Origin of the sequence: Intestinicryptomonas porci, assembly GCF_033971905.1 — a bacterium.
In the GTDB taxonomy this organism is placed as follows: domain Bacteria; phylum Verrucomicrobiota; class Verrucomicrobiia; order Opitutales; family Intestinicryptomonadaceae; genus Intestinicryptomonas; species Intestinicryptomonas porci.
Map to the genome: position 1 here is coordinate 1 of NZ_JALBUT010000010.1, position 57,379 is coordinate 57,379.

General features: G+C 45.7%; 50 protein-coding genes and 3 tRNA genes. 20 read left to right on the plus strand and 33 right to left on the minus strand.

The window, feature by feature from the left end:
* Positions 1–316 precede the first annotated feature (316 nt).
* Together MOX91_RS08280 and MOX91_RS08285 are read right to left on the minus strand one after the other, a co-directional pair.
* Positions 317–1,384 (minus strand): DNA adenine methylase, encoded by a 1,068-nt coding sequence (locus tag MOX91_RS08280; RefSeq protein WP_370397613.1) that lies wholly within the window; start codon positions 1,382–1,384, stop codon positions 317–319.
* Positions 1,384–2,160, minus strand: coding sequence for a type II restriction endonuclease (locus MOX91_RS08285; RefSeq protein ID WP_370397614.1), 777 nt, complete (start codon positions 2,158–2,160; stop codon positions 1,384–1,386). Before MOX91_RS08285 ends, MOX91_RS08280 begins: the two co-directional genes overlap by 1 nt.
* A gap of 124 nt (positions 2,161–2,284) precedes the next feature.
* Between MOX91_RS08285 and MOX91_RS08290 the strand changes: the two genes are divergently transcribed.
* Positions 2,285–3,301 (plus strand): site-specific integrase, encoded by a 1,017-nt coding sequence (locus MOX91_RS08290; protein ID WP_370397615.1) that lies wholly within the window; start codon positions 2,285–2,287, stop codon positions 3,299–3,301.
* A gap of 331 nt (positions 3,302–3,632) precedes the next feature.
* On the opposite strand, the gene MOX91_RS08295 is transcribed toward MOX91_RS08290, so the two are convergent.
* The 6 genes from MOX91_RS08295 to MOX91_RS08320 all read right to left on the minus strand — a co-directional run bounded on the left by MOX91_RS08295 (position 3,633) and on the right by MOX91_RS08320 (position 13,939).
* Positions 3,633–5,621 (minus strand): DUF2075 domain-containing protein, encoded by a 1,989-nt coding sequence (locus MOX91_RS08295; RefSeq protein ID WP_370397616.1) that lies wholly within the window; start codon positions 5,619–5,621, stop codon positions 3,633–3,635.
* Positions 5,622–5,977: 356 nt separating this feature from the next.
* Entirely contained in the window at positions 5,978–6,235 is a 258-nt protein-coding gene (locus MOX91_RS08300) for a hypothetical protein (RefSeq protein WP_445972130.1), read from the minus strand.
* 64 nt (positions 6,236–6,299) lie between these two features.
* Entirely contained in the window at positions 6,300–6,587 is a 288-nt protein-coding gene (locus MOX91_RS08305) for a helix-turn-helix domain-containing protein (RefSeq protein ID WP_370397617.1), read from the minus strand.
* 201 nt (positions 6,588–6,788) lie between these two features.
* The gene (locus MOX91_RS08310) at positions 6,789–8,735 is read right to left on the minus strand and encodes a glycoside hydrolase family 97 protein (protein WP_370397618.1); all 1,947 of its coding nucleotides are present in this window, start codon (positions 8,733–8,735) and stop codon (positions 6,789–6,791) included.
* A 143-nt stretch (positions 8,736–8,878) separates the two neighbouring features.
* On the minus strand, positions 8,879–10,192 hold the full coding sequence (gene xylA / locus MOX91_RS08315) for a xylose isomerase (protein WP_370397619.1): 1,314 nt from the start codon (positions 10,190–10,192) through the stop codon (positions 8,879–8,881).
* A 234-nt stretch (positions 10,193–10,426) separates the two neighbouring features.
* Positions 10,427–13,939, minus strand: coding sequence for an HzsA-related protein (locus MOX91_RS08320; RefSeq protein ID WP_370397620.1), 3,513 nt, complete (start codon positions 13,937–13,939; stop codon positions 10,427–10,429).
* A 172-nt stretch (positions 13,940–14,111) separates the two neighbouring features.
* On the opposite strand from MOX91_RS08320, the gene MOX91_RS08325 reads away from it, so the two are divergent.
* The 7 genes from MOX91_RS08325 to MOX91_RS08355 are packed head-to-tail and all read left to right on the plus strand — an operon-like array spanning position 14,112 to position 19,228.
* Positions 14,112–14,915, plus strand: coding sequence for an IclR family transcriptional regulator (locus MOX91_RS08325; protein WP_370397621.1), 804 nt, complete (start codon positions 14,112–14,114; stop codon positions 14,913–14,915).
* Position 14,916: 1 nt separating this feature from the next.
* Positions 14,917–15,738, plus strand: coding sequence for a 16S rRNA (adenine(1518)-N(6)/adenine(1519)-N(6))-dimethyltransferase RsmA (rsmA, locus tag MOX91_RS08330; RefSeq protein ID WP_370397622.1), 822 nt, complete (start codon positions 14,917–14,919; stop codon positions 15,736–15,738).
* On the plus strand, positions 15,738–16,565 hold the full coding sequence (locus MOX91_RS08335; protein ID WP_370397623.1) for an alpha/beta hydrolase: 828 nt from the start codon (positions 15,738–15,740) through the stop codon (positions 16,563–16,565). The genes rsmA and MOX91_RS08335 overlap by 1 nt, the downstream gene beginning before the upstream one ends.
* Positions 16,566–16,573: 8 nt before the next feature.
* Complete coding sequence (locus MOX91_RS08340; RefSeq protein ID WP_370397624.1) at positions 16,574–17,116, plus strand: DJ-1 family glyoxalase III; 543 nt, start codon at positions 16,574–16,576, stop codon at positions 17,114–17,116.
* A gap of 3 nt (positions 17,117–17,119) precedes the next feature.
* On the plus strand, positions 17,120–18,532 hold the full coding sequence (locus MOX91_RS08345) for an O-antigen ligase family protein (RefSeq protein WP_370397625.1): 1,413 nt from the start codon (positions 17,120–17,122) through the stop codon (positions 18,530–18,532).
* Between the two features lies 1 nt (position 18,533).
* On the plus strand, positions 18,534–18,899 hold the full coding sequence (locus MOX91_RS08350; protein ID WP_370397626.1) for a fluoride efflux transporter FluC: 366 nt from the start codon (positions 18,534–18,536) through the stop codon (positions 18,897–18,899).
* Positions 18,881–19,228 (plus strand): fluoride efflux transporter FluC, encoded by a 348-nt coding sequence (locus MOX91_RS08355; RefSeq protein WP_370397627.1) that lies wholly within the window; start codon positions 18,881–18,883, stop codon positions 19,226–19,228. The genes MOX91_RS08350 and MOX91_RS08355 overlap by 19 nt, the downstream gene beginning before the upstream one ends.
* On the opposite strand, the gene MOX91_RS08360 is transcribed toward MOX91_RS08355, so the two are convergent.
* From MOX91_RS08360 to MOX91_RS08400, 9 genes are all read right to left on the minus strand, one after another.
* Positions 19,225–20,079, minus strand: coding sequence for a PfkB family carbohydrate kinase (locus MOX91_RS08360; RefSeq protein WP_370397628.1), 855 nt, complete (start codon positions 20,077–20,079; stop codon positions 19,225–19,227). The genes MOX91_RS08355 and MOX91_RS08360 overlap by 4 nt on opposite strands.
* 2 nt (positions 20,080–20,081) lie before the next feature.
* A complete protein-coding gene (hemL, locus tag MOX91_RS08365; protein WP_370397629.1) occupies positions 20,082–21,356 on the minus strand; it encodes a glutamate-1-semialdehyde 2,1-aminomutase in 1,275 nt (424 codons plus the stop codon).
* Complete coding sequence (locus MOX91_RS08370; RefSeq protein WP_370397630.1) at positions 21,346–22,980, minus strand: NAD+ synthase; 1,635 nt, start codon at positions 22,978–22,980, stop codon at positions 21,346–21,348. The genes hemL and MOX91_RS08370 overlap by 11 nt, the downstream gene beginning before the upstream one ends.
* 97 nt (positions 22,981–23,077) lie before the next feature.
* On the minus strand, positions 23,078–24,517 hold the full coding sequence (locus MOX91_RS08375) for a tetratricopeptide repeat protein (protein ID WP_370397631.1): 1,440 nt from the start codon (positions 24,515–24,517) through the stop codon (positions 23,078–23,080).
* Between the two features lie 58 nt (positions 24,518–24,575).
* Positions 24,576–25,901 carry a phosphohexomutase domain-containing protein gene (locus MOX91_RS08380; protein WP_370397632.1) on the minus strand — a complete coding sequence of 442 codons (1,326 nt, stop codon included), beginning with the start codon at positions 25,899–25,901 and terminating at the stop codon, positions 24,576–24,578.
* 35 nt (positions 25,902–25,936) lie between these two features.
* A complete protein-coding gene (locus MOX91_RS08385; protein ID WP_370397633.1) occupies positions 25,937–26,170 on the minus strand; it encodes a hypothetical protein in 234 nt (77 codons plus the stop codon).
* Positions 26,127–27,053, minus strand: a complete 927-nt coding sequence (locus MOX91_RS08390; protein ID WP_370397634.1) for a segregation and condensation protein A — start codon at positions 27,051–27,053, stop codon at positions 26,127–26,129. Before MOX91_RS08390 ends, MOX91_RS08385 begins: the two co-directional genes overlap by 44 nt.
* A gap of 2 nt (positions 27,054–27,055) precedes the next feature.
* The gene (locus MOX91_RS08395) at positions 27,056–29,449 is read right to left on the minus strand and encodes an LPS-assembly protein LptD (RefSeq protein ID WP_370397635.1); all 2,394 of its coding nucleotides are present in this window, start codon (positions 29,447–29,449) and stop codon (positions 27,056–27,058) included.
* A gap of 108 nt (positions 29,450–29,557) precedes the next feature.
* Positions 29,558–30,544, minus strand: coding sequence for an MDR family NADPH-dependent oxidoreductase (locus tag MOX91_RS08400; protein ID WP_370397636.1), 987 nt, complete (start codon positions 30,542–30,544; stop codon positions 29,558–29,560).
* Between the two features lie 46 nt (positions 30,545–30,590).
* Between MOX91_RS08400 and MOX91_RS08405 the strand changes: the two genes are divergently transcribed.
* Positions 30,591–32,585 carry a M3 family metallopeptidase gene (locus MOX91_RS08405; RefSeq protein WP_370397637.1) on the plus strand — a complete coding sequence of 665 codons (1,995 nt, stop codon included), beginning with the start codon at positions 30,591–30,593 and terminating at the stop codon, positions 32,583–32,585.
* Positions 32,586–32,676: 91 nt separating this feature from the next.
* Here the strand turns inward: MOX91_RS08405 and glgB are convergent, their stop codons facing one another.
* The 4 genes from glgB to MOX91_RS08425 are packed head-to-tail and all read right to left on the minus strand — an operon-like array spanning position 32,677 to position 37,838.
* Entirely contained in the window at positions 32,677–34,857 is a 2,181-nt protein-coding gene (gene glgB, locus MOX91_RS08410; protein ID WP_370397638.1) for a 1,4-alpha-glucan branching protein GlgB, read from the minus strand.
* A gap of 29 nt (positions 34,858–34,886) precedes the next feature.
* Positions 34,887–35,381, minus strand: coding sequence for a hypothetical protein (locus MOX91_RS08415; protein ID WP_370397639.1), 495 nt, complete (start codon positions 35,379–35,381; stop codon positions 34,887–34,889).
* A gap of 10 nt (positions 35,382–35,391) precedes the next feature.
* On the minus strand, positions 35,392–36,423 hold the full coding sequence (gene floA, locus MOX91_RS08420) for a flotillin-like protein FloA (protein WP_370397640.1): 1,032 nt from the start codon (positions 36,421–36,423) through the stop codon (positions 35,392–35,394).
* 5 nt (positions 36,424–36,428) lie between these two features.
* Positions 36,429–37,838: an NfeD family protein gene (locus MOX91_RS08425; RefSeq protein ID WP_370397641.1), complete on the minus strand. Its 1,410-nt coding sequence runs from the start codon at positions 37,836–37,838 to the stop codon at positions 36,429–36,431.
* Between the two features lie 134 nt (positions 37,839–37,972).
* Here MOX91_RS08425 and MOX91_RS08430 point away from each other — a divergent pair, with 134 nt between their 5' ends.
* From MOX91_RS08430 to MOX91_RS08445, 4 genes are all read left to right on the plus strand, one after another.
* Complete coding sequence (locus MOX91_RS08430) at positions 37,973–38,185, plus strand: DNA-directed RNA polymerase subunit omega (RefSeq protein ID WP_370397642.1); 213 nt, start codon at positions 37,973–37,975, stop codon at positions 38,183–38,185.
* 74 nt (positions 38,186–38,259) lie between these two features.
* On the plus strand, positions 38,260–38,739 hold the full coding sequence (gene smpB, locus MOX91_RS08435; protein ID WP_370397643.1) for an SsrA-binding protein SmpB: 480 nt from the start codon (positions 38,260–38,262) through the stop codon (positions 38,737–38,739).
* A gap of 2 nt (positions 38,740–38,741) precedes the next feature.
* The gene (locus MOX91_RS08440; protein WP_370397644.1) at positions 38,742–39,221 is read left to right on the plus strand and encodes a tRNA (cytidine(34)-2'-O)-methyltransferase; all 480 of its coding nucleotides are present in this window, start codon (positions 38,742–38,744) and stop codon (positions 39,219–39,221) included.
* A gap of 51 nt (positions 39,222–39,272) precedes the next feature.
* Positions 39,273–40,070, plus strand: coding sequence for an AsmA family protein (locus MOX91_RS08445; RefSeq protein WP_370397645.1), 798 nt, complete (start codon positions 39,273–39,275; stop codon positions 40,068–40,070).
* A 116-nt stretch (positions 40,071–40,186) separates the two neighbouring features.
* Here the strand turns inward: MOX91_RS08445 and MOX91_RS08450 are convergent, their stop codons facing one another.
* From MOX91_RS08450 to MOX91_RS08475, 6 genes are all read right to left on the minus strand, one after another.
* Positions 40,187–42,136, minus strand: coding sequence for a phospho-sugar mutase (locus tag MOX91_RS08450; protein ID WP_370397646.1), 1,950 nt, complete (start codon positions 42,134–42,136; stop codon positions 40,187–40,189).
* Between the two features lie 106 nt (positions 42,137–42,242).
* The gene (locus MOX91_RS08455) at positions 42,243–43,589 is read right to left on the minus strand and encodes a phage terminase large subunit family protein (RefSeq protein WP_370397647.1); all 1,347 of its coding nucleotides are present in this window, start codon (positions 43,587–43,589) and stop codon (positions 42,243–42,245) included.
* Between the two features lie 3 nt (positions 43,590–43,592).
* Positions 43,593–43,961 carry a hypothetical protein gene (locus MOX91_RS08460; protein WP_370397648.1) on the minus strand — a complete coding sequence of 123 codons (369 nt, stop codon included), beginning with the start codon at positions 43,959–43,961 and terminating at the stop codon, positions 43,593–43,595.
* 1 nt (position 43,962) lies between these two features.
* Complete coding sequence (locus MOX91_RS08465) at positions 43,963–44,229, minus strand: hypothetical protein (RefSeq protein ID WP_370397649.1); 267 nt, start codon at positions 44,227–44,229, stop codon at positions 43,963–43,965.
* 1 nt (position 44,230) lies between these two features.
* Positions 44,231–44,632, minus strand: a complete 402-nt coding sequence (locus MOX91_RS08470) for a hypothetical protein (RefSeq protein WP_370397650.1) — start codon at positions 44,630–44,632, stop codon at positions 44,231–44,233.
* A gap of 136 nt (positions 44,633–44,768) precedes the next feature.
* A complete protein-coding gene (locus MOX91_RS08475) occupies positions 44,769–45,830 on the minus strand; it encodes a DUF481 domain-containing protein (protein ID WP_370397651.1) in 1,062 nt (353 codons plus the stop codon).
* 90 nt (positions 45,831–45,920) lie between these two features.
* Here MOX91_RS08475 and hpnH point away from each other — a divergent pair, with 90 nt between their 5' ends.
* Genes hpnH through MOX91_RS08490 form a run of 3 tightly spaced genes read left to right on the plus strand, consistent with a single transcriptional unit; the run spans position 45,921 to position 49,447 of the window.
* Positions 45,921–46,943: an adenosyl-hopene transferase HpnH gene (gene hpnH / locus MOX91_RS08480; RefSeq protein WP_370397652.1), complete on the plus strand. Its 1,023-nt coding sequence runs from the start codon at positions 45,921–45,923 to the stop codon at positions 46,941–46,943.
* A gap of 34 nt (positions 46,944–46,977) precedes the next feature.
* Positions 46,978–49,041 carry an ATP-dependent DNA helicase gene (locus MOX91_RS08485; RefSeq protein WP_370397653.1) on the plus strand — a complete coding sequence of 688 codons (2,064 nt, stop codon included), beginning with the start codon at positions 46,978–46,980 and terminating at the stop codon, positions 49,039–49,041.
* Between the two features lie 34 nt (positions 49,042–49,075).
* Positions 49,076–49,447 (plus strand): dUTPase, encoded by a 372-nt coding sequence (locus MOX91_RS08490; RefSeq protein ID WP_370397654.1) that lies wholly within the window; start codon positions 49,076–49,078, stop codon positions 49,445–49,447.
* Between the two features lie 149 nt (positions 49,448–49,596).
* On the opposite strand, the gene MOX91_RS08495 is transcribed toward MOX91_RS08490, so the two are convergent.
* The 4 genes from MOX91_RS08495 to MOX91_RS08510 form a co-directional block, all read right to left on the minus strand.
* Positions 49,597–49,803: a hypothetical protein gene (locus tag MOX91_RS08495; RefSeq protein WP_370397655.1), complete on the minus strand. Its 207-nt coding sequence runs from the start codon at positions 49,801–49,803 to the stop codon at positions 49,597–49,599.
* A 1-nt stretch (position 49,804) separates the two neighbouring features.
* On the minus strand, positions 49,805–52,084 hold the full coding sequence (locus MOX91_RS08500) for a hypothetical protein (RefSeq protein ID WP_370397656.1): 2,280 nt from the start codon (positions 52,082–52,084) through the stop codon (positions 49,805–49,807).
* 118 nt (positions 52,085–52,202) lie between these two features.
* On the minus strand, positions 52,203–54,479 hold the full coding sequence (locus MOX91_RS08505; protein ID WP_370397657.1) for a Tex family protein: 2,277 nt from the start codon (positions 54,477–54,479) through the stop codon (positions 52,203–52,205).
* A gap of 12 nt (positions 54,480–54,491) precedes the next feature.
* Positions 54,492–54,830 (minus strand): DMT family protein, encoded by a 339-nt coding sequence (locus MOX91_RS08510; protein ID WP_370397658.1) that lies wholly within the window; start codon positions 54,828–54,830, stop codon positions 54,492–54,494.
* A 139-nt stretch (positions 54,831–54,969) separates the two neighbouring features.
* On the opposite strand from MOX91_RS08510, the gene MOX91_RS08515 reads away from it, so the two are divergent.
* The 3 genes from MOX91_RS08515 (at position 54,970) to MOX91_RS08525 (ending at position 55,877) form a co-directional block, all read left to right on the plus strand.
* Positions 54,970–55,545, plus strand: a complete 576-nt coding sequence (locus tag MOX91_RS08515; RefSeq protein ID WP_370397659.1) for a manganese efflux pump MntP — start codon at positions 54,970–54,972, stop codon at positions 55,543–55,545.
* Between the two features lie 164 nt (positions 55,546–55,709).
* Positions 55,710–55,786, plus strand: a tRNA-Met gene (locus MOX91_RS08520).
* Between the two features lie 17 nt (positions 55,787–55,803).
* Positions 55,804–55,877, plus strand: a tRNA-Asp gene (locus MOX91_RS08525).
* 599 nt (positions 55,878–56,476) lie between these two features.
* Here the strand turns inward: MOX91_RS08525 and MOX91_RS08530 are convergent.
* On the minus strand, positions 56,477–56,782 hold the full coding sequence (locus MOX91_RS08530; protein WP_370397660.1) for a hypothetical protein: 306 nt from the start codon (positions 56,780–56,782) through the stop codon (positions 56,477–56,479).
* 160 nt (positions 56,783–56,942) lie between these two features.
* Here MOX91_RS08530 and MOX91_RS08535 point away from each other — a divergent pair.
* Positions 56,943–57,032 (plus strand) — tRNA-Ser (locus MOX91_RS08535).
* 250 nt (positions 57,033–57,282) lie between these two features.
* On the opposite strand, the gene MOX91_RS08540 is transcribed toward MOX91_RS08535, so the two are convergent.
* Positions 57,283–57,379, minus strand: a 97-nt coding sequence (locus MOX91_RS08540) for a transposase (RefSeq protein WP_370397661.1), incomplete at its 5' end; no start/stop codon positions are given.

Genomic DNA, 57,379 nt, shown 5'->3' on the forward strand with positions numbered 1-57,379 from the left:
CCGTCTTGTTTGTATTCCAACCTCGCAAAAAAGTCTCGACCTTTTCGCCAACTTCGTATTACTCTATAAAAACTAAACAGCATCAGAGGCATTGTAGGACTTCCGTCCTCTTTGCCTCCATTTTTTTTCTACTTCTTCTACCCTCATCCCACTACCTTTGACGATGAGCGTACAACACCCCGTTTGCAACTGCTTCATCATCAGGGTTCAACTGCTACGTTTCACGCTCAGATGTGCGAACAAACCGCAACATCGTCTCCGCAAAATCCGTTGAGGACGAAACCATAACATCACATTTTCAACGCGATATTGAAAATTAATAGGCTACGAGTAAAACCTCCGTTGATTTTTTTGAACTTAGAGCATATTTAATTTCAGGTGAATAAAATATATTTACTCGTTTATTTAAGCGTTTTAGGATGCTCATTAAATCTTCAATTGAAGGAGTTCCATTAGATCGATAAGAAACAACTAATATACTGTTACTAAATTTTATAAATAATTTTTCAAAAGCTTTAGAGATTTTTTCTGGATTATTCCATACGTTCGGTTTTTTTAGGAATCTTAGATGTTTACTCTCATAATCGATATTATTTCGCCAATTATCGTAGTCGACTATTCCATTTAAAAAATGGTAAAATTCTGCGTAATCTACGCCTATCCCTACTTCATTTAAATAAGGCGTGTCGATGTAAACAAGGTCGAAAGACCCCGAGATATCAAATACATCATTATTTTGAGATTTACATATTTCTCCATTATCAAAAATAGCAGAATTCGCCTCTTTGATAAATTTTCGAAAATGGATTTCAAAAGGAGTATCCCAAGTTTTTTTATTACCGAATGATCTTTTTACGTCTTTTAATCGGACATAAAGGTTTTTTCTATGAAATAAATTATATGGTCTTTTTATAAGACAGGATTGAAATAACGCAAAGAACGCAATAGCTTGCTTGTAAGGATTATCTATGGTTCTAATATTTGCAATAATAGTATCCAACCAAGCGTTTTCTTCTTCTGTATAGTAAATGTTCTTGAATGTGGTTGATATGAAATTTTTATATTTGACGGCTGAATGCTTACTTAAAATATAATCAATATCGGAATCTTGTATTAGAGTATCCCTGTTCTCAATTAGTGCCTTCCCAATAATATAATTGAATTGCAAAATATCATTATATGTTACTTTTTTTTGTTCTTGTTTTAAGCGAAATGAAACAGCTCCCGTTCCACCAAATGCGTCTAATACCGTATGAAATGGAATATCTTTTATGCATTCCCATATCCAATTAGCAAATCTCAGCTTGCTACCTTGATAACGAGTAGAGGGAAATTTTACGACTCGGTTTTTTGATTCATCAAACAAACATAATTGAAAAGACATTACTTTATGTGTTTAAAAGTTTTATATTCTGCAATATTTTTATAATATGGTCCACTTAGTTCGGCTGCTTTTGCCATATCTTTCGTCAAATAGTTTGTCCAATAGTCATCGAATACAGCTTCGCCAAGAGAAGCGAAAGTTCCGTTTCCGTTTATTAAATCTAAAATTTTATTAACAGAACCTATATTTTTTGTGTTACCGCTTCCAGGTCTATCTATTGCTATTTTCCATTTTTCTTGAACAAAGAATTTAAAATTTTTTATCACCGATACAATCTCATCCAACTCATCCAATGAATATATTTTCCGTTCGTCAATATCACGAATTGAGTCATATATCACCCCTAAAACAACATGCGCTTTATATTCTTCATAAGGGTGTGTAATATTTTTTACGCTCTTACGATCTCGAAAATAACCAGTAAATGCGCCTAATGTCATACCGTTAATATCATTAGAATCTTTTCTATAACTGCTTTTTAGATCCACAGCAAACAGATTACCATCCTCGTCTTTGAAGGTTATATCAGGATAAAAATTTTGTTCTTTTGTTAATTCAATTTCCAACTTGTTTTTAGAAGCGAACTCTAATATTTTAGGAAATATATACAATTCTATTATCTTCGATATAACTTTCGTGTCTGCTGATATTGTATAAATATTTTTATAGGTATCGATAAAACCCTTTACAACCCAACTACCATCTTCAGTGCTAATTTGGTTAGCAAATTCCTCTACTGTTTCACGAAGTAGTGTGATAAATGTTTCTTTTTTCATGCAATAAAATCCATTTTATTGTCATGTTCCCTTTTTACATTGTTATAGTCAACAAAAAACAATCTCCTATCATACCATAATAATCTTGACAAAAGGGGTTGTTTTGGGTTATAATAACGCCACTATGGCGAAGATTACAAAGAGATATTGTGGAGGTCGAAAATCTCCGTATCAACTTACTTGGTGTGAACAAGGAAGCCGTCATTCGCGTTTCTTTGAAACGGAGCGCGAGCGCGACGAATTCCTTCGGGCTAACGACTATTTGGAGAAGTCGTCTTTCCAATCCCTGATGAGGTTGGATATGGACACGATTTCCGACATTGCCCGAATCGAATCTATGCGTGGCAAAATTACATTCCGCGAAATTTGGGAATTTTGGGAACGAAACCATACGGCGAAACGCGTTCTTAAATTGTGGGACGCCTGCTATGAGTATTTGCGGGATATGCAGGCAAACGCAAAGGTAATCCGATCCCACTTCATTCACGTCAGGCGAATTTTGGAAGTGCTTGTTGAATCGTTCGGCGAACGTCAGGTTGAAGACATAACGCGCGACGAACTTGAAGGCTGGCTAAAAAACCTACCCTACGCGCCTATTACCGTCAAAAACTACCGTTCGTGCCTTTGTGCCACTTGGAGATGGTTTGAAAAGCACGAGCTTGTCTCAAAGAACGTTGCAAAACTCATCGACTGCCCGAATATCGAAATGGGTGAAATCGGCATTCTTACAGTAGAGGAAACCGAAAGACTTTTGCGGGCGAACGAAAAGATAGATCCCGAAGTTTGCGGGCTTATGGCGTTGGGGCTTTTTGCGGGAATGAGAACGTCGGCAATAGCAAGAGTCGCCTACGACGAAATAACAATGCGGCAAGGCATTTTGACTCCCGCCGAAAAGACCAAGAAAAATCGGCGCAACTACATCGAAAACCTGCCCGACAACCTCTGGGCTTGGCTCGAACGAACTCCCAAGACCGCCTTCGGTTGGTGCGAACGCAAATGGAAGAAGCGCCGAGAGAGTACCCTGCGCAGAGCGGGATTGCTCGTGAATGGGAAACAGTTAAAAACTCCAAACGAGAATGGCAAATTCCCACAAAATAGGATACCGCCCCACAATGCTTTCTGGCGCAGTTTCGAAAGCTAGCACGTCGCATGGAAAAGAGAGTTCCAAGATACGGCTTTGATAATGTCTCACCAAGTCACGGACATTCTATTCAAGCATTATCGCGGAATTGCCACAAAGGAAAATGCCGAGAGGTATTTTAATATTTATCCTAATAGTAAGTTGTGATGAAATTTTGAAGAATTACGGGTACAGATACTCGAATAAGATAATTCGACATCGCAAAGGCAAATAGGGACCCGACCCAGATTCTATAGGGTTATTCAGTAAATTTCCTTTGTTTATACGAACATAATAATATAGCAAATGCTGATATCTCGCTACAGTATTGATACTGCATAGAATTATTAAATTATCTAGCACCTTTGGGGGCATCACAAAATATGGATCTTAAGTATTTAAATGTTTCGTCATAGTACGAGGGTTTTCTTGTGGCATCATTATCGTCACCATAAGGCACAAATATCGCCATTCCTTGACGAGCGCGAGTAAGTAAGACTCTATATGCATTTTTTAAGTATAATTTCGCATCGTTAGAGACTATCTTTTGCCATTTATTCCCCTTGAAATTATTATATGTCCATTCTCCATCGTTAAAACGGAAATCCGCATCCCAAGCCACGATTGAATAATCGACCTCAAGCCCTTGAATATCGAACTCAGTCACAACATCTTCTAAATAATAACTAGATCTGACGTCATCCTTGGAATTCAAAAACCAATTTGCAACATCAATTTCATTTTTTACAAAAATACCCTCATGCTTTAGTCTCAATGCTCCACTACTTGCCAATAGTCCATAACGCGTTGTGCCATGACATTTTGATTTTATCCATTCCTTCGCTTCTTTTAAATTACGCGTCAGGAAAATTGGATATCTATCTTTTATTTTATTATATAAAATTTTAGCATTCTGTATGTCCATATCTAAAATCGATTTTATTAAAGCGGCTAAATATGGTGTTCTAAAAGAACGTACAGAGGTTGATAAATGTAAAAACTCTTCCTCATGGACATTTAAGCCTGCATACAATTCAGACAAGGTGCGATTTCTCGAATATTCAGAATCGTTTAGTTTTGGTGATACATAAACATCCCAATTTGGAAATGACCGTTTTATGGAATCAAGCCATTCAGGAAGTCCAGCTTCTCCTGTGTTTATTTCTTGTCCACCACCTACAAGGCATATAATTACAGCCCAGCCCTCATGACGATTCATTGTGCTGATTAAGAATTCGGGTTCACTGTATTCAAAGTTTGGAACACATTTTTTTGTATGCATAAATTTCTTTATCATATCATGCGTCCATGCCCTTTGCGCTTCGTCAAATATCACGACTCGTTCAGGAGGAACTATATCGTTATTAACAAAAGAATCTCTATATTTATGAATTATTTGTATAAAAGCTGCAGTCTTTCTAAGCGCGTCAGATTTTTTAACTTTTATATTATTTATTTTTGCATTTGCAATTGAGTCTCTTGCCAAAGCTTCTTGCAAGACTCTCACGAGTGGGAAATTTCCCGACAGAAAGACTGCATGTTCGCCTTCCTTTGCATCTGAACGCTTGATTGCAAGGTTTAATCCAACTAACGTTTTTCCAGCTCCCGGAACACCTGTTACAAAACAAATTGATTTTTTAGCATTTTGTTTACTAAACTCTATAATTTCTTCAATACGATTTGATGTTAATGACAAATTTATTGCTCCAGCATCGTTACGCGTAATTTCCTGAACACTATGTCCAGCATACAGAGCTTGTGCTGATTCAACTATTGTAGGAGTCGGATAATATTCCGAATTTTCCCAAGCTAAACAGTCTAATTCTGGTTCAGAAAACATGGAGGATATTTTGCAGATAACCTCTCCGATATTATTTTCATTACACTTTAATGGAGATATTATCTTTTCGTGTACGGAAATCTCACAAGTTATATGATGGGCTTTTGTAGGAATCATAATTGGCACTAATAATCTATTTTCGCTTTCTTTCTGAAAGTTTCTCAAATCTAGTGCGTAATCGTAAACCTGATCGACAGCAGCAGCTCTATATTCCGTATCGCCGCATTTGAACTCTAATAGAAAGACAATATTACTGTGTAGAAAAACAACATCAATTCGTTTACCTATCCTGGGAATTATATATTCAAAGATAATCCTTCCTGTGCTAAAATTAGCAAATTGCTTTTTTAATATGTCAATCTGAATACACCACGCATTAGTTTGTTGCTGCTCTAGGTTAGAGTTTTCTGAATTTGAACAAATGATCCCAAGAATCTCTTCCGTTGTTTGCCTTAAAAAATCTTTTATATCTGCAGAATAATATGAATTTTGTTTTCGCATATAAGACTTTCTTGATATATCTCTATTGTCTAAAAATAAAAGCCGTGTTAAATTTATTATTTAGGAAACAGATTTATTTATATTTTTATTTTCAAAACGCCAGTGCCTAACAGACGGTAGATGTTTTTAGATATTGTTGATTGTTTGTAAAGATTAAAGTTATTGATTCATTTACTAATTGCCCATAGGGGGCGGCGCACTTTAGTTCGTGAAGATAATCGCTTGGACTTTTCCAATTTAGTGTCTTTCGGGGACGAGAGTTGATCTCATTCAATGCAAATTTTAGTTCCCTTTCCGTCGCTTTTCTCAAATCCATTCCCTTCGGAAAGTACTGTCTCAACAATCTATTTGTGTTTTCATTGAGACCTCTTTCGTAAGAAGTGTATGGGGGGGACAAAGTATATTTCACTCCTTAATTTTTTACTTATATCTTCGTGATAAGCAAACTCCTTGCAGTTATCAAAGGTTATCGTTTTCACATTCATTCCGCGCAATAACTTTATTACGCCATTTTTCGTAGCTTTCGCATCCTTCCCTGATAAGTAAGTTACACATAGATACTTGCTTCGCCGCTCTACCAGCGTTAGTATCGCACCCTTGTGATTTTTACCCATTATCAAATCGCCTTCCCAATCCCCAAATCTAGATCTTTCACTATCTCAGGTCTGCTTTCTATGCTCACTCTGGAGACCATTTCTTCTTTAGAAAAGTTTCTAAAATATCGGCTTCATTCCCTCCTATTAGATATTTTTTAGGCTTGAGTAATAATCGCAAGTACGTTCGCATAAATGCTCTGCCATGCGTGTAAACGCCTTCAACACGATTGCGTGATAATTCACGGGATATGGTAGATTGCAATACCCCTATCGCATTTGCTATCTCCGATTGCCTTTGTTTAGCTTTACACATGTTCTCTATTACTCTTCTATCGTCGTATGTTAGACGGCGGTATTTCGGTTTTCTCATAGTGCTTTTCTTGGTCGAAAAACATCTACTCTACATCCCCTAAGCCGATTCTCTAACTCCTTTAGATTTTATGCACTGGAGATTTTAATTCGCGTTTCAAGACCGCTTCAAAATTAAAACAAATTATGCCGATTTTTATGTGTTTAAAAACAAGCATTTAACCGCTTTCTTGGAGAGTTTCTGAAAGCGGTTAAGCGCCTTTTACTTTTTTGCCGATTTTGGCGTTATCTTGGCGACAAAGCCGCCGCCCAATCTCGTCATTTTGATTTTTATTTTTGACGACGAGTTTACGTCCCTTACTTCGCGCTTGTAATCGAAGCCGACACGCTCAAAATTAACCCCGTCGGCAAAGCTTTCCATTGTAAATTCGCCTTTGGGCAAAAAATCCAAATCAAGCTCTATTTCCTTATCGACAGCGGACATCGCCCCGACATACCAATTTTTGCCGCTTCTTCTAAGCATCAAAACGTACTCGCCGATTTTTCCATCCACCACCCGTGTGTCGTCCCAAACGGTCGGGCATTGCGCCATAAACGCCGCGCAAACAGGCTCTTTCATATACGCGGAAGGGGAGTCGCAAAGCATTTTAAGGGGTTCAAAATAGCACACATACATTGCCATTTGATGCGCCCTTGTCCCCCTTGCGTTAGGCATACTCGGCATTGAATTTACATTCCCCTTTGTAAGGTTGCGCATGGCGCCGGGGGTATAGTCCATCGGACCTGCCAAAGAGCGCGTAAAAACAAGATCTACATTGTGCGATGGCGAAAGAACGCCGCCTTTGTTGTTTTCGCCGCCGCGCACACCTTCAAAGTTTATGACATTGGGATATTTTCTGTGAAGCCCCGAAGACGGAGCGCAGCCGTGAAAATCCACAACCAACTTGCGCTCTGCGGCAAGAGACGCTATTTTCTCAAACAAATCGACAGCCTGCTGGTCGTCGCGCTCCATAAAGTCGATTTTAAGCCCCGCAACGCCCCACTCTTTTGCCCTGTCCAAAATTTTTACGGCGTCTTTTTCAAACGGGCGTACAAGCGTCCAAAGAAGAATTTTTACGTTCCTTTCCTCCGCGTACTTCACAAGCTCTTTTATGTCGATTTTAGGTTGCATTGTGGCAACCAAATCGTTGTTGCCAATCCAGCCTTCGTCCAAAAGAAAATATTTCATGCCGAATTTTGAGGCGAAATCGACATAGTATTTATAGGTCGGCATATTCTGCCCCGCAACAAAATCGACGCCGAAAAGCCCCCAGTCGTTCCACCAGTCCCATGCGCAAGTCCCCGTTTCAATCCAAGAGGCGTCCTTTATCTTTGACGGGCTTGCAAGCTTGTATTGAATGGAGTTTTCGACAAGCTCGGCATCGGTGCGGGCAAAGAGCATCGCTCTCCACGGGAAAGTCCTCGCTGCGGAACTTTTTGCGATAAAGTCTTCTATGGATTTTGGCATGAAAAGCCTGCCCTTGTTTTCAAACTCCTTGGGATAAGGGGCAAACGCGCCCTGAATTTCCCCGTTTTCGGAAAACTTCAAATTCATCTTGGGATATTCGGAAACATCGGAATCCAAAATCGCCACTTTCACATTTCCCGCGTCAAATACAAACGGAAGCGCAGCCATTGGCATATGCTTTGATATTTCGCAAAGCTTCATTCTTCTATAGACGTCTTCAAACCAGCAGTGGAAAGAGCCTACTTTTTGGGGATAGGCGTCCATCGCGCCGTCAAACGGATATTTCGCAGTCTCGCTATTTACGATTATTTCGCCTTTCTTGTCGCAAATAAAGCGGTACGCGAAAGCGTCATCGTAGGCTCTGAATTCAACGGAAAAACCGTCAAACTTCAAAAGCAGGCGGTTGTAAGAATCCAAAATTTTGTTTTTGTTCGCCCAAACAGGATTTATTTCCTTTTTTACGGACGAGAACGATTTTGAAACGAACTTCGGATTTACCCCGAAGTTTCCCAAGCTTGTATCCATGGCAATTTGGCAGTTTTCCACAATGGACTTGCCGTCGAATTTTATCGAAAAACCCAAAGTTTTCGAAACTTCCACTTCTGCGTCCAGCTTTCCGTCCGGAGAGGAAAGCGGAAAAGCCTTTCCATGCGCGGACGCAAACATAAAACAAAAAAGCGCGAATATCCCCCATATTTTCATAATAAGTTCCCTTCCGATTTAAGTTAGCAGATTGAATTAAAATAAAAATAAAAGTTAATATATAAAAAAGTCAAGCCTGTTATATTTATGCAAAAAAAAGAGACCCTTTTTCGGGTCTCTTTCAAAATAAAACTTTTCTTTAATTAGCAGTACATTGCAAGAATTGCTTCGTAAAGCTCCTGCTTGCCGCTTGTCTGGCTTGGTTCGCCCTTTTCTTTTGCGTATTTTACCAAGTCTTCCAAAGACATTTTGCCGTCTTCAAAATCCTTGCCCTTGCCCGCGTCGAAAGAAGAGTAGCGTTCCTTAACCATATTGCAGAGCCTGCCGTCTTCAACGATTGCCGCAGCACTTTCAAGAGCGCGCGCTATTGCGTCCATGCCCGCGATGTGGGCAATGAAGATGTCTTCCAAGTCTGTCGAGTTGCGGCGTGTCTTGGCGTCGAAGTTTGTGCCGCCGTTGCCTAAGCCGCCGTTGCGAACGATTTGGAGCATAGCCTGGACAAGCTCGTACTGGTCGATTGGGAACTGGTCGGTATCCCAGCCGTTCTGGTAGTCGCCGCGGTTTGCGTCGATAGAACCGAGCATTCCGTTGTCAACTGCAACCTGCAATTCATGTTCAAAAGTATGACCTGCCAGTGTAGCGTGGTTTACTTCGATATTTACCTTGAAGTCCTTTTCAAGACCGTGAGCCTTCAAGAAGCCGATTACGGTTTCTGTATCGACATCGTACTGGTGCTTTGAGGGTTCCATCGGCTTCGGCTCGATTAAGAAAGTACCCTTGAAGCCGTTTGCGCGCGCATAGTCGCGGGCGGCTGTAAGCATTCTTGCCAAGTGTTCCTTTTCGCGCTTCTGGTCAGTGTTGAGGATGCTCATGTAGCCTTCGCGGCCGCCCCAGAAAACGTAGTTTGTGCCGCCCAAAGCGATTGTCGCGTCAATGGCGTTCTTGATTTGAACCGCCGCGCGCGCAACTACATTGAAGTCGGGATTTGTGGCGGCGCCGTTCATGTAGCGCTTGTGGCTGAATACGTTTGCAGTGCCCCACAAGAGCTTGATGCCCGTTTCAGCCTGCTTTTGCTTTGCGTATTCGACAAGAGCCTTCAAATTAGCTTCGTATTCTTCGATTGAAGAGCCTTCGCTTACCAAGTCAATGTCGTGGAAGCAGTAGTATTCGATGCCCATTTTCTGCATGAATTCAAAGCCTGCGTCCATTTTGTCCTTAGCAGCCTGAACGGGGCAAGCCGCGCCGTTCCACGGGAAAGATTTTGTGCCGCCGCCGAACTGGTCCGCGCCTTCAGCGCAGAGAGTGTGCCACCATGCCATGGAGAATTTGAGCCAGTCTTTCATCTTCTTGCCCAATACCACTTTTTCGGCGTCATAATAGCGGAAAGCCATTGGATTTTTGGAATCCTTGCCTTCAAACTTTATTTTTCCAACTGACGGAAAATATTCTTTTGCCATTTGTATTCCTTTGTTTGTTGATTGTTATTATTAAAAAATTCTGTTAACTGTGCTAAACTATACTGCACATTCAAATTGAAATGGAATAAAAGATATTTTTTGCCCTCTTGTCAACAATATTGATTGCAAAAATGAAAAATAACATATTAAAAAAAAGAGCGGAGCTTCGAAAAAACTATCCGAAACTCCGCCCTGCCATTATAACCATCTATCTTTTTCCATTGGCGGGAAAATTCAATTTTTGGCGGAGGCAAACCGCGCTTTTTTTGAAGATTCCCTTCGCGCAGATTTTTCCTTCGCCCCTTTCAAGTATTTCTCGATTGCCTCGGCTTCCGCATCTTCGTTTGACTTGCCCTTGTTTTCGTAATACTTGTAGTATTTCATGTCGTTTTCGTTCCAAGTGTTCGCCTCGTAATAATCCCCGCAATATGGGACGTAAAGGTCAATCCATGCGGCGAGCTTGTCGAGTTCCTCCCTCGTGATTTTGGTTTTTCCGTGCCCGCGCTTTAACATCGCAAGGAGCTCGCTTTTTGCCGCCCCCCTGTAATACGGTGGAAGAAGAGTCGGAATGGACTGCATTCCGGGCCAGTTTACAAGCGGATTTTTAAAGTCGGCAAAAGTAGGCTCTCCTCGCTCCATTTGCGGCTGCAACAAGTTGTAATAGGCGTCGTTAAAAATCCTCTTTGCCCTTTTGTTTTCAATGGGATAATTCAGGAGACTGAACGCCCTCACACTCTTTTTTTGGTTTTCGGCTTCAAGATCAAGCCACTTTTTGCCCTCCGTCTTCGCGAAAAATTCAACGCTTTTCTTTTCCTTGCCGTCTTCGGTCAAAATGCGGGCAACACTCCTGTCGTTATGGCACGAAACGCAGTGTTTGTCCAAAATCGGCTGAACATGCTTTTGAAAGCTGAAACCGCCCTTTATGTCGTAAAAAGGCTTCAACTTCTCGGGTTTTCTTCCTTTTGCAATTCTGAGCTTTATCGGGTTCGGGGTGTCCCTGTCGCCATGGCAGCCAAGGCAGGAATAAAATTCGTTCGGCTGCATGGCAGTCCATGAACGCATAGTGGTGACGGCGTTTCCGTTTTTATCTATGGGCTGAAAATAAACGGGCGTGCGGGCGGGGATTTCAAAATACACGCTGCCGTCTTCCGCGACATCAACTTCTCCCAAAATTTCCTTTGTGTCCCAAGACGCCTGCCCCAAACCGATGGGCGTGCATACATGGTTTGCGACCCCGACGCCGCCCTCGTTGTTTCTTCCGCTCATTCCGCCGACGGGCGCCCTGCGGTAGTCTATTTTAACGACCCTCACTTTTTTGATGCTCCCCTTTTCGACTCCCTCAACCCCGTCTCCGTAATAAATGTTGCGGATGAAGAGATAGCCCTTGTCCTTGGTATAATCCACCCTCGATTTTTCAAGTTCGGGAATTTTGCGCGGCGCAACGGCAACCGCCTGTTTTGAATCCAAATAATCATGCCTTGCCAATAGCTCGCGCCTGCCGTCATTATTCATTAGATAAAGCCCGTAAGGTAGCGGATAGGAGCGGTTGTCGGCGTCCATCTGCTGGTATGTAACCAAAAACAAGTTTTCTTCAATCGGAAACGGATACTGGAACTGCTCTCCCCTTTGTCCGTAGGCGTCAATTCTAACCGCCTTTTCCTTTCTGCGGGGCGCAAGAAGCTCGACGCCCGAATCCTCCTGCCTGCCCTTTGAAGTGTCGATTTCGGCAAGCTTGCCGCGCTGGGCTGTATGGTGGCCGTGCAAAGTAGCAATGTATTTTTTTGTGTTGGGAATTTGGCGCGCGTGGTTTATGGTGGTGGGATACCACGACTTGTTGCCGTAAACTTCCGTCTGGAAAGAGCCGTCGGGCTTCATTGAAAACAGGGCCTGCGTAAAAGTCTGCCCTCTGTCGTTATAATCCCAGCGCGTATAAATTACGTTTCCCTGCTCGGTTACCGTGGGATAAGTTGTGCAAACCTGGTCAAAGCCTACGCGGCGCAAAAAGGAACCGTCGGGCTTCATCATATAAAGGTTGCTGACTTCGGTCAGCCAGCAGTCGGTAGCCTGCTCGCACCGCGTCGAATTGAAGACAATCTCGCCCGTAGGCAGATACTTTGGCTCTATGTCCGCGCAAGCCCCGCTTGTGATTTGGCGTATTTTGCGGGTTTTGATGTCCATTTCGTAAATGTGGTAGTCGTCTTCAAGGGCGGACTTTTTCCAGGAAAACAGGATTTTAGAGCCGTCGTAAGAGACGTCGGGGTCGCGGATTGTTCCGTCCTTGTCCGAAAGCAAGACTTCGCGCGAAACAGAGCCGTCGGGCTTGACTTCAAGCATGCAAAGGGCGGAATCGGGCGCAAAACGCATTTCGGCGCGAGCGTCGGAAGCCGCTTCGGTATAGCCATAAAAACTCGGCGCAATCGGATACCTTTCAACATACACGAATTTGCGCGGCTTGCCGTCAAGCTTCGACAAGAAATCAATTCTTCTTGCCTTTGCAGCCTCCAAATAAGCTTCCGCACAATCTTTCAGCGTTTCTGCATTCGCGATTTTTTCTTTCAAAAAATCCTTTGGATTTTCTATTTCGCCCAAGGCTTTTTGCGCGAGACTTTTTAAAATTTCCGCCCTCTTTTTGGCGTCGTTTGGCAATTTTGAAAGCTCAAAACCGAAGTCCCGCATAAAGTGGTCGGCATCGACGGGGAAATTTTCGCCCATCATGCGCCAAAGCCAAAGATTTCTGGTCTTGTTTGCGCCTTCCGTTTCAAGTTCTGAAATGACATCGGCAAATTTTGCGGACCTGCCGTTTTTTCCCTTTTTGTAAAAAGGCATTACGTCTTTGCCCCAAGCCTCAAATTCGGAAAGAGCGCACCAGCCCTTTTTGCTCCACTTCAAATTGCGAAGCTCAACATAGGTTGTTTTGACTTTCGGAAACTTGAATTCTTGCGGCTCCACAACTTTTTTAAATTTGATTGGAACAGTCTTTTTTGAGTTGGAAAACGCAAGCTCGCCCCTTTCCCAATACTCGTCATGAGGAAAATCCGCGCGGAGCGTAAGCACGACTTTGTCAAGCTCAACAGGCCTGCCGAAGTCTATCCTAATCCAAGGGTTTTCTTCCTGTTCGGGCCCCCAAGAGCGGTGCTTCCAACCGCCATGCCCCTTGTTGTTGTCAAAAACTCCGTCAACGGCGTTTCTTGCCCTGAAAATCAATTCATTTCTGCACTCGGTGGAGGCGGTTATGTGCGGATAAAAAATGTCGTTTTCAGCAACTTTATCTTGAAAGTCGTAAGGATTTAACGCCAAGTTGCGGTATTCTGAAAGCTCCTTGTATGTCGGCGGAGACATTCTGATGTCTGTTCCTCCTTTCGGGATTTCCTTGCGCTCATCGCTTGAAACCTGCTCGGAGCTTGGCAAAGTAAAAAACGCCTTCCCGTTCGGCATGTAAATTATCGACTCCTTCAAATTGTCGCCGACTTTTACCTTCAAAAAAAGCTGTGAACCGTCCTTGCCGGCAACCCCGAATGTCGTCGGAAACTTCGGATGGACATTGTACCGCCAAAGCCCCGCCGCGTCCGGTTCGCGATTGTCGAATTTTTCCTGCTCTGAATTTTTGACAAGAAGGCGCAAATTCATATAAGAATCGCCAAACCGCGGAGAACCTTTGCGCACATAAGGCTTTTCTTCCGCAGACACTCCGAAACAGAAGACGAATGCGCATGCCGCCAAAACAGTTTTTACGATAAAATTTCTCATAAAATCCCTCCTTTTTTCAAAACCCGCAATACTGTTTGCAAATTTTGAAACTTAGTTTTAATATATTGAAAAGCTTTGTCAAGCCCAATGTTTCAAAAAAGCAAAGAACATAAAATGATATTGTAATTTTTTCTCAAATATGCCAATGATAAAAATAAACTTATTTCATATTATGACAAAAAACAAGACGCCGCAAGTCACAAAAGCAAACAGAAAACGCTACGAAATCCCAAATTTGAGAAAGGCGTTCGAAATTTTGGAAATGCTGTCCGAAGAACGCGGGGGCATTACCTTCCCCGAAATGCTCGAAAAAATAGAATGTAACAAAACGTCGCTTTTCAGAATTTTGATGACGCTTGAAAACATGGGCTATCTGCGAAAGAACGCCGAAACCGACGCCTTTTCGGTATCCCGCAAAATTCTCTCCCTTGCATACCCCGCCCTCTGCGACGCAAACATAATAGAAGAAAGCCTTGACGTTGTCCGCAATCTGCGCGACGAAATCGGCGAAACAACAATGCTCGGCGTTCTCTTGGACAACGAATGCGTAATGGTCGAGCAGGAATACGGGCTTTCATCGTTTAATTTTATAGGCAAACTCGGCATGAAAAGCCCCCTGCACGCCTCCGCGCCGGGCAAGGCATTGCTTTCCGCACTACCCAAGCCCGATTTGGAAAAGCTGCTTCCAAAAATAAATTTTGAAAAGTGCGCAAAAAACACGGTTGAAAACGTGCAATCTTTAAAGGAGCAAATTGAAAAATTTTCAAAACTAAACTACGCATACGATGCTTCAGAAGCCGTTGACGGCGTAAATTGCGTGGCTTCTCCCATTTTCGACGCACACTCTTACCCTGTTGCAGTAATTTGGATTACGGGACCCGCGCACAGGATTTTGGAAAGCGAATTTGACGCTCTTGGCAAAAAAGTCCTCGCAAGCGCGGCAAAAATCTCCGAACGATTGGGATACATAGCGTAAAATGGATTTTAACGGACAGCTTTCGCCATCGAAAACTACTTCCATTCTGCGGGAAATCGGGCATTCCCCCGTAAAGAAGCTTGGGCAGAATTTTCTAATAGACGCAAACATCGTAAGGAAATCATTAGAGCTTGCTGAGATAAAAAAGGGAGATTTAGTAGTTGAAGTGGGCCCCGGGCTTGGAACATTGACGGGCGCGCTCTTAAACGAGGGCGCAAATGTCTATGCCGTAGAGCTTGATAAACGCCTGCATGCGCACATCGCCGAAACTTTCAAAGACTGCCCAAACTTAAACCTTATTTGGGGCGACGCCGTGGAACACCCGCTTGCCGCCCTTCCGAAAGAGGCAAAAAACTATAAAATAGTGGCAAACCTCCCCTACGCAATCAGTACGATTTGGCTTGAAAAAGTGCTTTCGGGAAATCTTCCGCAAAAAATGACGCTGATGCTGCAAAAAGAGGCGGCAATGCGCTTTACCGCAAAAAATTCATCAAGCGAATATTCGCCGATTTCCATATTCCTAAATTCGGCATACAAGGTAAAATGCGCCCATAAAGTCTCGGCTTCCTGCTTCCACCCGCGCCCGAATGTCGATTCCGTTTTGCTTGCGCTTGAAATTCTGGAAACGCCTTTCGTTTTTAAAAGCGAAACAAAGGAACTGATACGCAAGATATTCTCGCGCAGGCGCAAGCAGATTTTTTCCATACTCAAAGACTTGAAAGACGAACGCGCATTAAAGTGGCTTGAAAACATGCCCGAAATAAAGCCCTCCGACCGCCCCGAAACAATCGCGCCGGAGCTATGGCGCAAACTCGATAAGTAATGTTGCATATTATCATAAAAATTTTGGCTTTTGCGGCGTCATTTTATTTTATACTGATGATTGCTGCGTATTTTCTCGCGGACAAAATAGCATTCCCCGCCCCGAAACCATCTTACGAATTGTCCGAAAAATACAGGATAATCGATGCTCCGAACGGAGGTAAAATCTGCACGGTGTTTTTGAAAAACCCAAACGCAAAATACACAATTTTGTTTTCGCACGGCAACGGGGAAGACTTGGGCGAAATCGAAAAAAAGCTTGAAAACCTGTATAACCTCGGCTTTTCGGTTTTTGCCTACGACTACTTCGGCTACGGGCAAAGCACCTTGAAATCATCTGCCAAAAACATTGAAATCTGCGCAGAAACAGCATGGCAGCATCTCGTAAAAACTGAAAACGTGCCCGAGGACAAAATCATTATTTTCGGATACTCGATGGGCTCTGCGCCAAGTTCATACATCGCCTCAAAACACAAGCCGCGAGCCTTGATTTTGATGGGCGGATTTGCCTCCGCGTTCCAAACCCAGCTGCCGGTAAACATCTTCCCGTGGGACATGCTAAACAATGCGAAAAAAATCGCCAATCTGCCCTGCCCGGTCTTGATTTTCCACGGCACAAAAGATTGTATTGTAAGATACCATAACGCTGAAATTCTTTATGAAAAGGCGTCTTGCCCGAAATATCTGATTTCAATAAAAGGCGCGGGACACTACGATATTCCCTATTCCGCGCCCAAAGCCTTTTTTGGCGGCATAAAAAACTTTGCAAATACTCTCGACCCGAACGTCGAAAACGCTATAAATGCAAGTATTAAATCAAAACAATAATTTGCCTTATGAAAAGCGCAGCTGTAATTATTTTTGAAAATTTTGAGGAAATCGAGGCGACCGCGCCAATCGACATTTTAAGGCGCGCAGGAATAAGCGTGTGCGTTGCCACAATGAACGGCGAACTCGAAACTGCGGGAAGAAGCGGCATAAAACTCGTTGCAGACAAGCTCTTTTCCGAAATAAAAAACGACACCTTCGACGCCGTAATAATATCGGGAGGTCCCGGCACTGCGAACGTCTCCTTAAATAAAGACTTGCTCGATTTCATAAAAAAGCACGACCTTGCAAACCGCATAGTGGCCGCCATCTGCGCCGCGCCGACCGTGCTGAAAAACGCGGGCGCGCTCGTTGGAAAGACCTGCGCCTGCCACACTTCAAAAGAAGCGGAACTTTCGGAGCATCTCGAAAAAGGCAAAGATGTTGTTTCAAGCAAAAACGCCATAACTTCAAGGGGAGCTGGAACAGCTATACAATTTTCGCTTGAAATCGTAAAAACGTTGCTGTCAGAAAAAATCGCAAAAGACATCGCAAATTCAATTTGTTTTTAAGCCATGCTCGACGAAGACGTAATTTTAAAATCAACGCGCTACATAAATGAGCGCATTCTTATTTTCAACATAGTTGCAATGTCGCTTTTGCCCGCAATGTTTTTCGGCGGCAGTGGCGCAACCGCGTTAAGCCTCATATTTTCGCTTGGGATAATCGCCCCGATAAATGTGTTTACCTATCCGATAAACTGGATTGACGCCCCCGACTTTTCGCGGACAAAATACGCGGTATGCGTTCTTCCCGTCATTATTGCCTCGGTAATCGCAATATACAGATTTTTCACGCCGTCTATTGCCTACACAAACTTTGAGCAAATAGAAGCATTGCGCATGGTTTTGGAAAATTCGCAAAATCTCTTTACAAGCGCGGCGACGTCGTTTTTCGATGCAGTGTCAGACAACATCGTAGTACTTTCATCATGCTTTGCCGCGTTCTCGATTTTCATAATAACAAAATCGCGCTTCGTAATAAAGACAATGCTTATGTGTTGCGCGGCGGGCGTTGTTTTGTTTTCCGCAATCGGGCTTATATTGGACGCACTGTACGCCCTCGACGTTCCTGCAGTGAAAAGGATTTACACTGACTTTGCATTCTTCACTTTCGCAGACAAGACGGAGTTTTCGTTTTACGCCTACATTTGGGCAAGCGCGTTGCTTGCGTCGGGCATTTACACATTCCAGAGGTTCAGCTTTCAAAATCTTTTCGGAAGCCTGAGGTTTTTAATCATGCTTGGCTCAATTTTTCTTTTTGCGGTGTCGGTTTACACTTCAAGCGAGTTTTTCAAGCCTTTCATATATGCGACAGCGGCTTTTATTTTTGTAGTTTACACTTTTGACGTTTTCCCGACAAAATCAAATTTAAGGCGGCACAACAAACGCCTCATTGACCATTCGTTCGGCACAATGCTTAAAGCGTCAACCCCTGCCGCGATTTATATCATAATGGCGGCGTGTTCGATTGCGCTTTGCGCTTTCTCCGCAAAGCCCGCAATGGATTTCCAAAACGCGCCCGAAAGAGCGGAGCTTAAAAAGTTGGACGCCGATGCGATGGACGCCGCATTGGAAAAACAGCTCTTCGGCTGGGGAGGAGGAAGCTTTCAAAACGTAATGGCGATAAGACAGGGAGACGACATAGAAAATATCGCCCATAACAAGGCTTCTTCCGACATCATTAAAGCGTTTTTGGAATACGGATTTTTGGGAATTGCAATGATTGCCTCAATGCCTATTCTCCTTTTTATTTACATTTTTGCAAAATTCGGCATAAGCAAGTCGCAGGCGATAATGCTTGTGCCCGTTGCAGTGCTTGCCGCGCTTTCCTTTGTTTCGACACCGTTTTTAAGCCCGTCAGTAATAATCAGCTTCTGGATTTTGTCAGGCTCCATAATCGCCTGGGGAAATTCGGAAATCATTTAAAATGCAATTGCCCCCTGTTTTGTTTGCGTCGCTTGGCGGGGCATTGGGAGCCGCAATCCGCTTTCTGTGCCTCGAAGCCGCATCTGGGTTTCTAATATTGCCGATAAACGTTTCAGGCTCGCTTATTTTCGGATTTGCAAGCGCATTCATAAAGGACAAAAACATAAAAACCGCAATTACATCAGGATTTTGCGGCGGTCTTACAACTTTTTCAGGCTTTGCGGCATTCTTTTGCAAAATATCGGAAACTTCGTTTTTTGAAGCCGCAGTGTTTGCTTTTTTAAATTTGACGCTCTGCGTTATTGCGGTTTTCTGCGGAGAATTTCTCGCAAAAAAGAAAGGCATCTTATGCAAACGGCAGTCTTGACTTTTATGTGCGCAATCGGAGGCGCGGCGGGAAGCGCGCTAAGGTATGTACTTTCATCTAAGCTTGACAAAAAATTCCCGTGCGGAACCCTGCTTTCAAACATTTTATCTTCCGCATTGCTTGCCGTTTTGATTGCAAACGCCAATTTAAATTCCGAATTATCCGCGCTTCTTGCGGCGGGATTTTGCGGGGCTTTTTCCACATTTTCAAGCTTCGCCTTCCAAGTCTGCAAAATGATAAAAGAAAAAGAATTTACACTGTCAGCAATATACGTTTTTTCGACATTTGCAATTCTTGCGGGCGTCTGCGCGGTTTTAAGTTCCGTCTAAAAACCGAAAATTCCTTTTTGAGAAGCGCATTCCGAAGCAAAATCCATTGCGCTTCGGAAGTCCGAAAAACCGCACTCCCCTTTTTCAGCGAGAGCTTTTATAAGGCAAGCCAAAACCAAGTCTCCACAGCCTGTCGCAAAAACCCTGCCGTGGATTTTTCGAGGGATAAACGTTTCCGTTTTTGCGCCAATGCCGGCATAGGCAGTCTCCGCCCCGTTTGTAACACCGAAAAACGCCGCCTTTGTCTTGGCATTTAACTCGCAAAACGAAGAAGCGGAAAAAGCGCGAATTTCATCGGCGTTGACTTTTAAAATTTCCGATTTTTCAAAAAACAAATCTTTTAATGGCTCTCCGTAAGTGTCGCAAACAAAGCGCATTTTAGTTTTTTCAACCAGGGCTTTCAGCGCGGAAAACTTGGCATTTGTCCAATTCGGAACGCTTCCGCAAAGAGCCAGTATGTCTCCGCTTTCCGCGCGCTTTGAGATTTCCGACATCGCAATTCCAAAATCCGCGTCTGTCAAGAGCGCGTCTTTTGTAAAAAACGAAGTCTCCGAATTTTCGTCCCTGCACACAAATCCCGAGCGAGTTTCAAAAGCAGTCTTTACCGGCAAAAATTTTATGCCTTTTTCAGACAAAAAATCCCCGCACCGCTCGCCCGTCCTTCCGCCCGAAAAAATAACGGCAGTCGCGTCTAATCCGAACTTCAAAAGAGCCGCCGCCACATTCACGCCCTTGCCCCCCACGCAAAATTCTGAAGCTTGCGCGCGGTTTACCTCCCCAAACCTAATCTCTTTGAAATCGAGAGTGTGCTGGGCGAGAAGATTGCAAGTGAGCGTAAAGATTTTAGGCATTTTTAAAGGGACTTTAATGCTCCGACCATGACTTCCGCCGCGCGCTCCAAATATTCCTTCGAATGCGCAAGGCTCATAAAGCTTACTTCAAAAGCGGAAGGGGCGATGTAAACTCCGCCTTCGAGACACTTGTTGAAAAATTTTGCATAAAGCTTTGTGGAAGAGCGCATTGCAATGTCGTAATTTGATACTTCCTCATCGTTGAAAAACACCGAATAAAGAGATTCCGCCTGCGGGACTTGCAGGGCAATTCCCTTTTCTTTTGCCGCGCCTTTCAACGCCGAAACAATGAAATCCGCCTTCGACTTCAATTCCGCGTACGGATTAAGCTCCTTCAACATTTTAAGAGCTTCCGCGCCTGCCGCCATCGCAAGCGGATTTCCGCTCAGAGTTCCCGCCTGATAGACGTCTCCGCTTGGCGAAAGATGCTCCATAATTTCGCGCTTACCAGCAAAAGCCCCTACGGGAAGCCCGCCGCCTATTATTTTGCCGAGAGCGCACAAGTCGGGAGTTATGCCCAAAAGCTTTTGAGCACCGCCCGAAGAGAGCCTGAACCCCGTTATCACTTCATCAAAAATCAAAACAACCCCGTATTCCGAGCACAGCATGCGCAGTTTTTCGAGATAGTTTTTCTTTGGCAAAATAAGACCTACGTTTGCGGGAAACGGCTCTAAAATGACAGCCGCAATCTCGCTACCCTGTGCTTTGAAGCAATTTTCAAGGGATTGCAAATCATTGAAAGGCAATACGATTGTAAGGCGGGCAAAGTCGTTTGGTATCCCTGCGGAATTGGGAGTGCCGAAAGTGATTGCGCCACTGCCCGCCATCACGAGAAGGCTGTCAACATGCCCGTGGTAGCAACCCGAAAACTTAACGATTTTATCCCTCTTGGTAAATCCCCTCGCAAGGCGCACCGCGCTCATCGTCGATTCCGTTCCCGAATTTGTCATGCGCACCATCTCAGCACATGGAACCATCGAAGTTATGAGGCGCGCCATTTCAAGCTCCCTCGCGCACGGAGTCCCGAAGCTCGTCCCGTTTTCCAATGCGTTCATTATGGCGTTTTTTATGCGGGCGTTGTTATGCCCGAAAATCGCGGGGCCCCATGAACACACAAAATCAATTAGGGTTTTTCCGTCCTCGGTCTTGATTAGGCAGCCGTCCGCCCTGCGCGTAAAAAACGGCGTTCCGCCAACTCCGCCAAAAGCCCTGACGGGGGAATTTACGCCGCCGGGAATGATTTTTTTGCATTCTCCAAAAAGATTTTCAGAATTCATAGCTTTTCCTGTCTGTCAATGCAACTCTTCTGCCGTTTCCAAAAGACGAGATTGTAAGGCGCGGAGCGGGCGGCAACTGCCTGCGCTTGTACTCCGAACGTTCGAATTTTCGCACCACGTCCTCTACGACTTCCCTTGCAAAGCCCATTTTTTCGATTTCCGAAACCGACAAGTTCCCCTCGATGTAAAGCCTCAAAATGGAGTCCAAAACATCGTATTCCGGGAGGGAGTCGCTGTCTTTTTGATTGGGGCGAAGCTCTGCCGACGGCGGCTTTAAAATCGTGTTTTCTGGAATTTTTTCGCCGTCTTTATTGACATACCTTGCGAGCTTAAACACATCTGTCTTATAGACGTCGGCTATCGGGGCAAAGCCCCCGCAAGTGTCGCCGTAAAGAGTGCAGTAGCCGACGGCGCATTCGCTCTTGTTGCCCGTCGCAAGAACCATCGCGCCAAGCTTGTTTGAAATTGCCATCATCAAAAGCCCCCTTGCGCGGGACTGCAAATTTTCCTCAGTCACGTCCCTTTCCAAACCCGCGAATATTTTTTCAAGCGCCTTTTCGGCTTCCGCGACAACTCCCGCTATGGAGATTTTGTCGTAGCGCAAATTCAGATTTTTCGCCAAGTCCTCGGCGTCGCGCACGCTGTGCCCGCTTGAAAATTTGGACGGAAGAGAAATGCCTATTACATTTTCCCCGCCGAGCGCGTCTGCGGCAATCGCGGCAACCAGCGCGGAGTCAATGCCGCCGCTAAGCCCCAAGGCGACTTTCTTGAAGCCGCTTTTTCTCACGAAATCGCCAAGCGACATTTTTAGCGCGGAGTAAAGCTCCGCAGTCTCGTCAAATTGCGAAATCTCCGTTTCCCTTAAATTCTCAGTGTCGAAAACCGCAAAATCCTCACCGAATTTTTTTAATACGCCGCAGTACTTTCCCTGCGCCGACAAAACCGCGCTAAAACCCGCGCATACCATTTCGTCGTTGCATCCCACCAAATTGCAAAAAGCAACAGGAGCGTTCAATTCTTTGGCGAGATTTTCCAAAAGTTTAAGCCTCGCCGCCTCGTTTTTCGGCGACCATAACGAAGCCGCGACATTTATAACCAAGTCGCAATTTTCCGCTTTGAGCATGTCAACGGGGCGATTTCTATCGGCATACCGCGGCGCAGTCTCCGCGTCAAGGCTCCAAATATCCTCGCAAATAGTAAGCCCGATTTTCTTGCCGTTTAGTTCCACAACCCCGACTTTTTCGCCCGCGTCGAAATTGCGCGGCTCTTCAAAAATCCCGTAGTTTGGCAAGAGGCACTTGTCGTATAAGCTAACAACCCTGCCGCCGGAAATAAACGCGAGGCAGTTGTACGCCCCGACCGCCTTTTCAGACTTGCGCACAAAGCCCACAAAAGAGGGAATTTCGAGTTTGCCTGCAAGAAGCTCCAAATATTCGGCGTTTTTTTTGATAAATTGTGAAGACTTGGTTTTATCTTTGGGAAACGCCCCCGATAGCGCAAGCTCGGGAAAAATCGCAAAATCAGCCCCTCTTTCTTTGAGCAACTTTGCCGCATCCAAAATTTTACGGGAGTTGCCTTCAAAATCTCCCGTTGTAGTGTTTATTTGTGCTATCCCTATTTTCATGGATAAAATTACTTTCTAACATCGAAAGCCGTTCTTCAAGCTTATAATTTGCACAAAAAAACCCCTGCAAAAACAGGGGTTGGAGAAATTGGAAATTTTACTTGTTGCGGGACTCGTAGTAGGCGTTGATTTTTGCCGCAACGTCCTTGTAGCCGATGTCGCTCGAATAAATTTCCTTGTATTCGATAAACGCCTTTTCGGGATTGTTCATCAATTCGTACGCGCTCGCAAGCTCGTAGATGATTTCCTTTTTGGCGTCGTTCATGGTAAGGCTTTCCTTCTTTGCGGTAATGAGCTGGTCCACCGCGAGGTCGTACTTTTTGCCGCCGATAAAAGCCCTGCCCAAGCCAAGCAGAGAAAGCGCGCGCACTTTCGGATTACGCTGGGAAAGCTGGAACTGCGCGATTGCTCCGTCCAAGTCGCCATCTTCAAGGAGCAACTGCCCCAAGTTGAAGCGGAAATTAAAGTCGTTCGGGTAGCGTTCAACCATGCGCTTTGCGTTTTCCAAGCGGAAGGCATGCTCTTCCTTTTTCAAGGCTTCGTATTCCTTTTTCGCATCCGCGTCGTCCGGATTTGCGTCGAGTTTTTCCTTTACGGAAGATATGCGCATGTCCATATCGCTCAAAACCAAGTCCTGCTCGAGCTTTTCCAAAGTCGTGTCTGCCTGACCCATGGGCAAGGTGCGCGCTTTTTTGATAAATTCCAAAGCTTCGCCAAAACGCTTCAAGGCGCGCAAATGCTGGGCAACGTCGCGATACAAATTGATGTTTTCGGGATCGCTTTCAAGCTGCTTCTTTTCGCGCTCGACCATGTTTTGCAAGGTTTCCTCGTCGTTTGCGATGCGGTTTTCAGCTTCGCGGTTCACGGTTTCGTCTGCATCCTTGATTTTAGTGCGGAAGTCGCCTTCTTCCTCCCACTTTTCCTTAAGCATGGTCTTCACGACGGAAGCTTCGCGCATCAAGTTTTGGGCGTCGCCGTTTGAGGGTTCGGAGCGCAAAATGGTTTCGCCGACCCTCATTGCGTCGTCGGGATTAAGGCTCTTTACGAGAGCCCTGCCCCAAGCCATCAAATTCTTAGTGTTTTTCGGGGAGACGTCGGCTATGTGCTGGTAGCATACAGCCGCGGTTGACCAATACTGCGCCTTTTCTGCCGCGCCCGCCATTGCGTTCAAAACGGATACGTTGTAGGGGTTCGCCATCAAAAGTTTTTCGCCTTCAGCCAAAACTCCCGCAATGTCGCCCTTCTTTGAAAGCGACGACGCCTTAACCGCAAAAACCGCGCCCGAAAAAACGCCCGTTAGATTCTTTATGGGATTTGGCTTGCCCGCGGCTTTCCTCTGCGCCAAACGCAAAATCTTGCGCACTTCCGAGCAGGCGGGATACTTTGCAAGAATGCTTTGGCAAACATTTAAAGCGTAATCGGGGCTGCCTTTTTCAATGGAAGATTGGGCAGTGTTCAACTGTTTGATAAAGCGGGGGTCGATGTCTTTTAAAAGCGTTTCAACACCGCCGTTTAGTTCTTTTCTTTCTTCGGACATAATAAAATAGATATGTTTTAAATATAAATTGAAATTTTAGGATAGACCATTTCTTCGGCTACTGCAAGTCATTTTCGACAGATTTTACCAATTCCGCCATGGATTTTTCATTAAGAGCCGAATCTTTGCCCTCGACGAGAAGGCGGATTTTGTTTTCCGTACCCGAATATCTTATCAAAACCCTGCCATTGCCCGACATTTCCCTTTCGATTTTTTCAACGGTTTTCGAGAGCGTCGGAGTTTCCGAAATCGGGGTTTTGCGGGCGACTTTCAACGCCTTTTGAATTGACGGATAAAGGCTTACAACTCCGCTCATTTCAGAAACCTTTATTTTCAGGCAAAGGAGCGTCGATAGCAGCTTGACAGCAGCGGCAAGTCCGTCTCCGCACGGGGAAATATCCATAAAAATGTAATGCCCTGAATTTTCGCCGCCGATTTCACAGCCCTTTTCAAGCATAAGCCTCATCACAAGCCTGTCGCCGACGCCGCTTCTGAAAACTTCCACGCCGCGTTTTTTCAAAGATTCGTCCATACCGACATTGCTTTGAATAGTCGTAACAATCGCGCCGCCCTTCAATGCGTTTTGGCGCGACGCTTCAATGGCAATCAAACCCATTACGCACTCTCCCGCAATTTTGTTGGCATTTTCATCGCAGACAACGAGCCTGTCGCCATCGCCGTCGTGCGCAAGCCCTATGAAAGCCCCCGAATCTTTCACAAGGCGCGCCAAAGCTTCGGGGTGCTCGCTTCCGATATTGCAATTTATGTTTTTCCCATCAGGAGAAATTCCTATTTCAACAACTTCCGCGCCGTATCCGCGCAAAACCTCGCCCGAAATTCCGGCAGTCGCGCCGTTTGCGCAGTCAAGGGCGATTTTAAGCCCCTTCAAACACCCCTTAGGCAAAATCGAACCCATTTTCGCAATGTAATGCGATTTCATGTCAACTTTTTTCACGGAAGCTTCCGCGCCGCTGCCCGAAATTTTTTCGTCAAAGAATTTCTCGATTTGCTCCTGCGCCTCGTCGCTTGCCTTTCGGGCGTTTTCGTCAAAAAACTTTATGCCGTTGTCGGTGTAAGGATTATGGCTTGCGGTAATCATTACGCCGAAGTCCGCCTTTTCTTTCAATACGCCGAACGCCAAGGCGGGAGTGGGGACGACGCCGAAATCGGCAACCTCCACCCCGCGCAATCCTTTACAAAACGCGGCTTTCAACGGCTCCGAAGAAAATCGCGTGTCCCCCGCTATCGCAATTTTCGGAAGCCTGCCCTTGATTTTTCCCTGCAAATGCGCCGAAACTGCCGCGCCCAAACCTTCAAAGAAAGCCTCGTTTACATGCTCGCCGCCGTATTCGCCGCGAATTCCGTCTGTTCCAAAATATTTCATATGCGTTTTAAAGTATATTATTTACCCGAAAAAAATCACCTCGGCATGTTTTTATAGAGCAAGTCGCCGAGTTCTTTCGGGCTGGTCTCTTCAAGTTCCCTGCCCTTGCGCTTCAAGTCCTCAAAAGTTTTCATCACGGTTTCCGTCATTTTTTCGTGCGTTTCTTCCGTGCCTCCGACAATCGAAAACTTTTCCGCTTGGGTTATGCGCTTTTCCCCGTCAGAATCAAGCCCCAAGCCAATTAGATGGGCGCGTTTTTTGTTTGCCATAAAAATATTCGTCCTCCTCTGAAATTTCAGGTTCGCCTTCTGCGGCATCGCCTTCCCAGTCGTCCAAATTGAGTTCGGGAGAATTTTCCCGCACCGTGTTTTGCTCCAATGCGGCGTGTTCGGGAAGCTTTTTAAAATAGATTTCCCCGAAAACATCTCCCTGCGATATGTCTAACCTGCGCAGGCGCGTAAGCTCCAAAACCGCAAGAAAAGTCGCAACCAAAAGCGATATTGTTGTCTTGCCCTTTTCAAACAGCTTTGAAAAGCAAAATTCTTCGCCTTCCAAATTCAATATAAATTCCATTCTGTCCGCAACCGACACCTGTTCGCCGACAATCTCGCCTTCGACAAGCTTTTCTGCAAGGCGGCGCAAGACATTGTTAAACGTGTTCCAAATCTCTATTCTGTCGGAGTTTTTCAAGGGTCTTGAAAGCTCCGACGCGTCTTTTTGTTTACAAATTCGCGGCAAACAGTTTTGGCGAACATCTATCATGTCTTCCAAGAGCATCGCGCCCTGCTTCACCTTTTTGTATTCCAAAAGCTGTTCTACAAGCTCCCAACGCGGGTCTATGTCGCCGTCGTCCTCCTCCTGCGCCTGTTTGGCGCGCTCGTCGGTCGGCAAAAGCATTCGGCTTTTTATGTACATTAAAGTCGCCGCCATCACGAAAAATTCGCCCGCGATGTCAAGCGAGAGGTTTTTCATGGCCCTTAAAACCGCCAAATACTGCCTTGTAATCTGCTCAATGGGAATATCGTAAATGTCGATTTCATTTTTGCGGATTAGAAACAGAAGCAGGTCCAAAGGTCCTTCAAAGACGGGCAACTTTACAAGCATTTCACCCGCCGAACCCAAAATTCCGTCTTCAGGTACAAATTCCTCCATAATCAGTACGATAAAAATCTGACGTTTGCGCCAAGGCTTAGCGAGTTTTCGCGCTTGGAGCCTTCCTTTACAGAAACTCGGTACTCGACAGCCCAGGAATTGCCGACGCGCGTCCACAAAGAGTAAACTTGGTCGGTAAATCGGCTGTGCTTATAGTCGTAATGCCATCTGCCCAAGAGCTTGTAATTTTCAGTCAGGCGCAATTCCGCGTGCAAATAATACTGGTTGATGTCGTTTTGAAGATATATGTTGCCAAACGCAATTCGCCAGGCGTCGGAATCGTGGAGTTCAATGTACGAATTGGTTTCCGCAATGTCGCCGTTATTTGCGTTTACGCGGGTATAGTTTGCAATATTGAGCCACTCTGACGGGGAAACGGAAGCTTGAATGTAGAAATCGGAGTAAGAGTACTTCCTCAAATGGTCGGTTATGTAGGGCTGCCTGTCGAAGTTGAAATCTTGATAGAAATTGAGGCGCGCGACTTCGCGGGAGCCGTATTTGCCGCTTCTTGTCTCAAACACGTTTTCGATGCCGACTCTCAGAGTGTTGGTATTGTAAAGGTCGTCAACATTGCGCATAAGCCCCAAGTCGAGAACAGACGGATGGGTGTCGTAGTAAAGACTATCGATGGTTTCAATGCGCTTTTTGCCGTCTTCGGCATTGGGAATGTAGCGATACTGCATAATCGGGCGCAGGCTGTGGCGAAGCCCGTCCAGACCGAGAGTTTTGCTGCGTATTTGCCAAAGCCCCCACGCCTGCATTTGCGCGTCAAAGCCGACCTGCCCCACCGCGCGCCAGTAAGAGTCGCCCGCGCCGACGGTATTGTTGTAATGGGTGAGGCGGACTCCCGCAAGAGGCGTAAAAGACGCCCATGACGAAAGGTTTACGGGTCTTGAAACGCCGAAATACGAATCAAAACGGGTATCGTCGCGCGTTTCAAAAACAGAGTCTTCAAACTTTTCCTTGTAATAGCCCATGGAAGCGTAAAAATTGTAGTAAACGCCAAGAGGCTCATAACGTCGCGGGGCAAAATCAATTCTCGCCTCGGGAAGCCTCTGCACTGTATGCTCCCAGGAATTCGGCAAAAAGCGCGTGAAAACGGAAGCGTTGTAAGTTTCGCCCGCATAAACAAATTCCGCAAAATTATCGGGCTCCTGGTCCTCGTCAAAAATCGACTCGCGGAAATCGCGCATGACATACCTGTCGCTCCAATAGTTCAAAACGGTGGTAAGCGAAAGTTTTTCGTCAAAGCGAGTGATGTTTTTTAAGTCGATGAAATACCTGTCGCGCGACAATGTTTCGCCGGCAGTCAGACCTGAATTTAAAATGCCCGAACTTGCCTGGTCTTTTATGTAGCCTGAAATTATCTCGCCCTTCGAAGTTATCAGGGAGCTTTTGTAGTTTATGCTTGCGGCGGGTCCCACAAGCACTCCGCGCTTTGAATACAAGTCAAGGAGCATTCCGGGAGCAATATGCCCAAGCCCGGAATACAAGACGGTGTTTTGCCACTTGAATCCGAAATCGTCGTTGTAGCCTACCCTCGTTTGCAGGATTATCGGCGGCAAGTCCAAGCCGTACTGCCCGTAATAGGGAACATACATAAACGGAATGTCGCCCAAGCGCAAATACGCGTCTTTAAGCTCGACATAATCGCGCTCTGAATCATAGCTGAATTCCCCGCCCTTGACGTTTAAGGACAAAAACGACGGCTCGCCGACATAGAAAACCGCGTCGTTTGCCTTGATTTTCTTGTCGTCTTTTGATTTTGACTCCGTCGAAGCCGACTGTATTTCGGCAAACAATGGGGCAAAGCCGAAGCGCGTGTACTTGGCGGAAAAATCGTTGGTTTTGGTGTCGATTGAAATTTCGTTGGAAAGAAGCCTTACATTTTCCTGTGAAATTGCGACATTGCCGAAAGCCCCCGCTTTTCCCGTCTTGGAGTTGAATTCGATTTTATCGGCAACTATTTCAAAATTTCCGTCCGAAAGCTTTGCGTTGTTTTTCGCCACAACCTTCCCGCTTTCGACATCATAGTCGATGGGGCTGTCGGCGACAAGTTCGGGCGCGGAGCCTTTCAAGCCCGACAATATGGAATGCTTGTATTTGCGGCTCTTTAACTTGCGCTCTTCCTCCAGACGCTTTTCAAGCTCCGCCTGCCTGCGCTTTTCGCTTTCCCAAAAAAACTCGCGCCTCTTCTGTTTTTGAGCTTCAATGCGCTCAGCTTCCGTCTCCTGAAATTTTTTTTCAAGCTCCCTTACTTCTGAAACTCCAGCGTCGGCGTTTTTTAGCTGCACATCTGAACTGTTTTCAGCGTCTTTTGCAAACAGCCCGCACGCATTCGCAAAAGACAGCGCAAACGCCGCTATCGACAATTTTTTAACATTATAAAAATTCACATGTTGAAATTTAAAGAAAATTCCCCCTAAAACAAGCTTTTTATTTGACTTGCTGCACGCAAAAAAAAACGGCGCTCCATTAAAAGAACGCCGATTTTGCAAAAATTTTTAAAACGACAACAAAACCTTGCCCTTTCTTCCGCCTTCCGCCGCCCTCTTCATGGCGTCTTTTATCTGTGAAAGCGGATATATTTTATCGACGGGAGCGCGAAGCGAGCCATCTTCAATCATCTTGAAAATTTTGGCGAAAACCGCGTCTTTTTGCTCTTTTGAATGGGTGCGCTGCCACTTGTCCCACCAAAAGCCCCTGAGACGCAAGTCGTTAAAAATCAAAAACCTTGTCGGGAAGCGCACAAGTTCGGAAGTCATTGCGCCGACAGTCGCGATTGTGCCACCGAACCCCATCGCCTTAATCATATTTGAAACGCTTGTTCCCCCTATCTGGTTAAGCCCCAAAATCGGAAGCCCGCCGCCCGTCAAATCTTTTAATTTCTTTGCGTCAAATTCAGATTCGTCAATTACGATGTCTGCCCCGATTGCCTTCAAGTCTGCCTCTTTCGACTTTGCGTTCCGCAGAAGATTTATGGTTTTTATTCCGCGCAGACGGCACATTTGAATCATAAAATACCCGAGCGCCGAACCCGCCCCGTTTTGAATTACCCAGTCCCCCGCCTTTAATTCGCAAAATTCCTCCAAAATCAAAAGAGCGGTCGGGGGATTTACAAACGACATCGCAAGCATGTCCAAATCAAGCCCCTTCGGAAGAACCATTAAGTCTTTGGCATCGCATATTGTGTATTGCGACCAAGCCCCCGGCTCTTCGGGAATGCGCACGATGTCGCCAACTTTCACATTTTGGACTCCATCAGCAACTTCCGCAACCTCGCCGACCGCCTCTCGCCCTGCGATTGCGGGAAGTTCCCTCAGCCTGCCGTAAGAGCCGCCAATCATTCCCATGTCGGACGGATTTACCGAAGCCCTGAGAAGCTTTACCAAGACCTGCCCGGATGAGGGACTTCCTATCTCAACCTCTTCCGCGTTTAAAACTTCGCACGGAACACCGTACGCCCTGTGAACTGCCCTTATTGTTTTCATAAAAATCTCTTGATTTATCGGCGGGAAACCTACTAAATTTAAAACAATGAATAAAGAAAATAATCCGTTTTTATCAAATATTTTCCCACCCGACTTCAATTTAATGACGCCCGAAGCGGCAGACGAAGCCATAACTTTTGCGCTGGATAAAGCGCGCCAAAACATTTCAAAAATCGAAGAACTTCCGCAAAGCGAAACAAACTTCGAAAACGTAATACGCGCCCTCGACAATTCTTCAACCCTGCTTGACGAAGTATGGAATATCGCAAACCACATTGAATCGGTTTCGTCCACCCCCGAAATGCGCGAAGTTTTGAACAGGCGCGACGCGGAAGTTTCGGACTTCTCCTCCTCAATCTGCATAAACGCAAAACTCTGGGAAAAAATAAAAATTGTCAGGGATTCGGGCGTCAAATTCGAGGGGGAAGAAAAAATCCTATTGGACGAAACAGTGAGGGATTTTGTCGAAAACGGCGCAAATTTACCCCCCGAAGGGAAAGAAAAACTGCGCGAACTCGACGCAAAACTATCGTCTCTTACGCGCAAATTTTCCGAAAACGCACTCGACGCCCTAAACGCATTCGAACTTAATGTTCTCGACAAATCAGAGCTTGACGGAATGCCCGAAAGCGCGCTTTCACTCGCGCGAAAGAAAGCCGAAGCCAAGAAGCTCGATGGCTATTTAATCACGCTCGACGCCCCAATTTTTGCTCCCGTAATGAGCCACTGCAAAAATGAAAATCTTCGCAAAAAACTCTGGAGAGCGTACTCCGAACTTTGCGCAAGCGGAGAGTTCGACAACACGCAGATAATGCGGGAAATAATAGAAATACGCAACAAAAAGGCGGAGCTTCTCGGCAACAAAAATTTCGCGGACTATGTGCTAAATTCGCGAATGGCTAAAAACGGAAAAACGGCGTTAAATTTTGTCGAAGACCTGCGCGGCAAAATCGAATCCTCCTTCAAAAAAGACATTTTAGAAATTGAAAACTTTGCCAAAAAAAGCCCAATCGAACCTTGGAACGGAGCGTTTTACGCGGAAAACATGCGCAAGGAAAAATACGATTTCGACTCCGAGTCTTTCCGCCCCTACATACCCCTCGACTCCGCCTTACAGGGCGCGTTCTCCCTTGCAAAATCGCTATATCTTCTGGACATCAAAAAGTCCGAAGCGCCGTCGTGGCATAGCTCAGTAATGTTCTTTGACGTGTTCGACGAAAACAAAAAACACATAGCCTCTTTTTATGCCGACCTCTTCCCGCGCAAGGGCAAGCGTTCGGGAGCGTGGATGAACTTGTTTAAGCAGGACACTGAAAACGCCCCCAAACTCGGGCTTATCGCGGCAAACTTCAACGAAGCCTCCTCAGACAAGCCGTCGCTTCTAAACCATGACGAACTTTCAACCCTTTTCCATGAATTCGGGCATTTGCTGCATTTCATTTTAATGGATTGCAAAGAGCGCGGGCTCCGCGACGTCGCATGGGATTTTGTTGAGCTTCCATCGCAAATAATGGAAAACTGGTGCAATAAAAAAGAGGCTCTCGACACTTTCGCGCGGCACTATAAAACAGGCGAACTTCTGCCCGAGGAGCTTTTTGAAAAATTTGACAGGGCGAGAAAATTCAGGGCGGCAACAGCCTGCATGAGGCAGTTGTCGTTTGCAAAAATCGACCTCGACTTGCATATGCGCCCCGACGATTTCCTAAACGGCGACATCGAAGAAAAAGCGAGGGAAGCACTAAAAGGATACACTCAAAAATACACCCAAACGCCGCGCACGATTTTAACGCATTTCACCCATATCTTCGGCGACCCCGTCGGATACGCGGCAGGCTATTATTCGTACAAATGGGCGGAAGCCCTCGATGCCGACGCCTTTACGCGCTTTGAAAAAGAGGGGCTTTTCAACCGCCAAACGGGCAAAGACTTTGCTGACTGCATTTTAAAAGTAGGCTCGTCTGTTCCGCCCGAAAAGGCTTTTGAAAACTTTATGAAACGCCCCCTGAACCCCGACGCCCTCATAAAGCGCACAATCGGCTGACAACGGCTTGGGAAATCGGCACGCGAAAAAAATGTTCGTCGCTTTGAAATTAAAAAAAAGAGACGGTAAAAACTGTCTCTTTTTTTTGAATTCAAAACTTAAACACAAGAGTTGACATTGGCGGAAGTGTTATTGAAGAGGAATATTTGAAATTATCAAACGGAACGTCCTCCGCAACAATCTTGCCTTGATTGCCTTCTCCGCCACCCGCGTAAATTTCGGAATCCGTATTCAATATTTCGCTCCACTGCCCCTTTTCGGGCAAGCCAACTCGGTATCCGCGCCGCAAGACAGGCGTGAAATTGCACACAACCACATAGGTTGACTTCCCCGCTTTGCGAAGAAAAGAAATCACGGAGTTGTCGCCGTCGTTGCAGTTTATCCAAGAAAAAGCTTCGGAATTTAAATCGTTCTTTGCAAGCTCCGCGTCTTCTTTGTAAATTTTTGCGGCATCCGCCACAACGCGCCTGATTCCGGCGTGTTCGGGATATTCCAGAAAATGCCAGTCCAAAGACTCGTCGTACTTCCATTCGCGCGACTGCCCGAATTCGTCTCCCATAAAGAGAGTTTTTTTGCCAGGCCAAAACCACATGTAGGCGTAAAGGGCGCGAAGATTTGCGATTTTATCGCCCCAATACGCTCCGCCCATTTTGTTAACCATCGACCCCTTGCCGTGCACAACCTCATCGTGCGAATATACCGACACGAAGTTTTCCGTAAACTGGTAAATCGCGGGAAATGTAAGCCTGTTATGGTGGTATTTGCGGTTAATCGGGTCTTCTTTCATGTATGAAAGAGTGTCGTGCATCCATCCCATGTTCCACTTGAAGTCAAAGCCCAATCCACCCTCTGAAACGGGCTTGGTAACTCCCGCAAAAGCGGTGCTTTCCTCCGCAATCATGATTGAGCCCGCAAAATATTTTTTCACGAGAGAATTTGTTTTTTGCAGAAAGTCTATCGCCTCCAAATTTTCGTTTCCACCAAATTTGTTCGGAATCCACTCTCCGTCCCGCCGCGAATAGTCCAAGTAAAGCATCGAAGCCACCGCGTCAACGCGCAAGCCGTCTATATGAAACCTGTCAAACCACGCGAGCGCGCTGCCTATCAAGAAGTTGCGGACTTCGTGCCTGCCGTAGTTAAAACAGAGAGTTCCCCAGTCGCGCTGTTCGCCCTGCCTCGGGTCGGAATGTTCGTAAAGGCATGAGCCGTCAAAACGCGCAAGGGCGAAAAAGTCGCGCGGAAAGTGCGCAGGAACCCAGTCCATGATAACACCAATTCCTGCCTGATGGAATTTATCGACCATCTGCATAAACTCAAACGGAGTTCCGTAGCGGTGCGTCGGCGCGTAAAAACCCGTAACCTGATAGCCCCAAGAGCCGTCGAACGGATACTCCGAAAGCGGCAGAAATTCAACATGCGTAAAGCCCGTTTCAAGGCAGTATTTTATAAGCTCGTCGGCAATTTCGGCATATCTTAACGGTCTGAAACCATCCTCGACCTTGCGCTTCCAAGAACCCAAATGGACTTCGTATATGGAAAGCGGCTTTTTCTTCCAATCGGTTTTTTCGCGGTTTTTAATCCAGTCGGAGTCGCTCCACTTGTAAGACGAAACGTCTGTGATTATCGCGGCGTTATAAGGGGACGGCTCGAAAGAAACGGCGTACGGGTCTGTCTTCAAAAACGGCGTGTCGGAATGCTCGGGCAGAATTTCGTACTTGTATTTCGCGCCCGTCAAAAGCCCCGGAATGAAGATTTCCCATATTCCCGAAGAACCGAGCATACGCATCTGGTGATACCGCCCGTCCCACTCGTTGAAGTTCCCGACAACACTGACGCGCCGCGCAGTGGGTGCCCAAACCGAAAACGCCGTGCCTTTTATGCCGCCGTAATCTTTGACGTGCGAGCCGAGCTTGTCGTAAATTTTATGCTCGTCGCCCTTGCCTATCAAATAGAGGTCGTCGGAGCTTAGAGACGGCAAAAAAGAATAAGGATCGTAAAACTGGCGCACCTCGCCTGCGTAAGTCGTGGTGCGAAGCCTGTAAAAGAACATTCTGCGCTTTGGAATTTCAACTTCGTAAAGCCCCGCGTCGTCCAGTTTTTTCATCTTGTAGCGAAGCCTCATATCGTCGGCAACATCAACGACCTCGCAAGTTGCGGCATTTATCACAAAGGCTCTTACGACAACGCCTTCGGGAGTTTCGTGCATTCCCAAAAAATCGTGCGGCGAATTGGATCGCGCATGCAGGATTTCATTTATGTATTCTTTTGGCATTTTTTCAGTTGGGGGAAAATAAGTTTTTATCAAAATAAATCGCGGGAATTTCTAAGAGACAGCGGTTTGGAAAGAATTTCCGACATTATGACGGCGTTTGCAAGATTTTCCCTGTCTTTAAAAAGTTCGGCTGTTTTGTTTGAGCTTTCGTGGTATGAATAGCAGTCTCCGCAAATATCCCCGCTTAAAATCGGCTTTTTCAAATTTTCGGCTTCAAGCGCGCGCAGCTTCTCCTCATACTCCGAAAAGCGGGATTTTTCAACACCGCCAAAATCGGCGAAAGCTTCGGGAACTTTCGGAGCAGACTGCCCTAATCCCGAAACAGGTGCCCTCTTAAAAACCTCCGCCCCACCGATCTTGCGCGATGCGGGAAAAGTTTTGGGGCTTTCGCCAAACTTTTTTCCTCCAATACTTTTATGCGCCTTTTCCCTTTCGATTTCTTCCATATAGCCCTTGAAGAGCTTTATGATAAAGCCGCCGAAAAAGAAAATTATAAAAAATATTATTGAAAGAAAGTCTTCCATTTAAGCGAATTTATTTGTTCTGGTTGGGCTTTGCGCCTGAAATTGAATCGCGCATGCGGGTGTCGGACTGGATGTTTTGCATTTTATAATAGTCCATAAAACCCATGTTGCCGTTTTTGAGGGAATCGGCAAGAGCGAGAGGAACCTGCGCTTCCGCTTCCACGACCTTCGCCTTCATCTCCTGAATTTTAGCCTTCATTTCCTGCTCCAACGCGACTGCCGCCGCCCTGCGGATTTCCGCCTGGGCCTGCGCCATGTTCTTGTTTGCGATAGCCTGCGCCTCCTGCAATTTCGCGCCTATGTTTTCGCCTACATCAACGTCGGCAATGTCGATTGAAAGGATTTCATACGCAGTTCCCGAATCCAAGCCCCTGTCGAGGACGACCTTTGAAATTCTGTCGGGATTTTCCAAAACATACTTGTATGTTTCGGAAGAGCCGATTGTCGTTACGATGCCTTCGCCTACTCTTGCAATTATGGTTTCTTCCTGCGCGCCGCCCACGAATTTGTCGAGATTGGTGCGGACTGTTACGCGCGCTTTTACCTTTACTTGAATGCCGTCTTTTGCGACAGCGTCGATGGAAGTCTTACCCGAAGTTGCCGCAGGGCAGTCGATAACCTTGGGGTTGATTGAAGTTCTCACCGCTTCGAGGACGGTCTTGCCCGTGCCTTTCGTCGCAAGGTCGATTCTTGTAGCGTCTTCCCAAGTCATGTTCATGCGCGCCTTATTTGCGGCGATTAGAGCCTGAATTGTCTGCAACAGCGCGCCTTCTGCCAAATAATGCTTTTCCAAATCTTCAATCGTCAAATCCAAGCCCGCCTTGACGGCAGTGATGCGCGCTTCAACTATCTGCCCGTAAGGCACACCCCTTAGGCGCATTGCAAGAAGAGTAACCATGCTGACGGGAGCACCCGCAAGCATTGCCTTTAACCATGTGTTAAAGAAGCTGAATATCACAAACAATACAACGATTGCCGCGATTACGGCAACCACTGCAAAAATTGCGCCAATACTTATCGATGCAATGAACATATTTTCCATATCCTTTAATTTTTAGATTTTACCTTTAATTCAAATGAACTGCTGCCGACAACCACGATTTCAGCCCCCTTTTTGAGAAATGAACCGTCCGAATTTGCGGCGTCGTAAATTTTTCCGTTTATTTCGACTTTTCCGTTCGGAACCATATCGGTAAACGCTACTCCGATAGAACCTGTCAAATTATCCTCTGCTTTTTTCAGATTATCGGAATTCCGCCCCATTCCCAAACCGCCTTCAAGCACAAATTTTTTCCAAAGGCTCGTCGTTTTGAAAAATTTGCCGAAAACCGCCAAAAGCGCAAACGCAAGCGCGATTGAAAAAATGCACTTCCAAACGCTCGAAACAAGTGCGGAAGAATCGGGAATCCAAGAGCCTTCGGGCAAGCTTATCCCCGCCGCGACCAAAGAAGCCAAAATCAAGGCTATGCCGAAAAACGCGCAGACAAAAGTCCCCGTAAACAAGAATATTTCAAGCAAAATCAAAACCATTCCCAACCCGAACAAAACCGCCGCCTCGTATCCCGCAAGCCCCGCCATGTGAGAGCCGAGAAACACAAGCAGCATAAAGAGAACACCTGCTATCCCCAAAATGCCGAAACCCGAAGTTTTAAGCTCCAAAAACAAAAAGAACATTCCAATCCCCATGAGGACAGCGGAAAAAGACACAATGTATTTTGAAATTTTTTCAAATGCCGTAAGGCTTATCTTCTCGATTTTTACGGGCGTTTTATCTCCGTAAATCTTTCGGGCAATCTCTTTCGGCGAATTTGCGATACCGTTTGCAAGAAGCGGCGCATTGCCGTAAACTTTCACGGCTTCATTTGCCGTAAGCGACAAAAGCTCACCCTTTTCCTTTAATACATTCCCGTCTATTTTAAGCTCGAAATCGGGTTCCGACATGGCACGTTGAACAAGCGACCTGTTTTCGTTTCCGCCCGAAACAGCCTTGGTCTTTGCCGACAAGAAAGACTCTATCTTGCGCTTCATCGCCGTTGGCACGTCCCCTCCGTCCGACAACACCGACTCCGCCGCGCCCATAACCCCCGTTGGGGAAAACCAAATTTCATCGCACGCAAAGGCAATGTACGCCCCCGCGCTCACGGCGTTCGGATTTACATAACAGATTGTGCGCAGTTTTGAAGAGGAAATCATCTCCATTATTTCAAGCATGGCGTCGAGCCTGCCACCGGGAGTATCCATATTTATAATCAAGGCGTCGGCATTTGAAGATTCGGCAAGCTTGAAAGCCCTCTTTAAAATATAAACCTGAGGCTTTGAAATTTCGCCCGAAATATCCGCTTCAACCCAAGCCGCGCCCGCCGCCGTTTTCTCAGCGCAAAATCCGCACAGAGAAACGAAACCTGCAACGACGAATGCAAGTAGCTTAAAAATCGTCTTTAAAACGGCAAATCCCATATAAAGAATATTCAAAAAAAATATCGCCTTTTGCAAGTTTTTTAAGATTATTGCGCAAAATAAAAAAAATGTGTTGCAAAAAACCGCCGCTTTATATTTGTTTAAATATTTAATTTTAAGAGTAAGGATTTATTTTGAGAAACGATTATCTTAAACAGGCTCAACAAAAAATTCAGGACCCGAACATATTGATTAACGTGGTTTCGCGCCGCGTAAAGCAGCTTAAAGCGGGTTCAAAACCTTGCGTTGAATCGCTCGAAAAGCTTTCGCTTGAAGATGTTGCCCTTCTTGAAATCATAAAGGACAAACTCTCCTACGAACTCTACGACATCAAAAAGAACGCATAGTTTGCGCACAGTTTCTTTGACGATTTGCCGCTTGGAACATTAAGTTGTGGGCGGTTTTGTCGTATTCACATAAAATGGCAAAAAAACAAGACATATCCGCGCGGATAACCGAAATCCGCAACCGCAAGGCTTCGCACGACTATTTTATCGGCGAAACTTTTGAGGCGGGCATTGTGCTTTCGGGAACGGAAGCAAAGAGTTTGCGCGCGGGCAAAGCCCAAATTCAAGACGCCTTCGTGAGAATAGACCGCGGCGAGGCGATTTTGTACAACTGCCATATTTCAGAATACGATTTCGGCAACATATATAACCACGTCGCAACCCGCGAGCGCAAACTATTGCTCCACAAAAACCAGATTTTAAAGCTGAAATCGGAAGTCGAAAAAAATTCCGCGGCGATAATCCCAATCAGAATATACTTTAAAAGAGGCTTCGCAAAAGTCGAAATTGCCGTCTGCAAAGGCAAAAAGCTGTACGACAAGCGCGAAAGCATAAAAAAAGCCGAAGCCATGCGCGAGGCAAAACGCGCAATGAGCTTGCGCAACTACCGCTAAAAATGGATTTCCCCTATATAAATATAGTGCTTCACAATCCGCAAATTCCGCAAAACACGGGAAACATCGGCAGAATGTGCGCCGTCTTGAATGCAAGACTCCACCTTATCCACCCTCTCGGCTTTGAGATTACCGACGCGAAGCTAAAGCGAAGTGGCATGGACTACTGGAAGAGCCTCGACGTCCATCACTACCAAAACTGGCAGGAATACAAGTCAAGCCCGAACGCCTCAAAGCGTATGTGGCTGTTGACGACAAAGGCGTCAAAAACGATTTTTGAAGCGGAATTTCAAGCGGGAGACGCCCTCGTTTTCGGCTCGGAAGACAGAGGCGCGCCCGATTTCCTGCATGAAGAACTGGCGGATTTCAGAATCACCATTCCACAGCCAAACACAGCGATGCGCTCTCTAAACCTGTCAACCTCGGCGGGGATAGCCGCCTACGAAATGTTCAGACAAATAACATTATTAAAACGCGCATAAGCAAAAACTTCTTGAAAAATTTTTTATCAAAAACAAAATAATTCAGGCATTATGAAAAATCAAAATACAAGAAAAGGCGGATGCCTGTTTACCATAATAAAGTGGATTACCCTGCTTGTCGTGTTGATGGGGGTTGTTTATTACTTTTTCGGCGGGCTTATAGTAAGCCAGGCAATAAAGGGCGTTGGGAAAATAGCGAATGTTGACATGGGCGGAGACGTAAGCATAAACCTGACTGACCAGGAAATAAAAATAAGCAACTTTTATATTGCAAACCCCCAGCCCGATTACACAAAGGCGACCGCAATATCTTTCGGGGAAGTTTTCATGCGCTCAAAAATCACGCTTGCAGCTCTAAAAAAAGAAGCACCTCTTGAAATTGACGAAATCAGAATTTCCGCTCCGCGCGTACAGCTCGAAAAGGAAAAGAATTCAACGCTTCTAAGCATAATGTCTAAAAACAATATAAAGGAAATCGAAAACAGATTTCTTTCAATGGTTCCGCAAAATAAATCCGACGCCTCCGAAGAAAAAGCGGACTCAAAACCTATTAAAATACGCATAAACAAAGTCGTGTTTGAAGACGGCATGCTTTCTTATTCAAGCGGCAAAAACGTATCTTCCGTAAAACTGCCGTCGTTTACGATTGAAGGCATAGGCTCGCAGGAAGGCGGAACGACCGTTTCCGGAGCGATTGTTGACATCATTTCAAACTTCTCAATCCAAACCTTGTCTTCCATAAAGAATTTAGCTTTGGATATTGGAAGCGCGGCGGGAGACATAACAAAAGACGAAGCCGATGAAATCACAAAACAAGTAAAAGACGTCTTTAAGCTCTTAAAAAAATAAATTAAACAAATAAAATCGCGAAGCGCAAAACTTCGCGATTTTTTATGGAATCAATTTGTAAAAAAACGCGTCCTTTCCGTAAAAGGCGCGTTTTTAATTGTTTTATTTTTCCGAAATTATGCCTTGTAGGAATTAAATATTTCTTCAATGGCATTCAAAAGCGCAGTCAAATTTTTGCGCGCGTCCGCTTTTGCGCCGCCAAGCTCTGCCGCTGAATTTACATTCTCGCGCGCAAATGCGTAAAATTTGATTTTAGGCTCTGTGCCCGACGCCCTTATCGCAAACGAATAGCCGTTTTCAAGCTTGTAGAAGAAGAATTTTTCCTTTGCGATTTTCTTTCCGTCCGCGTCGAAAACATCGTCTTTTGAAAAATTCAAAACGCTTGCAACTTTCACGCCGCCTACGCTTTCAAGCGGAGAGATTTCAAGCATGTTCAAAAAATCCCTTATGTAAGCAGAGCCGCTTGCGCCCTCTTTGTAAACGCTCTTCAAGTCTTCGAGGAAATAGCCGTTTCTAAGATAAATTTCGTCCAAATACTCGTCAACCGTCTTGCCCGCGCTCTTTAAATAAGCGAGAAGCTCGCTAAACATAATCACAGCCATATTCGCGTCTTTATCCCTAACGCTGTCCGTTCCCAAAAAGCCGTAGCTTTCCTCTCCGCCAAAGACAAAGAATGTCGAGTTTTCCTGCAAGAGCCTTGCCTTTTCCAAATACGAAAGATTAAGATAATCCAAATTCGCAATTTTGCGGTCAAGCTCTTCCTGATAGTCGCGAAGCTTCGCGCCAATCCATTTAAAGCCCGTCAAGGTGTTTATGCACTTGACCTCGTAAGAGGACGCGATGGCGTCTTGCAAGGGGCTTGTTACAAAAGTTTTTATTATCGCAGATTTTTCGGGACTTGTTATAATGCCGTGCTCAATCATTTTTGAAATGCGGTAGTCGCACAAAAGCGAGCCTATCATATTGCCCGTCAAAAGCCTCATTTCCCCGTTTCGCGCCCTGAAAGCCACGCCCATTCTGTCGGCGTCGGGGTCGGTCGCGACAACGCATTCTGCACCCGTGTCGTTGGCAAGAGAAATTGCCATCGAAAGAGTTTCGGCATATTCGGGATTAGGCTGCTTCACCGTGGGGAAACGCGGATCCATCACCATCTGTTCTTCCTGCAAAATCGGCTCCAAGCCGAAGTGCCGCATAACCTCGGGGCAAAGCACTGCTCCCGTGCCGTGGACGGGGGTAAAGACGATTTTCGGAGGATTTTTGCGCATTATGTCTTTATCGATGACGCAGTCTTCCAAGCTCTTTATGTACGAATCTTCCAAGCTTTTTTCTACGGTTTCGACATTTTTTAAATCTATTTCCAAAAAATCTTTAACGCTTTTTAAATCGACCGACTTCACGCAGGAGACAATGCCGTCGGCATGTTCAAATGCAGCTTGCGCGCCGTCTGAAAAGTACACTTTATATCCGTTGTCGCTCGACGGATTGTGGGAAGCTGTAATGACTATGCCCGCAGTTGCGCCGCTTCTTATGACGGTATAGGAAAGCTGGGGAGTGGAGCGCGGCCCGTCGAAAATTTTTACAACGCCTCCGAGCTTTGACCAGACAGAAGCCGCAAGCTCGCAGAAATGGCGGGAAAAATGGCGGACGTCGTGGGCTATGACCAATTTGGGCGCGCCGAGAGAATTTTTATCGCACCACTTTTTGCAGTAGGCAAAAAGCCCCATTGTCGCCCTTGCCACATTGATGTCGTTCATGCAGTTCGAGCCGACTGCCGCGTGTTCCGGAGTCCCCTGCGAAGAGACACTGCCAAGCTCGAAAGACGCCTTGTTTTTTGCGATGGTTCTGCCGCGCATTCCGCCCGTCCCGAACTCTATGGTTTTGAAAAACCTGTCGTTTAGCTCCTCGTAAAATTTCCCTTCAAAAAGCTCCAAGACGCTCGATAAAGCCCAATCTTGAAGAATGCCGCTTTCGACCCATTCGCAAATATTCTTGCATGCAGATTCGAGCAAAAGCCCGCAGGCGGCAGATTTTTTGGTAATATTTATAATTTCCGTTTGCTTGTCCATATTTTTTACGAGTTGAAACAGTGGTTTCAATAAATTGCCAATATGTCTTGAATTTAAGATTTAATACTTATTTTTGTCAATTACATTTATAAAAATTTATCGGAATTTACCAGACGAATTCATTTGTTTTTTTCGCGATAAGCTCGACTTTTGCGTCCGCCTCTTTAGAGCCGAAATTCGCGAGAGCCAAAGCCCAAAACCTGTCGGAATGCCCGTCAGCGGAAGATTCCGCCACAAATCTCACCCCGCCCAAAAGCGAAGTTTTGCGCTTCACTCCCCTTAAATCGGCAAAAATTTCCGCGGAATTTGGAATGCGTATTTTCGAACTTTCAAAAGCCGCGCGAAGGGGATAGGCAAGCTCCTCCTTGACAGCCGCCGTAAACGATATTCCCTCCACCCTCGAAAAGCCGAAACGCTCCTCCGCCCTCTCGGCAAACTGCCTGCCGATTCCCGTTTTGTCGATGCATACCCTGCGCAAAGCGGGATTTTGCATGTAAGAATATAAAACCGACTCCTGTTCGGCAAACGACGCGTCTTGCATGGACTTGACGTCCCGCGTGTACAAAGTATCGCCCAGTTTTTCTAAAAGCCAAAAAACGGTCAAATCTTTACACCTGCCTACATCAACGCCCAAAAACAAAACTCCGCTTGAAACACTGCTCCAGTCTTCGCCTTCATCGTAGGCGCATTTCAAGAGGAAATCGTATTTTAAAAACGACGAATTGTCGTCGAAAGGTTCGCACATATACTCCTGCATGAAGCTTTCATGGTCGGCGCACGAGTTTTTCACATAGTCAAAATATTCAGCCTCGTCCATTTGCGCGATTTCACTTTCAGGGCTTGACGCCGCCTTTAATTTTTCCAGAAATCCCTGCTCGAGGGCGTCCTGCAAAGTGACCCTGTGGACTGAAATTTTTTTGGGATTTGCGCCAAACCTTGCCTCTTCCAAAAGCTTGTTGAAAAAGTTTTCCTTTCCCCTGTGCGTTGAAATGATTTCAAGCCTTCCGCCCCATGTTATGCCGGGATAGGCTATCGAATAAAGCCTGCGCGGGTCGGGATGCAAGGCGAACTCGTCCAAAATCCTCGTCCCCCGCTTGCCCGCCTGAGCGTCGGGATTGGAAGAAAGCGAGTTTATGGAAGTGCCGTTTTTGAACAGCAGCGTTTTGGCTCCGGCATCGTCTCCGCAAAAAGAGCGCGCCGCACCAATTTCAAAAGCCGCAATATCCAAAATTTCCGCAAACTTTTTGCAGTCGGCAATAAAGAGCCGCGCCTGCAATTCGTCGCGAGAGCTAACCCATGAATCGAGCTTGGCGGAGGTTTTCGAATGCTCTCTGACAAGCGAATAAGCGGCAGTCCAGCTCATTCCGATTTGTCTGGATTTTTCCATGATTTTGATTTTGGAATTGTCCAAAATCCATTTTTTCTGGTATGGCAAAAAGAAGTCTTCGCGCATTTTTTACAAAAGCTTTAATTTTTTTTCGATTTTGCGCAAAACGTCTTCGGTGATTTCCCCCGCAGGCTTGGTTTCAGACGCCGCCGAACTCTTCGCCTTCGCGCCGTTTTCAGAAGAGACGAGCTTGTGAATCACGCCCGAAAGAGTATTCAAGTCGGAAAGCTCAAAATTTTCAGACGGAGTCCTGCAAAAGAAATCGAACAAAAGCTCCCAAGCCGCCTCAATGGTGGCTTCGGCTATAGTGGACTTTCCGCAAGACGCCTTGTCGGCAAGCTTTTTTGCCGCCTTTATGCGCTTCAAATGCGCGGAAAAATCCGCCGCAGTCTTGGATTTTGAGGATTTTACCCCGCCGATTTTATTTTCAACTTCCATACTAAAACCCCTCCGACTCCAAAAACGAAATGCCTCTTGAAGTCAGCCTGCTGCGCTTAAATCCCGCGCTTATAAAAGACGAAACCCTCTCCAAAAGCCCGAGCCCCGCAAGATATTCAATATCGGCAAAAAACTGTTTTTCGTCTAATTCAACACCTGAAAGCCTCAATCCCTGCATCAGAATTTCGTCAGACATTGCGGCGGGATAGGCGGCTTGTAGTTGAAGCAATATCGCCCTGCGCGACAAATTCTTTTTTTGTGCGTCCATGCTAATCCTTAAATTTTATCGAAAGCTTGTCAGTTTTGACTGTAAGCTCCGAAATTCTCTGGTTTGCCAAGGCTGCCTGAGCCGCCAAAGAGCTTATGTTTTGCGCGTTTTTTGAAATCAACTCGCGCATTTCCGAAAGAGACGCCCCGTATTGCCGCTGCATAAGGCGCGTGTCCTCGCGGATTTCCGCGCGAAGCGTGCGCAAGTCGTGGGTCGCCTCCGACATTATGCGTATAAATTCGCCCCTAAGCTTTTCGAGGTGCGAATGCGTTACAAAAGACAAATTCGGGTCGCGGGACTGCAAATGGAACTGCCTTACTTTGAGGGCAAGATAATACGCCCCCAAGAGAGAGCTTAAAACCATAAGCCCCGCGCCCACATACTGTGCGGATTCAATGTTCATTGCGCCATTTTAAAGGATTTGGCAAACCCCGTCAAAGATGGCGTTGAAAAATTTGTTGGAATTGACGCTTTTGATGTTTTTGAGCAAAAAAAAGCGCGGAAAAGAGCTTCCGCGCTAAAAAACAAATTCGCAATCCTTATTTAAGGGGAATTTCAAAGCCGAGAGTAAGGCGTTCTTCCTTCTTCTGGGCAGAACCCGAATTGACGGCGTCGTAGCTGTAAAAATATCTCGCCGCCAAATTTACGACTTCCGTAACCTCAAATACGATGCCTGCGGAGAACATATAATTATACTTGTGCACATTCGTCAAAGAAATGCCCGCAAAGAAATTCTGCTCGAAGCGCGAATACTTGTGGAATTTGTAGGTCAAATCTTCCATGAAAGTCGCCATCGGCACCCAGTGCTCATCGTATCCGTCGGCATTTACATAGCGAATGGAAGGACCTACGGAAACATTGATTACGAGTTTTTCGTCAAGAAACTTGAAAGAACGCCCAAGACCCACGATTTCGTCAACCTGGTCTTTGATTCCCTTAATCATATCAACAGAATACGCAAGGGTGTTCGTGAAATACCAGTTCGACGCCTGATCGAAGAAATGCTTGTAGTTTGTGCCGATACCGTACTTGTCGGTAGTCTTGTTGCGGTAAGACATGCCGTTGTCGAGAGTGCCCTTTTCGTATGCGTAATCGTAATAGGCGTTAAACTTGAATTCGTCCAATTCGCCCCACTTTTTGAAGCCCTCGAAGCCGAAAGTGTAGGAAGTTGTCTGAGAATCCGTCTTTCTGTACTCCACCGCGCCCGTAAGCTTGAATTCCCAGCCTTCGGGGACTATGCCGTGGACAAAATCCTTGTATTCGTCTATGAAGGATTTTTCTTCTGCAACATTTTCCGCGGGTTTATCCGAAGCGGCTATGGCATTCTGCGCGGCGGACTCTTCCGCAGGCTTTTCCGCAACTGCCTCTTTGGCAAGCTCTTCCTGTTTTTTGTCAGTAGGAGCCGCAGAAACCGAAACAATCTCCGAATTTGGTATGTCAATTAAGGCATACGGAGTTTGAATCGAAGTCTTGTCTTCTGTCTTGGAAGCGACTTCGCCTGTAATTCTATCGCCGTTTTTAAGCACAAAAACATCGGCATTCAGCGGCAATGAGGAAAGCGCAGCCAACGCCAAAAAAATATTCAATGTTATATTTTTCATAAACTGCGTTATAAAAATCAACAGACGGAAATTTGCAAGCATTAAAAAAAGGTTGAAAGATTAAAAAAAATATCCAGAGTAGAAAAAATTATGGCAGTACCGATTTCACAAGCAATGACAGTGGCGAAATACGCCATCGGAAATTCAATAAAGGGCGTAAAACGCTACCCTCTCGTAATGATGCTGGAGCCGCTGTTCCAATGCAACTTAAACTGCGTGGGATGCGGAAAAATACAATATCCGAGAGAAATCCTCGAAAAGAGAATGCCAAAAGAAGACGCATGGGCGGCAATCGAAGAATGCGGCGCGCCAATGGTGAGCATTGCGGGCGGCGAGCCGCTAATACACCCTGAAATGCCTGAAATGATACAGGGATTCATCGACCGCAAGAAGTACATTTACATGTGCACAAACGCGCAGATTTTATTGAAAAAAATCGACCTTTACAAGCCTAACAAGTTCTTCTCTTTCGGCATACATTTAGACGGCGTTGAAGAAGTCCACGACAAGTCGGTAAATAAGCTTGGAGCGCATAAAATCGCAGTCGAGGCAATCGAAGAAGCCGTAAAAAGAGGCTTCAGAGTAACGACAAACACCACGATTTTCAACAATGCCGACCCCGAACTTGTCCGCAAGCACTTTGACGAAACAATGGCTCTCGGCGTCGAAGGAATGATGATTTCCCCCGGATTTCCCTATGAAAAGGCGGCAAGCCAAGACATATTCCTCGAACGCAAAAAGACGGTCGAACTGTTCCGCAAAATCTTGTCGAACCCCGATCCGAAATGGGTTTTCAACCACTCGCCGAGTTTTCTCGCATTCTTGAAAGGCGAACAGGAATACGAATGCACCCCGTGGGGCAACCCCTGCTACAGCATTTTCGGATGGCAGAAACCCTGCTATCTGATTAACGACGGATACGTCAAAACTTACAAAGAACTGCTGGAATGCATCGACCAATACAAGCTCGGGCACAACGGCACGCGCCCCGAATGCAAAGACTGCATGCTCCACAGCGGCTATGAGCCAAGCGCGGTCTGCGACATTTTCGGCTCGTTCGGCGGCATGATGCGCGCGGCAAAGCACATGCGCAATTTCAAAAAGCGCGCATAGCCTTTTAACACAAAAATCCGCCATTGCGCCGCAAATGTACTCCCCCGACGTAAAACAGCCGCTTTTCCTTTCGGAAACAAGCGATGCCATTTTCAAGGCGGGCGGCGCAATGCAGGAATATCTCGGCTTTGAGCACCGTCCCGAACAGGAGGAGATGTCGAGATTTTGCGCGCAGGCGTTTGAATCCGACACCCCTTTGGTCTTCGAGGCGGGGACAGGCGTCGGCAAAAGCCTCGCATATTTGATACCCGGAATTATCGCGGCAAAAAGAACAAGACGCCCGCTCATAGTTTCGACAAACACGATAGCCCTTCAACAGCAGATTTTAAACAAGGATTTGCCCCTCGTTAAGCTGCTTTTTACGCGCGACGAAACCCTGCGCGAATTTGCGGACTTCAAAACCGCTTTTTTGGTCGGCAGGGCGAATTACTTATGCACAACCCGCCTAAGAAGAGCAATCGCCGAAAAAACCGAACTTTTTGAAACCAAGGAAGCCGCGGAGCTTGAAAGAATACGCGAATGGGCGTTAACCACCGAAACGGGGCTCTACGAAGAGCTGAATCCGCCGCCCATGCCCGAAGTCTGGGGATGGGTAAACGCCGACTCCTCGTCCTGTACGCTAAAAAACTGCTCCGATGGGCTTTGCTTCTACCAGAAAGCAAAAAAGAAAATCGCGGGAGCTGATGTCGTAATCGTAAACCACAGCCTGCTTTTTTCGTTGATTGCAAGCGGAGCTGCGAGCGAAATAGGCTCAAAGGGCGTTTTGTTTTCAAACGACATGTGCGTCTTGGACGAAGCCCATTTAATACATGACGTCGCGGCGGAAAATTTCGGGCTTTCAATTTCAAGCAGAGCTCTAAACAGGGAACTTAAACGCATTTACGATCCGCGCAAAAAAAGGGGGCTTATAATGCGCGGAGGTCTTGCAAGAGAAATCGAAAAAGACGTTGTTGCAGACGCCATTAGAGAAAGCGAAGAATTCTTTGCCTCTGTCAGGCAAAAATATTTGACAAAGCGCGACACCGTGTCGCTCTCCTCTCCGGAATGGATTGAAAACACTCTCGATAAACCTTTGGAAATTCTCGCGCAAACACTCGCCTCCCTCGCCTCCCGCGCACAATCCGAACAGGCGGCATCTGAGATAAAGGACTATCAGCGCAGAATAATCGCCGCCAGAAACGCATTGCAAGACGCCGTTTTTTTAAGCTCGCGCGACCATGTTTACTGGGTTGAAAAAAGCGGTTCTTCCGAAAACGTATCAATTCAAAGCGCGCCGATAGACGTCGCTCCCATTTTAAGGGAAGTTCTCTTCGAGCGCGAAACATCGGTAATACTTACGTCCGCAACGCTTGCAACATCAAAGGGCAATTTGGATAGCTTCATCGAAAAGACGGGGGCGGAAGCGGCGGAAAAATTCGTTGCAAATTCTCCTTTCGACTACAAAAAAAACATGCGCGTAATGCTTTGCAACGACGCGCCCGAACCCGACAAAGATTCGAAAAAACTCGACTGCGAAAACATCGCAAAAATAATCGAAAGGCTCTGCGCGGGCGTCGAAGGCGGCACCCTCGTCCTATTCACCGGCTACTACGAGATGAATAAGACTGCCGATTTTCTCTACGAAAGCAATATTTTGAAAGACAGACGCATACTCGTCCAAAAGCAGATGCCGCGCGCGGAGCTGATTGCAAGATTTAAAGAGCACGGCAACGCGGTTTTGCTCGGAACAGACTCTTTTTGGACGGGAATCGACGTCCCCGGGAAAGCTTTGTCGCAAGTGATTATAACCCGACTTCCGTTCGCAAACCCATCGCACCCGCTCGTAGAAGCGCGAAACAACAAAATTTTAAGCGAGGGCGGAAAGCCTTTCATACAGCTTTCAATCCCCGAAGCGATAATTAAATTCAGGCAGGGCGTCGGAAGGCTCATACGAAGCAAAACCGACAAGGGCATAATTTCTCTCTTGGATTCCCGCCTTGTAAGCAAACCTTACGGCAGGAATTTCATGGCGGCCCTTCCGCCCGCCCCTGTTCTGCGGTTCAATTCGGGAAATCTTGAATTGCAGTTAAAAACCGCGCTAAACGAACTTAAAATTTGACGAAACCGAATTTTTCGGCAAAATAAAAATCATTATGGATAAATTAGACGAAATTTTTCAAATGCAATATGAGCTTAACAAGCGCATTGGCATTGACTCCAAAAACTTGACAGAAGAAGAGCGCATAAAATGGGTATTGAACTACATACGCGCCCTCCAGCAGGAAGCGGCTGAGCTTACTGATTCCGTGCCGTGGAAATGGTGGGCGAAATACCAGAAATTCGACGCGCAAAACGCAAAAGTCGAAGTTGTCGATATGCTCCACTTTTTGATTTCCATCGCGCAGGTTTTGGGTATGGAAGCAAAGGATTTCCACGACGCCTACGTCAAGAAAAACGCAATAAACCACAGCCGCCAAGATTCAGGCTATACGGTAAAAGACGAAAACGACTGCCGCAGCATATAACCTGCGCTTAACAGCGGCAAATATTTAAAACCAAGGAGATTGCAAAAGATGCAATCTCCTGTTTGTTTACAATCTGAAAATAAAAAAGGCGGCATTGAAACAATGCCGATGCCGCCTCAATGAAATAGCCGAATTTTTTTAATTCCCTGTTATTCGCCCGCAAACACCGACGAAACTAATATAGACCTTGGGATTTCCACGCCATCCAAGTTATCGCCGCTTATTTCCGCCACGGAGTTTGGCGACTGCTTCACATCTTCGTTTTCTATTGCCGCACCACTGTCGTCAACCAAGTCGAAAACGATTTTTATGCTCTTGATTTCGGCGTAAACGCCGTCATGTAATTTTATCTTCATTTTACAGCCTTTCTATTTTGTAAAAAAATTCAATCTCGCCCGTAAAAATTCCCGAAGGAGAAACTGTTGCGGCGCAATCTTCTCCGGAAATCCACTCGCCTACCCTTGCAAGAACGTTCGCTTCCAAATCGGCTGAAAGCGTCTTTGAATTTACACATGCGGAAATTGAAACTTCCGACGCGCTTTTTGCGAATATCTCGACAATCGAATTTTTCGGAATTGCCACGCTGCTTTCCTGCGACGCCTGCGTTCCCGCCCATGCAAGGCGTTCAAAACAATGCGCGGGATTTTTCTTCAAAGAAAAATCAACCAATCCGAAAGACTCGGCATGGTTTTGATTTAGAGAAGAGTCTTTTATTTGGTTTGAATCCGCCTGCATGTCAAAGCTCGCCAGCGCACCCAAAACTTCGAAATTGAATTTTGCCAGCCTGTATGCCCCCAAACAGCTTGAATCGGATTCAGGCGCGCAAATCGAAATTCTTATGGGAATTGAAACATCAGGAACGGAAAGCTCCACGATTTTGTCTATAAAAGTCCAAGAATCCGAACTGAAAAGCGATGGGGAAAAAGTTTCCAACTTCGCGCTGTTGCCCGCAGATTTGCTCAACCGCACAAATATGCCGCCATTTGCATTCAGTTTTTTTGCGTAAAAAGAAATATGCGCTTGGATTGTCCTGCCGGCAAACTCTTTCAAGTTTATTTCGTTATTGTATAAATAAGAAGTTGCGGGATAGCCTGCGGGATTTATCGACCCCGGCTGTGATGAATAGTCAACGGCATAATCTATGCCCAACGCCGCGGCTTCTGCATCGTCCGACAAATCCGCATTTGCTATATATCTCGAATTATAAACCCCGATTGAGGCAGACCAATCGCCCCTTTTCGCGGACGCGTTCGCCCATCCGCCATTCGACGAAGCCCCCAAATTCTCGTCTGAATTCTGATTTACGCCCAAAAGCGAAAAACGCGATTCCCCCATGCCGCCCGAAAAATCATCAACCGAATATACGGGATTTTCAGCGGACATATCCGCGTTAAAAATTTTTACGCGCGAAACTTCAACGCCTTCCGCCGCAATATTCCCGTCGGAACCGATTAAGCACTGCGCGGAAAAATTCTTAATTTCTCCCCACGCGCCCGAAGACGCCGCCACAACAGGCTTTCCGTTTACAAAAAGCTTTATGAAACGGCTTTTAAAATCCACTATGAAAACAAGGGCATTTGATTTTCCGATTTCAAATTCGGAAGCTTCATACGAAAAAATAGACGTAAATTCTGATTCCCCCGCTTTCACCGAAACGCCGATTCCGCTTTCGCCTGCCGCAATTTTCAAAACATCCGAAACACTTAAAATCGGAGCGCAAGACGATGGAATTTTATCAAGCTTCAAATTGAAGCAAAAAGAGTACGCCATAGGCTTCCAATTTATCGGCTTCGTTTTCAAATATCCGCCGCAAAACCGCGCAACGGCAAAATTTTCCTTTGCAAATGCCAGTGTTTGCAATCCTTTTTTATTCTCATTTACCGCGCTTTGAAGTTCAAAGAAGTCACCCTGATTCACGCCGCCCAAATTATTAAGCGCGGTATTTGCATCGGGCAAGTCCGACAAATTTAAAGATTTTTCAAGATACTGCGCATGCGAATGGCTCCCAGCAACAGCTTGGTTTACAATTCCTTGGGTTTCGCTTTTTGAAAAGACCCCCAGATTGTCTCTGGCAATTTTTGCGTCTGATAAATCGCCCAAATTTTTTTGCGACGAAAGAAAAACCTCGTCTGCCTCAACCTTTGTGTAGTAGCGCGGATTATTTAATGGCAACAAGTTTGGCTCCGCCGAATAATTTTCCAGAACACAAATCCATCCGCTTGAAAACGTAACGCGCGAGCCATCCGCAAAATCCACAAAAATCCGCATCCACTTTTCGCCTGCGGGAACAGAAGTTTCAGACTGCCCGAAAGAAAATACGGCGTGAAAAAATCCGTTTTCGGCAATTTCGCCAAGAGACAGCCCGCTTTCAATCTGCGTAAATTCGGCGCATTCCTTGCGCATCAAAAGCGACACTTCCCTCGGATTTACGGCATTAAATCCGCCAATGTCCAAGATTTCGAGAGTTGCCGAAACCGCGCTTGAAATATCGAACGCCTTCGCGTCTTGAATAAACGCGACGCCTATTTCAAGGCTGTCGCCGCGCCTGAAATTTATCAAGTCGTTGGTTTCGGGATTTTTTGCCGAGCCCAAATTCGCGGCATCGGCAAAAATTTTGATTTTTCTGGAGTTTGACATAAGTTTTCCTTTGGTTCTAAGTTTGCGGAAAACAAGTATATCAATGAAAAATCAACCCTCAAATTTACTTTGGATAAATTTTATGGAATTTAACTTTTTGATGCTGTTGAAGTTTTTGCTAAAATTTCAGCTTGTCAAAAGCGGAAGTCCATGCGCTGTTTATGTTTTGGTTTCTGTCTTGGCGCGGCGCGCTTTTTGTCGGGTTGAAAGGCTTTTTTTGCCCGCTTCTTGCGATGTCGCCCGCGCCCATAACTTTCTTTTGCGGATTGGATTTCATTGAAAGAGAAATCCTGCGGCGCACCTTGTCAACTTCCAAAACATAAACATTCACTTTTTGCTGGGGCTTTACTACCTCGTTCGGGTCGCGCACGAAAGTATCGGAAAGCTCGCTTATGTGCACCAGCCCGTCCTGGTGCACGCCTATGTCTACAAACGCGCCGAAAGCCGTGACGTTCGTGACAATGCCGGGCAAGCGCATTCCCTCGCGCAAGTCTTCAATCTCGCAAATTCCGTCGGCGAATGAAAAAGCTTCAAACTTTTCGCGCGGGTCTCTGCCGGGCTTTCCGAGTTCGCTCAAAATATCTTTTAAAGTGGGCAGCCCTACGCTTTCTGAAACATATTTTTTTAAATCAATTTTTGCGCGAAGCTCCGCCGACTTTAAAAGGGACGCCACGTCGGCATTCAAGTCTGAGGCGATTTGCGAGACGAGCGCGTAGCGTTCAGGGTGGACCGCACTTTCGTCAAGCGGATTTTCTCCGCCGCGTATTCTCAAAAATCCCGCCGCCTGCTCAAAAGTCTTAGCCCCCAGCCCCTTTACCGAAAGCAAGTCTTTGCGGGACTTAAAAGCCCCGTGGGCATCTCTGTGCGCCACGATGTTCGCGGCAACCGACGCATTCAAGCCCGACACATACGACAAAAGCTGCCTGCTCGCAGTATTGACTTCAACGCCCACGCTGTTTACGCAACTTATCACAACGTCGTCGAGAGTGCGCTTTAAAAGCGGCTGGTTTACGTCGTGCTGATACTGCCCCACCCCTATTGACTGCGGGTCTATTTTCACAAGCTCTGCAAGTGGGTCCATCAAACGCCTGCCTATCGACACCGCGCCGCGGACAGTGATGTCGTAATTTGGGAACTCCTCGCGGGCGACTTCGCTTGCGGAGTAAATTGAAGCACCGCTTTCATTTACCATCACAACGGGAATAGCCTTTGAAAGTCCGAGAGAGTTTATGAAAGATTCCGTTTCTCGGCTTGCGGTTCCGTTGCCGATTGCGACAGCCTCTATCTCAAACCGCTTGCAAAGCTTCAAAACTTCCATTCCCGCTTCCTGACGCTTCAACGCGCCCTGTTCGGGATAAATCACGCCGTTATGCAAAAGCGCGCCCTGTCTGTTTAAAACAACGACCTTACAGCCCGTCCTGAAACCGGGGTCGATTGCCAAAACGTTTTTCTGCCCCAGCGGAGACGCCATCAAAAGCTCGCGCAAATTGTTTGCAAATATTTTTACGGCGTCTTCGTCCGCCCGCTTTTTAAGCTCCAAGCGCATGTAAGTTTCGGTTGTGGGAGAAAGCAGACGCTTGTAGGAATCTTCAACGGCGCGCTCCACGATTTTTGCACATTCGCCGCTTCCGTTTACAAAGCGTCTTTTTAAAATCGAAACCGCTCCAATCTCGTCGGGCAATACCCTCATAATCAAAAAGCCCTCTGTTTCCCCCCTTCTCACCGCCAAAATTCTGTGGGACGGCGCGGTGCTTGCGGGCTCTGAAAGCTCGAAATAATCGCGGTACTTCGCGCCCTCCTCTTCCTTTCCGAACATGACTTTTGAAGTCATGAGGGCGTTTTTTTCAAAATAATCGCGCATCAAAGAGCGCGCGTCGGCATCGTCCGAAACGATTTCGGCAATGATGTCGCAGGCTCCCGCAATGGCGGCGTCAACGTCTGCGACTTCCTTTTCCGAATTTACAAACTCGCCCGCCTTTTCAGAAACGGAAGAATTCTGGTTTTCCAAAATGAATTGCGCCAAAGGCTCCAAGCCGCGCTCTTTGGCAATCATCGCACGGGTCCTGCGCTTTGGCTTGAACGGCTGGTAAATATCCTCAAGCCGCGCCATGGTTTCGGCTTCGTCGATGGATTTTTCAAGGTCCGAAGAAAGCAAATTGCGCTCCTTCAAGGAATCTTTTATCGACTTCTTGCGCGCATCGAGCAAAGACAGGCGTTCAAGCTCGTCCCTTATTGCCGTGATTTGAACTTCGTCAAGAGACCCTGTCGCCTCTTTTCGGTATCTGGCAATGAAAGGCACCGTCGCGCCACCCTCCAAAAGCTTTGCAGTTTCCTCAACCTGCTTTACAGGTATGTTTACGGCTTTCGCCGCCAAAATGATGTGGTTTGCGTCCATAAATTTTACAAATTATTTCTTTAAAAAAACAAAAAACACCCCAAGAACTATAAATGCGAAACCCACAAAATAGTTCCACCTGAGCTCCTCTTTCAAATACAAAACCGAAAACGCCATAAATACACAAAACGTAACGGATTCTTGAATGGTTTTAAGCTCAGCCGCGTTAAAAGTTTCATAGCCGATTCGGTTGGCGGGAATGACAAGGCAATATTCGAAAAACGCAATGCCCCAGCTTATCAATATTATGAGAAAAGTCGGCATCTGCTTTATCTTCAAATGCCAGTACCACGCAAACGTCATAATGATGTTTGATAAGACGAGCATTGCAACGGGCTGGACGTATTTCATGGATTATTTAAAGTCAAAACTCTAATTGAATAATTTTTTCATTAAACCATTTTAAGGCATGAAAAGTCAAACGTTTTGCTGAAAACGCAAGCCATAAAATTTTCGTTGAAAAAACAGACGGATGTGCAATATTGAAAAAATGCCGATATCGCAAATAATTCTAATAGGCATAGGGCTTTCAATGGACGCATTCGCCGTGTCGATTTGCATGGCGGCGTCAAATTCCGCGCTCCGCCTTAAAAATATGCTCGTCATTGCAGGTTTTTTCGGCGGATTTCAGGCATTGATGCCGTACATCGGATGGCAGGCAAGTATTTTCGCAAGCTCATATATCGAAAAAACAGACCACTGGATTGCGGCAGTTCTGCTATACTACATCGGCGGAAAAATGTTCTCGGAAGGGTTTAAATGCAAGGCTTGCGAAATTGAAAAAAAATCATACGGAGACCCGACAAACGTTTACGTTCTTTTCATGCTGTCAATCGCTACAAGCATAGACGCCCTTGCCGTCGGGATTTCTCTCGGATGCCTGAAATGCGGAATCGCGCTTCCGGCCGTCATAATCGGGTGCGTGACGTTTTTAATTACGCTTGCGGGGGCAGTTTTGGGAAAGAAAATAAGCACGTTTGTCGGAGGGAAAGCAGAGATGATCGGAGGCATAATCCTTATCGGGATAGGCACTAAAATCCTAATCGACCACCTTTTCCTGCAATAAAAAAATTTTTCAGGCAAGACATTGAAAAATAAAAGCCCAAACCTCAAAAAAAATTAAGCCCGCAATATCAAAAACTTATAAAGAAAATCGCCCGAAGAAAAAAATTTCTTAAAAAAAAGCTTGCAATAAAAAATAAAAAGTCTTTCATAGGGGCTTTTAATTGACGCAGGGTAGAGCAGCTTGGTAGCTCGTCAGGCTCATAACCTGGAGGTCGTTGGTTCAAATCCAGCCCCTGCACCCAATTAAACAGAATTTTCAGGGGTGGTAGTTCAGTTGGTTAGAATGCTGGCCTGTCACGCCGGAGCTCGCGGGTTCGAGTCCCGTCCATCCCGTAATTAAGAAACCCTCTCAGACAAAACGTTTGAGAGGGTTTTTCTTTTGCCTCAAAGGGATTGCGGGAATAGGGTCAACCACAAAGGGTTTAAGTATAAAGAGCATAGAAAAAAGCACAAAAATGACACCATTAGTTTTTCACAATTTTATATTTGTAATTTGTTTTCAATCTCTTTGCTAATCAACAAAAAACCACCCAAATGAATGCATTCGGACGGTTTTTATTACGAGGCATGAGTGGGAATCAAACCTATAAAAGATTGTTTGTTGTAAATAACTTATGAAATTATTTAAAAAATTGGTGCAAAAAAGGTGTAAAACTTTTAACTATTTTTATAAAAGTTTTTACTCTTACAATATGGACATTCTTTCTTTCCGAAAATATACATCGAAAACAAGAAAATCGCCCAACCGATTGCGTATATTAGTAGAAAAAAACATCCGGCGCGAAATTTAAACGAAAAGGCGGTCGCGCAAAGTAAAATCATTATAAGATTGAGACAAACTGCGCGTACCGAATCAAAAGAAAATTCACTTTTGGGGCTATCGAATTGTTTTTTGCAGGTTGTACAGGTGTATTTTTTCATGATGTAAAATATTACGAGTTAACGCCGATATAAACGCCAGTTGCTATGACATAAGCGACCGAAAAAATGCCAAATATCGCGCTTAGACCGCCGAAAATGACGAGCGGAATAACACTGCCGATAGAGGCAACCCCCGTCATTCCTATAAACCAGAAGACAACGCTTACAAATGCCGTAAGAATTGCATAAATGGCAAGTTTAAACATTGTGCCGCTTTTAACTGTTTTATCTTGGGTTGCTATTTGCTTAGTTTGTGTAGGTTTTGCGTATTTCTTTGCAAAATCTGGATTTTGACGCATATATTCTTCCATGTCCATGATTATACCTTTTTCTTTGATTTGTTAGAAAAACATTTTTATATCATAAAACAAAATAAAATTACAATATATTTTAACAAATTCATAAAACCGAAAAAAAATATTGACCTTTTTAAGATAGAAAGTAGCGTATAAAACTTCTTTTATTTAAAAGATTTCAGGAGAGATGACAGAGTGGTCGATTGTGCCTGACTCGAAATCAGGTGTGCGGGAAACCGTACCGAGGGTTCGAATCCCCCTCTCTCCGCCAGTTTTTAAGCGTAAAAGGCAGATTTTGCATTAAGTTGCGAATCTGCCTTTTCTTGCGTCGGCTCGCGACAAAATGCAAGTGCTTGCAAATCAGGGTTCAAGAAAAAGCGAAGTGGTAGCAAAACAGCAACTAAACTGCAACTATGCCTCCGCCCGCCGCAACTGGCGCCACTTTACGCCAAAAGATATAATATAAGCTTTCCATAAGTGGTAATTCCTAATTTTGGGGTCAACACCAAAGAGAGTGGATTTTAGTGAAAGACGCCGCATAGAACCAAGACCCTCAATCTGTAATTTTGGAAGTTTCGATAACCATAAGCCATTCGTTGTATCAGTTTCATTTTTCTA

Coding starts and splice junctions, on each gene's coding strand:
- MOX91_RS08280 (WP_370397613.1), bottom strand. CDS start 1,384: ATGTCTTTTCAATTATGTTTGTTTGATGAATCAAAAAACCGAGTCGTA.
- MOX91_RS08285 (WP_370397614.1), bottom strand. CDS start 2,160: ATGAAAAAAGAAACATTTATCACACTACTTCGTGAAACAGTAGAGGAA.
- MOX91_RS08290 (WP_370397615.1), top strand. CDS start 2,285: ATGGCGAAGATTACAAAGAGATATTGTGGAGGTCGAAAATCTCCGTAT.
- MOX91_RS08295 (WP_370397616.1), bottom strand. CDS start 5,621: ATGCGAAAACAAAATTCATATTATTCTGCAGATATAAAAGATTTTTTA.
- MOX91_RS08300 (WP_445972130.1), bottom strand. CDS start 6,235: ATGGGTAAAAATCACAAGGGTGCGATACTAACGCTGGTAGAGCGGCGA.
- MOX91_RS08305 (WP_370397617.1), bottom strand. CDS start 6,587: ATGAGAAAACCGAAATACCGCCGTCTAACATACGACGATAGAAGAGTA.
- MOX91_RS08310 (WP_370397618.1), bottom strand. CDS start 8,735: ATGAAAATATGGGGGATATTCGCGCTTTTTTGTTTTATGTTTGCGTCC.
- xylA (WP_370397619.1), bottom strand. CDS start 10,192: ATGGCAAAAGAATATTTTCCGTCAGTTGGAAAAATAAAGTTTGAAGGC.
- MOX91_RS08320 (WP_370397620.1), bottom strand. CDS start 13,939: ATGAGAAATTTTATCGTAAAAACTGTTTTGGCGGCATGCGCATTCGTC.
- MOX91_RS08325 (WP_370397621.1), top strand. CDS start 14,112: ATGACAAAAAACAAGACGCCGCAAGTCACAAAAGCAAACAGAAAACGC.
- rsmA (WP_370397622.1), top strand. CDS start 14,917: ATGGATTTTAACGGACAGCTTTCGCCATCGAAAACTACTTCCATTCTG.
- MOX91_RS08335 (WP_370397623.1), top strand. CDS start 15,738: ATGTTGCATATTATCATAAAAATTTTGGCTTTTGCGGCGTCATTTTAT.
- MOX91_RS08340 (WP_370397624.1), top strand. CDS start 16,574: ATGAAAAGCGCAGCTGTAATTATTTTTGAAAATTTTGAGGAAATCGAG.
- MOX91_RS08345 (WP_370397625.1), top strand. CDS start 17,120: ATGCTCGACGAAGACGTAATTTTAAAATCAACGCGCTACATAAATGAG.
- MOX91_RS08350 (WP_370397626.1), top strand. CDS start 18,534: ATGCAATTGCCCCCTGTTTTGTTTGCGTCGCTTGGCGGGGCATTGGGA.
- MOX91_RS08355 (WP_370397627.1), top strand. CDS start 18,881: ATGCAAACGGCAGTCTTGACTTTTATGTGCGCAATCGGAGGCGCGGCG.
- MOX91_RS08360 (WP_370397628.1), bottom strand. CDS start 20,079: ATGCCTAAAATCTTTACGCTCACTTGCAATCTTCTCGCCCAGCACACT.
- hemL (WP_370397629.1), bottom strand. CDS start 21,356: ATGAATTCTGAAAATCTTTTTGGAGAATGCAAAAAAATCATTCCCGGC.
- MOX91_RS08370 (WP_370397630.1), bottom strand. CDS start 22,980: ATGAAAATAGGGATAGCACAAATAAACACTACAACGGGAGATTTTGAA.
- MOX91_RS08375 (WP_370397631.1), bottom strand. CDS start 24,517: ATGTCCGAAGAAAGAAAAGAACTAAACGGCGGTGTTGAAACGCTTTTA.
- MOX91_RS08380 (WP_370397632.1), bottom strand. CDS start 25,901: ATGAAATATTTTGGAACAGACGGAATTCGCGGCGAATACGGCGGCGAG.
- MOX91_RS08385 (WP_370397633.1), bottom strand. CDS start 26,170: ATGGCAAACAAAAAACGCGCCCATCTAATTGGCTTGGGGCTTGATTCT.
- MOX91_RS08390 (WP_370397634.1), bottom strand. CDS start 27,053: ATGGAGGAATTTGTACCTGAAGACGGAATTTTGGGTTCGGCGGGTGAA.
- MOX91_RS08400 (WP_370397636.1), bottom strand. CDS start 30,544: ATGAAAACAATAAGGGCAGTTCACAGGGCGTACGGTGTTCCGTGCGAA.
- MOX91_RS08405 (WP_370397637.1), top strand. CDS start 30,591: ATGAATAAAGAAAATAATCCGTTTTTATCAAATATTTTCCCACCCGAC.
- glgB (WP_370397638.1), bottom strand. CDS start 34,857: ATGCCAAAAGAATACATAAATGAAATCCTGCATGCGCGATCCAATTCG.
- MOX91_RS08415 (WP_370397639.1), bottom strand. CDS start 35,381: ATGGAAGACTTTCTTTCAATAATATTTTTTATAATTTTCTTTTTCGGC.
- floA (WP_370397640.1), bottom strand. CDS start 36,423: ATGGAAAATATGTTCATTGCATCGATAAGTATTGGCGCAATTTTTGCA.
- MOX91_RS08425 (WP_370397641.1), bottom strand. CDS start 37,838: ATGGGATTTGCCGTTTTAAAGACGATTTTTAAGCTACTTGCATTCGTC.
- smpB (WP_370397643.1), top strand. CDS start 38,260: ATGGCAAAAAAACAAGACATATCCGCGCGGATAACCGAAATCCGCAAC.
- MOX91_RS08440 (WP_370397644.1), top strand. CDS start 38,742: ATGGATTTCCCCTATATAAATATAGTGCTTCACAATCCGCAAATTCCG.
- MOX91_RS08445 (WP_370397645.1), top strand. CDS start 39,273: ATGAAAAATCAAAATACAAGAAAAGGCGGATGCCTGTTTACCATAATA.
- MOX91_RS08450 (WP_370397646.1), bottom strand. CDS start 42,136: ATGGACAAGCAAACGGAAATTATAAATATTACCAAAAAATCTGCCGCC.
- MOX91_RS08455 (WP_370397647.1), bottom strand. CDS start 43,589: ATGCGCGAAGACTTCTTTTTGCCATACCAGAAAAAATGGATTTTGGAC.
- MOX91_RS08460 (WP_370397648.1), bottom strand. CDS start 43,961: ATGGAAGTTGAAAATAAAATCGGCGGGGTAAAATCCTCAAAATCCAAG.
- MOX91_RS08465 (WP_370397649.1), bottom strand. CDS start 44,229: ATGGACGCACAAAAAAAGAATTTGTCGCGCAGGGCGATATTGCTTCAA.
- MOX91_RS08470 (WP_370397650.1), bottom strand. CDS start 44,632: ATGAACATTGAATCCGCACAGTATGTGGGCGCGGGGCTTATGGTTTTA.
- MOX91_RS08475 (WP_370397651.1), bottom strand. CDS start 45,830: ATGAAAAATATAACATTGAATATTTTTTTGGCGTTGGCTGCGCTTTCC.
- hpnH (WP_370397652.1), top strand. CDS start 45,921: ATGGCAGTACCGATTTCACAAGCAATGACAGTGGCGAAATACGCCATC.
- MOX91_RS08485 (WP_370397653.1), top strand. CDS start 46,978: ATGTACTCCCCCGACGTAAAACAGCCGCTTTTCCTTTCGGAAACAAGC.
- MOX91_RS08490 (WP_370397654.1), top strand. CDS start 49,076: ATGGATAAATTAGACGAAATTTTTCAAATGCAATATGAGCTTAACAAG.
- MOX91_RS08495 (WP_370397655.1), bottom strand. CDS start 49,803: ATGAAGATAAAATTACATGACGGCGTTTACGCCGAAATCAAGAGCATA.
- MOX91_RS08500 (WP_370397656.1), bottom strand. CDS start 52,084: ATGTCAAACTCCAGAAAAATCAAAATTTTTGCCGATGCCGCGAATTTG.
- MOX91_RS08505 (WP_370397657.1), bottom strand. CDS start 54,479: ATGGACGCAAACCACATCATTTTGGCGGCGAAAGCCGTAAACATACCT.
- MOX91_RS08510 (WP_370397658.1), bottom strand. CDS start 54,830: ATGAAATACGTCCAGCCCGTTGCAATGCTCGTCTTATCAAACATCATT.
- MOX91_RS08515 (WP_370397659.1), top strand. CDS start 54,970: ATGCCGATATCGCAAATAATTCTAATAGGCATAGGGCTTTCAATGGAC.
- MOX91_RS08530 (WP_370397660.1), bottom strand. CDS start 56,782: ATGGACATGGAAGAATATATGCGTCAAAATCCAGATTTTGCAAAGAAA.